Source organism: Streptomyces sp. NRRL S-340, from assembly GCF_000720185.1.
Lineage (GTDB): Bacteria > Actinomycetota > Actinomycetes > Streptomycetales > Streptomycetaceae > Streptomyces.
The window spans coordinates 1-56,456 of record NZ_JOIY01000011.1 but is presented as its reverse complement, the minus strand read 5'-3'; the positions used below and the strand labels follow the sequence as shown (position 1 = coordinate 56,456).

The 56,456-nt window shown below is 74.0% G+C and carries 50 protein-coding genes and 2 pseudogenes; 27 read left to right on the top strand and 25 right to left on the bottom strand.

The window, feature by feature from the left end; genetic code table 11:
• Positions 1-91: 91 nt before the first annotated feature.
• Both IG64_RS11225 and IG64_RS11220 read right to left on the bottom strand, forming a co-directional pair.
• Positions 92-1,027 carry a M56 family metallopeptidase gene (locus IG64_RS11225; RefSeq protein WP_037854662.1) on the bottom strand — a complete coding sequence of 312 codons (936 nt, stop codon included), beginning with the start codon at positions 1,025-1,027 and terminating at the stop codon, positions 92-94.
• A 94-nt stretch (positions 1,028-1,121) separates the two neighbouring features.
• Entirely contained in the window at positions 1,122-1,703 is a 582-nt protein-coding gene (locus tag IG64_RS11220; RefSeq protein WP_037854660.1) for a DUF5134 domain-containing protein, read from the bottom strand.
• A 211-nt stretch (positions 1,704-1,914) separates the two neighbouring features.
• Between IG64_RS11220 and IG64_RS11215 the strand changes: the two genes are divergently transcribed.
• On the top strand, positions 1,915-3,624 hold the full coding sequence (locus IG64_RS11215; RefSeq protein WP_037854659.1) for an FUSC family protein: 1,710 nt from the start codon (positions 1,915-1,917) through the stop codon (positions 3,622-3,624).
• Positions 3,625-3,857: 233 nt separating this feature from the next.
• Positions 3,858-4,454: a MarR family winged helix-turn-helix transcriptional regulator gene (locus IG64_RS11210; protein WP_037854787.1), complete on the top strand. Its 597-nt coding sequence runs from the start codon at positions 3,858-3,860 to the stop codon at positions 4,452-4,454.
• Between the two features lie 49 nt (positions 4,455-4,503).
• On the opposite strand, the gene IG64_RS11205 is transcribed toward IG64_RS11210, so the two are convergent.
• Positions 4,504-5,271 (bottom strand): VOC family protein, encoded by a 768-nt coding sequence (locus IG64_RS11205; protein WP_037854658.1) that lies wholly within the window; start codon positions 5,269-5,271, stop codon positions 4,504-4,506.
• Between the two features lie 92 nt (positions 5,272-5,363).
• Entirely contained in the window at positions 5,364-5,756 is a 393-nt protein-coding gene (locus IG64_RS11200; protein WP_037854656.1) for a VOC family protein, read from the bottom strand.
• A gap of 264 nt (positions 5,757-6,020) precedes the next feature.
• Between IG64_RS11200 and IG64_RS11195 the strand changes: the two genes are divergently transcribed.
• On the top strand, positions 6,021-6,569 hold the full coding sequence (locus tag IG64_RS11195; protein ID WP_037854654.1) for a GNAT family N-acetyltransferase: 549 nt from the start codon (positions 6,021-6,023) through the stop codon (positions 6,567-6,569).
• A gap of 19 nt (positions 6,570-6,588) precedes the next feature.
• Here the strand turns inward: IG64_RS11195 and IG64_RS11190 are convergent, their stop codons facing one another.
• Positions 6,589-7,272 (bottom strand): glycerophosphodiester phosphodiesterase, encoded by a 684-nt coding sequence (locus tag IG64_RS11190; RefSeq protein WP_078883933.1) that lies wholly within the window; start codon positions 7,270-7,272, stop codon positions 6,589-6,591.
• 461 nt (positions 7,273-7,733) lie between these two features.
• Between IG64_RS11190 and IG64_RS11185 the strand changes: the two genes are divergently transcribed.
• From IG64_RS11185 to IG64_RS11165, 5 genes are all read left to right on the top strand, one after another.
• Complete coding sequence (locus IG64_RS11185) at positions 7,734-9,131, top strand: DUF6421 family protein (RefSeq protein WP_037854652.1); 1,398 nt, start codon at positions 7,734-7,736, stop codon at positions 9,129-9,131.
• Positions 9,128-9,931 (top strand): SDR family NAD(P)-dependent oxidoreductase, encoded by an 804-nt coding sequence (locus IG64_RS11180; protein ID WP_051812667.1) that lies wholly within the window; start codon positions 9,128-9,130, stop codon positions 9,929-9,931. Before IG64_RS11185 ends, IG64_RS11180 begins: the two co-directional genes overlap by 4 nt.
• Entirely contained in the window at positions 9,928-11,001 is a 1,074-nt protein-coding gene (locus tag IG64_RS11175) for a threonine aldolase family protein (RefSeq protein WP_037854649.1), read from the top strand. The genes IG64_RS11180 and IG64_RS11175 overlap by 4 nt, the downstream gene beginning before the upstream one ends.
• A 93-nt stretch (positions 11,002-11,094) precedes the next feature.
• The gene (locus tag IG64_RS11170) at positions 11,095-11,688 is read left to right on the top strand and encodes a transglutaminase-like domain-containing protein (protein WP_037854647.1); all 594 of its coding nucleotides are present in this window, start codon (positions 11,095-11,097) and stop codon (positions 11,686-11,688) included.
• A 19-nt stretch (positions 11,689-11,707) separates the two neighbouring features.
• Positions 11,708-12,409 carry a B3/4 domain-containing protein gene (locus IG64_RS11165; protein ID WP_037854646.1) on the top strand — a complete coding sequence of 234 codons (702 nt, stop codon included), beginning with the start codon at positions 11,708-11,710 and terminating at the stop codon, positions 12,407-12,409.
• Positions 12,410-12,471: 62 nt separating this feature from the next.
• On the opposite strand, the gene IG64_RS11160 is transcribed toward IG64_RS11165, so the two are convergent.
• Both IG64_RS11160 and IG64_RS11155 read right to left on the bottom strand, forming a co-directional pair.
• Entirely contained in the window at positions 12,472-12,696 is a 225-nt protein-coding gene (locus tag IG64_RS11160; RefSeq protein WP_078883932.1) for a hypothetical protein, read from the bottom strand.
• Positions 12,697-12,809: 113 nt separating this feature from the next.
• Positions 12,810-13,538 carry a lysophospholipid acyltransferase family protein gene (locus IG64_RS11155; RefSeq protein ID WP_037854645.1) on the bottom strand — a complete coding sequence of 243 codons (729 nt, stop codon included), beginning with the start codon at positions 13,536-13,538 and terminating at the stop codon, positions 12,810-12,812.
• Between the two features lie 263 nt (positions 13,539-13,801).
• On the opposite strand from IG64_RS11155, the gene IG64_RS11150 reads away from it, so the two are divergent.
• The 5 genes from IG64_RS11150 (at position 13,802) to IG64_RS11130 (ending at position 18,389) form a co-directional block, all read left to right on the top strand.
• The gene (locus IG64_RS11150; RefSeq protein WP_037854643.1) at positions 13,802-14,128 is read left to right on the top strand and encodes a TlpA family protein disulfide reductase; all 327 of its coding nucleotides are present in this window, start codon (positions 13,802-13,804) and stop codon (positions 14,126-14,128) included.
• 211 nt (positions 14,129-14,339) lie between these two features.
• On the top strand, positions 14,340-14,858 hold the full coding sequence (locus IG64_RS11145) for a flavin reductase family protein (protein ID WP_037854641.1): 519 nt from the start codon (positions 14,340-14,342) through the stop codon (positions 14,856-14,858).
• A gap of 234 nt (positions 14,859-15,092) precedes the next feature.
• The gene (locus IG64_RS11140) at positions 15,093-15,878 is read left to right on the top strand and encodes an electron transfer flavoprotein subunit beta/FixA family protein (protein ID WP_037854640.1); all 786 of its coding nucleotides are present in this window, start codon (positions 15,093-15,095) and stop codon (positions 15,876-15,878) included.
• Between the two features lie 54 nt (positions 15,879-15,932).
• Positions 15,933-16,895, top strand: coding sequence for an electron transfer flavoprotein subunit alpha/FixB family protein (locus IG64_RS11135; protein WP_037854639.1), 963 nt, complete (start codon positions 15,933-15,935; stop codon positions 16,893-16,895).
• Positions 16,896-17,084: 189 nt separating this feature from the next.
• The gene (locus tag IG64_RS11130) at positions 17,085-18,389 is read left to right on the top strand and encodes a DUF6986 family protein (RefSeq protein ID WP_037854637.1); all 1,305 of its coding nucleotides are present in this window, start codon (positions 17,085-17,087) and stop codon (positions 18,387-18,389) included.
• Positions 18,390-18,668: 279 nt separating this feature from the next.
• Here IG64_RS11130 and IG64_RS11125 read toward each other — a convergent pair whose 3' ends face one another.
• Positions 18,669-19,742 carry a LacI family DNA-binding transcriptional regulator gene (locus tag IG64_RS11125; RefSeq protein WP_051812665.1) on the bottom strand — a complete coding sequence of 358 codons (1,074 nt, stop codon included), beginning with the start codon at positions 19,740-19,742 and terminating at the stop codon, positions 18,669-18,671.
• Between the two features lie 204 nt (positions 19,743-19,946).
• On the opposite strand from IG64_RS11125, the gene IG64_RS11120 reads away from it, so the two are divergent.
• Positions 19,947-20,900 carry an ROK family protein gene (locus IG64_RS11120; protein WP_037854632.1) on the top strand — a complete coding sequence of 318 codons (954 nt, stop codon included), beginning with the start codon at positions 19,947-19,949 and terminating at the stop codon, positions 20,898-20,900.
• Between the two features lie 100 nt (positions 20,901-21,000).
• Here the strand turns inward: IG64_RS11120 and IG64_RS11115 are convergent, their stop codons facing one another.
• Positions 21,001-23,037 (bottom strand): NPCBM/NEW2 domain-containing protein, encoded by a 2,037-nt coding sequence (locus IG64_RS11115; RefSeq protein ID WP_051812663.1) that lies wholly within the window; start codon positions 23,035-23,037, stop codon positions 21,001-21,003.
• A gap of 190 nt (positions 23,038-23,227) precedes the next feature.
• Here IG64_RS11115 and IG64_RS11110 point away from each other — a divergent pair, with 190 nt between their 5' ends.
• Together IG64_RS11110 and IG64_RS11105 are read left to right on the top strand one after the other, a co-directional pair.
• Positions 23,228-23,422, top strand: coding sequence for a hypothetical protein (locus tag IG64_RS11110; protein WP_037854631.1), 195 nt, complete (start codon positions 23,228-23,230; stop codon positions 23,420-23,422).
• 157 nt (positions 23,423-23,579) lie between these two features.
• Positions 23,580-24,626 (top strand): NUDIX hydrolase, encoded by a 1,047-nt coding sequence (locus tag IG64_RS11105; protein ID WP_037854629.1) that lies wholly within the window; start codon positions 23,580-23,582, stop codon positions 24,624-24,626.
• A gap of 303 nt (positions 24,627-24,929) precedes the next feature.
• Here the strand turns inward: IG64_RS11105 and IG64_RS11100 are convergent, their stop codons facing one another.
• Together IG64_RS11100 and IG64_RS11095 are read right to left on the bottom strand one after the other, a co-directional pair.
• Complete coding sequence (locus IG64_RS11100; protein WP_037854626.1) at positions 24,930-25,646, bottom strand: MBL fold metallo-hydrolase; 717 nt, start codon at positions 25,644-25,646, stop codon at positions 24,930-24,932.
• A gap of 87 nt (positions 25,647-25,733) precedes the next feature.
• Positions 25,734-27,086 (bottom strand): dipeptidase, encoded by a 1,353-nt coding sequence (locus tag IG64_RS11095; RefSeq protein ID WP_037854625.1) that lies wholly within the window; start codon positions 27,084-27,086, stop codon positions 25,734-25,736.
• A 215-nt stretch (positions 27,087-27,301) separates the two neighbouring features.
• On the opposite strand from IG64_RS11095, the gene IG64_RS11090 reads away from it, so the two are divergent.
• Positions 27,302-28,564, top strand: coding sequence for a geranylgeranyl reductase family protein (locus IG64_RS11090; protein WP_037854623.1), 1,263 nt, complete (start codon positions 27,302-27,304; stop codon positions 28,562-28,564).
• 263 nt (positions 28,565-28,827) lie between these two features.
• A pseudogene (locus tag IG64_RS11085) lies at positions 28,828-29,413 on the top strand (response regulator); the annotation flags it as partial.
• 23 nt (positions 29,414-29,436) lie between these two features.
• Here the strand turns inward: IG64_RS11085 and IG64_RS11080 are convergent.
• Complete coding sequence (locus IG64_RS11080) at positions 29,437-30,213, bottom strand: maleylpyruvate isomerase family mycothiol-dependent enzyme (protein ID WP_037854622.1); 777 nt, start codon at positions 30,211-30,213, stop codon at positions 29,437-29,439.
• A gap of 305 nt (positions 30,214-30,518) precedes the next feature.
• Between IG64_RS11080 and IG64_RS11075 the strand changes: the two genes are divergently transcribed.
• A complete protein-coding gene (locus IG64_RS11075) occupies positions 30,519-33,062 on the top strand; it encodes an ATP-dependent Clp protease ATP-binding subunit (RefSeq protein WP_037854621.1) in 2,544 nt (847 codons plus the stop codon).
• A 95-nt stretch (positions 33,063-33,157) separates the two neighbouring features.
• Here the strand turns inward: IG64_RS11075 and IG64_RS11070 are convergent, their stop codons facing one another.
• The 3 genes from IG64_RS11070 to IG64_RS11060 all read right to left on the bottom strand — a co-directional run bounded on the left by IG64_RS11070 (position 33,158) and on the right by IG64_RS11060 (position 36,693).
• Positions 33,158-34,321: an MFS transporter gene (locus IG64_RS11070; protein WP_037854620.1), complete on the bottom strand. Its 1,164-nt coding sequence runs from the start codon at positions 34,319-34,321 to the stop codon at positions 33,158-33,160.
• 550 nt (positions 34,322-34,871) lie between these two features.
• The gene (locus IG64_RS11065; RefSeq protein ID WP_234438471.1) at positions 34,872-35,384 is read right to left on the bottom strand and encodes a hypothetical protein; all 513 of its coding nucleotides are present in this window, start codon (positions 35,382-35,384) and stop codon (positions 34,872-34,874) included.
• A 451-nt stretch (positions 35,385-35,835) separates the two neighbouring features.
• A complete protein-coding gene (locus tag IG64_RS11060) occupies positions 35,836-36,693 on the bottom strand; it encodes a class I SAM-dependent methyltransferase (RefSeq protein ID WP_037854617.1) in 858 nt (285 codons plus the stop codon).
• A gap of 207 nt (positions 36,694-36,900) precedes the next feature.
• Here IG64_RS11060 and IG64_RS11055 point away from each other — a divergent pair, with 207 nt between their 5' ends.
• Positions 36,901-37,281 carry a luciferase family protein gene (locus IG64_RS11055; RefSeq protein WP_037854615.1) on the top strand — a complete coding sequence of 127 codons (381 nt, stop codon included), beginning with the start codon at positions 36,901-36,903 and terminating at the stop codon, positions 37,279-37,281.
• Between the two features lie 196 nt (positions 37,282-37,477).
• Here IG64_RS11055 and IG64_RS11050 read toward each other — a convergent pair whose 3' ends face one another.
• The gene (locus tag IG64_RS11050) at positions 37,478-38,257 is read right to left on the bottom strand and encodes a DeoR/GlpR family DNA-binding transcription regulator (protein WP_037854614.1); all 780 of its coding nucleotides are present in this window, start codon (positions 38,255-38,257) and stop codon (positions 37,478-37,480) included.
• 123 nt (positions 38,258-38,380) lie between these two features.
• Between IG64_RS11050 and IG64_RS11045 the strand changes: the two genes are divergently transcribed.
• Together IG64_RS11045 and IG64_RS11040 are read left to right on the top strand one after the other, a co-directional pair.
• The gene (locus tag IG64_RS11045; RefSeq protein WP_037854613.1) at positions 38,381-39,262 is read left to right on the top strand and encodes an SIS domain-containing protein; all 882 of its coding nucleotides are present in this window, start codon (positions 38,381-38,383) and stop codon (positions 39,260-39,262) included.
• 36 nt (positions 39,263-39,298) lie between these two features.
• Positions 39,299-40,261: a ketose-bisphosphate aldolase gene (locus IG64_RS11040; protein ID WP_234438470.1), complete on the top strand. Its 963-nt coding sequence runs from the start codon at positions 39,299-39,301 to the stop codon at positions 40,259-40,261.
• Here the strand turns inward: IG64_RS11040 and IG64_RS11035 are convergent.
• Positions 40,251-41,384: a methyltransferase gene (locus IG64_RS11035; protein ID WP_037854612.1), complete on the bottom strand. Its 1,134-nt coding sequence runs from the start codon at positions 41,382-41,384 to the stop codon at positions 40,251-40,253. The two genes, IG64_RS11040 and IG64_RS11035, sit on opposite strands and share 11 nt — an antisense overlap.
• Before the next feature lie 139 nt (positions 41,385-41,523).
• Between IG64_RS11035 and IG64_RS11030 the strand changes: the two genes are divergently transcribed.
• Together IG64_RS11030 and IG64_RS11025 are read left to right on the top strand one after the other, a co-directional pair.
• A complete protein-coding gene (locus IG64_RS11030) occupies positions 41,524-42,303 on the top strand; it encodes an alpha-ketoglutarate-dependent dioxygenase AlkB family protein (RefSeq protein ID WP_051812659.1) in 780 nt (259 codons plus the stop codon).
• Between the two features lie 80 nt (positions 42,304-42,383).
• Entirely contained in the window at positions 42,384-43,622 is a 1,239-nt protein-coding gene (locus tag IG64_RS11025; protein ID WP_037854611.1) for an ROK family protein, read from the top strand.
• A 61-nt stretch (positions 43,623-43,683) separates the two neighbouring features.
• On the opposite strand, the pseudogene IG64_RS42090 reads toward IG64_RS11025, so the two are convergent.
• The 3 genes and pseudogenes from IG64_RS42090 to IG64_RS11010 all read right to left on the bottom strand — a co-directional run.
• Positions 43,684-44,173 (bottom strand): annotated as a pseudogene (locus IG64_RS42090) (zinc-binding dehydrogenase); the annotation flags it as partial.
• Positions 44,174-44,328: 155 nt separating this feature from the next.
• A complete protein-coding gene (locus IG64_RS11015; protein ID WP_107474224.1) occupies positions 44,329-44,871 on the bottom strand; it encodes an ATP-binding protein in 543 nt (180 codons plus the stop codon).
• Positions 44,872-45,065: 194 nt separating this feature from the next.
• Positions 45,066-45,389, bottom strand: coding sequence for a hypothetical protein (locus tag IG64_RS11010; protein ID WP_037854609.1), 324 nt, complete (start codon positions 45,387-45,389; stop codon positions 45,066-45,068).
• 434 nt (positions 45,390-45,823) lie between these two features.
• Here IG64_RS11010 and IG64_RS11005 point away from each other — a divergent pair, with 434 nt between their 5' ends.
• Positions 45,824-46,948 (top strand): PLP-dependent cysteine synthase family protein, encoded by a 1,125-nt coding sequence (locus tag IG64_RS11005; protein WP_037854608.1) that lies wholly within the window; start codon positions 45,824-45,826, stop codon positions 46,946-46,948.
• 79 nt (positions 46,949-47,027) lie between these two features.
• Here the strand turns inward: IG64_RS11005 and IG64_RS11000 are convergent, their stop codons facing one another.
• Positions 47,028-47,855: a DeoR/GlpR family DNA-binding transcription regulator gene (locus IG64_RS11000; protein ID WP_037854607.1), complete on the bottom strand. Its 828-nt coding sequence runs from the start codon at positions 47,853-47,855 to the stop codon at positions 47,028-47,030.
• A gap of 558 nt (positions 47,856-48,413) precedes the next feature.
• Here IG64_RS11000 and IG64_RS10995 point away from each other — a divergent pair.
• Positions 48,414-50,801 carry a hypothetical protein gene (locus IG64_RS10995; protein ID WP_051812681.1) on the top strand — a complete coding sequence of 796 codons (2,388 nt, stop codon included), beginning with the start codon at positions 48,414-48,416 and terminating at the stop codon, positions 50,799-50,801.
• Here IG64_RS10995 and IG64_RS10990 read toward each other — a convergent pair.
• The 4 genes from IG64_RS10990 to IG64_RS10975 all read right to left on the bottom strand — a co-directional run bounded on the left by IG64_RS10990 (position 50,771) and on the right by IG64_RS10975 (position 55,516).
• Complete coding sequence (locus tag IG64_RS10990; protein WP_037854606.1) at positions 50,771-53,218, bottom strand: right-handed parallel beta-helix repeat-containing protein; 2,448 nt, start codon at positions 53,216-53,218, stop codon at positions 50,771-50,773. The two genes, IG64_RS10995 and IG64_RS10990, sit on opposite strands and share 31 nt — an antisense overlap.
• 214 nt (positions 53,219-53,432) lie before the next feature.
• Entirely contained in the window at positions 53,433-54,038 is a 606-nt protein-coding gene (locus IG64_RS10985; RefSeq protein ID WP_037854605.1) for a hypothetical protein, read from the bottom strand.
• A 166-nt stretch (positions 54,039-54,204) separates the two neighbouring features.
• Positions 54,205-55,029, bottom strand: coding sequence for an MOSC domain-containing protein (locus tag IG64_RS10980; RefSeq protein WP_037854604.1), 825 nt, complete (start codon positions 55,027-55,029; stop codon positions 54,205-54,207).
• Positions 55,030-55,075: 46 nt separating this feature from the next.
• Entirely contained in the window at positions 55,076-55,516 is a 441-nt protein-coding gene (locus tag IG64_RS10975; protein ID WP_037854602.1) for a DUF6643 family protein, read from the bottom strand.
• Between the two features lie 297 nt (positions 55,517-55,813).
• On the opposite strand from IG64_RS10975, the gene IG64_RS10970 reads away from it, so the two are divergent.
• Positions 55,814-56,456: TerD family protein (locus IG64_RS10970; RefSeq protein ID WP_234438476.1), on the top strand; the 643-nt coding region annotated here is incomplete at its 3' end.

The following is a 56,456-nucleotide window of genomic DNA, read 5'->3' as shown; positions in this document are numbered from 1 at the left end:
CGCGGTGCCGGGTCACGGGACCCCGGATCCGGAGTGCGGGAACCGGGGGTGCGGGGTCCACTGGCGCCGCGCCGGGCCGGGCCGGGGCGCCTCAGCCCAGGGCCCGCAGGCCGGGGACCAGCGTCACCAGCACCGGGACCACCGGCACGAGCGAGGCCACGGCCGTCAGGCGCACCCGGCGGGCCGCGGTGAGCCGGTCCGGTGGAGTGAGCAGACGGTGCACCCGGTGGGGTACATGCGCCTGCGGGGTGGGGCAGGGGCCGAAGACACCGCGGTCCTCGTTGAGTTCGACCAGGGCGAGAGCGGTGGTCAGCCGGCCGAAGCGGCGCGAGGCCATGTCGTCGGCGGCGAGTTCCACCAGGCGGTGCATCTCGTCGCGGAACGCGGCGAACACCGGCACCTGCGGGAAACCGTCCGCCAGCGCCGCCGAGCAGTGCAGCAGCCAGTCGTGCCGGGCCCGGGCGTGACCCTGCTCGTGCGCGAGGACGGCATCGAGCTGACGGCCCTTCAGGCGGCGCAGCGCGGCGGTCGTGACCACCAGCCGGGGCGCCGCCCCGGGCAGCCACCAGGCCTCCGGCCGCTCGCCCTCCAGGACGACCAGCCGCTCCGCTCCCGCGTCCTCGCCGGGCAACAGCGGGGCGCGGACGAGGAGTTCGACGCGGCGCCGGCGGCGGCGCGCACGGGCCCGTACGACTTCACGGACCAGCATCGCGGCACTCCACACCCCGCCGCAGGCGAGGGCCACCGCGGTCGTCGGTGCCCAGGCACCGGCCGCGCCGAGGGCGTACGCCTCCACCACCGGGCGCGGAGCCGTCGCGAACACGTGCCCGCGCACCTCCTGCCAGGCGGCCGCGGCGCTCAGGACCATCGACAGCGCGCAGCACAGCAGGACGGCGGCCACCACGCACTGCCACGCCCACAGCGCGACCACCGGCTCACGGTCCGGCCAGTCGGCCCGGGCGAGCAGTCGGGGCGCGGCGACGGCGGTCAGCGCGCCGAGCAGCAACAGGAGCGCGGGGACCATCATGCGATCACCCTATGAGCGGCCGCCCGCTCAGGGGTACGGGTCCACGCGGCAAGTGACGCAGACCACGGCGCGTCCGGAACCCACGGCACGGCTCTCACATGGTCAGCAGCATCGCCACCATCGCCAGCCCCATCGCCAGCCGGCACGCCTGCGCCAGCTCCGGCCGGTCGCCCCAGCCGGATGGCCCGCCGGCCGGGCCGCCGCCCGCGGGGGCGCCGGAGCCCTGCGGTCCCGCCGTGGCCGGGACGAGCCGTGCGCCGCTCACCAGGACGTATCCGGCGAAGTACAGCAGCAGCGCGCCGGTGATGACGGGCACGCCCGAGCCGCCGTGCGCGTGGTGGTGGGCACCCGGCGCGAGGGCCATCGCCACGGACATGTAGACCATGGCGGCGGCGCCCACCAGATGGTGCAGGTGGTGCGCGCTGGTGCGCGCCCACCACAGCGCGCGCACCGCCGCGACGCCGAACACCCCCGCGTAGAGGGGCCACGCCCAGGCGGGCGGGCTGAACACCGCCGCGGGCACGGCCATGACGGCCATCCCGAAGCCCATGAGCGCCTCGCCGCCCGCGGCGCGGCGCTGCTCCTCGACAGGGCTGCGCATCCGCAGCAGACAGTAGGCCCCGGTCGCCGCGCACAGCGCGACCAGCAACCAGCCGGGCGAAGCCGGTCCGTGCACCCGCCCACCTCCCGCTCGCAGGTCCGGGCCGCGCATCGGCGGCCCTCCGGTCGGTCAAGCGATGCCCACCACACTCGGTGCGCACACGAGCGCAAGGAGGTACAGGGGGAGCGTGCGCGGGGAGCGCGCGGGCGGCGGGAGAACCGAGCCGGACCTGAAGGACTGCCCCCGAGATTATTTTACGAGTAAAACACCTGCTAACCTTATGGGTATGAGCAGTGCGCCCGTCAGCCCGACACCCGCCCCCACCCCCCCTTCGTCCGCGCGCCGGCCCGTCCGGCGCCTCCCGCTCACCGGTGCGCTGCGGCTCGGCCGCCCCTCCGACATCTGGTTCAAGCCCGCACTCAGCTCGGTGATCTCCGTCGCGCCGCCGAACCTCACACTGCTCGCCCTCGGCCGGCTCGACCTCGCCATGTACACGATGGCGGGGTCACTCTGCGCCCTGTACGCCCACAACCGCCCCTACGCCGTCCGCGCCCGGGTGCTGGCCTGGGTGGTGCTCGGCATGCTCGGCGGCCTCGCGATCTCCCTGGTCACCGCCTCGCTCACCCGCGACACCGTCGTCCTGGTCGCCGTGGGCGCGGTCATGGCCGCGGCGCAGAAGGCCCTGTGCGACGCGACCCGGGTGGGCCCGCCCGGCAACGTCGTCCTCACCTTCATCAGCTCCGCGTCCCTCTTCGCCCCGCAGACGCTCGGACAGGTCCCGGCCCACATGGGGCTGGCGGCCGCCGCGGCGGCCTGGGCGTGGCTGGTCGGCATGGCGCCCGGCCTGGTGCGCCCGCACGGCCCGGAACGCCGCGCCACCGCGCAGGCGCTGAACGCCGCCGCCGCGTACGCGGCCACGGGCGGCACCGGCGACGGCCACGCCCGCACGCGTGCCGCCGCGGCCGCCGCCGTGCAGGCCGCCTGGCAGGCGCTGCCGGCGACCGGCTCCCGGTCGCGCTCCCGGCGCGCCCTGGCCCGGCTCGTCATCCGCGCCGAGGTCGCCCTGGCCGCCCCCGTCGACACCGATCCGGAGCGGCTGCGGAACTGGGCACGTGAGCTGCGCGGCAACGGACCGGTCCCGCACACCGGCGAGACGGCGGCGGCCACGGAGGAGATACTCGGCCTGGACGCCGAGGCCGACGCCCCGCGCCGCTCCTGGTGGAGCCGGCTCGGCCCGCTCACCCCGATCGCCGTGCGGACCGCGCTGGGCTGCGCGCTCGCCGGGTACGCCTCCCTCGCCCTCGGCATCGGCCGCCCCTACTGGGCCCTGGTCACCGCGGCCTCCCTCTACCAGGCGAACGTCACGCTGACCTGGAGCCGCGGTGTCCAGCGCGTCGTGGGCAACCTCGTCGGCGTCCTCGTCTTCGCCGCGATCACGCCGCTCGCCCACACCAGCGGCGTGGCCCTCGTCCTGATGTGCGTGGCCCTCAACTTCGGCGCCGAGGCGCTGATGGGCCGCAACTACTGGCTCGGCAGCATCTGCGTGACGCCCATGGCGCTGCTCGTCACCGAGTTCGCCGGACAGCACCCGGCGGGCGAGCTGATGACCGAGCGGGCCGTGGACACCGTCGTCGGCGCGCTGGTCGGCTTCGTGGCCGCCGTGGCCGTCACCAACCGGCGGGCGGGGGACCGCGTCGGACACGCACTGAGCGCCGTCGACCGCACCCGCGAGCGGGCCGCGCGGCTGCTCGCCGAACCCCGGCCCGAGCCCGCCGCGCTGGAGTCCGCACGGCGGAGCCTGGCCGCGGCCCTGGTGGATCTGCGTGCCACCGTCGACGCCGCGTCGGGTGAGTGGTGGCAGCGCGCCCTGCCCCAGGAGCGGGTCGTGCTCACCGAGCAGTCGGCACACCGTACGCTCGCCGCGACGGTACGACGCCTGGGCCTGCACACCCCGGCGGCGAGCACGGGCAGGACGACGGAGGACGCACGGCCATGACGGCGAGCAACGGAGGACCGGCACCCACGGAAGCGGGCCCCGGGGACACATCGCGCGGCCCCGGCCCCGCGGAGGCGGACCCCACGGCCCCGTCCGGGACCACGGAACCGTCCCCGGCCACCGGCCCGGCACCCGCTCCCGCCGGCCGCGCGCACGTCGCCGCCGACTCCCCGGTGCCCGCCGGCCCCTCGCACGTCCCCGCCGACCCGCGGGCTCCCGCCGGCCGCGCGCGCATTCCCGCGGAACCCCCGGCCGCCGCCGACTCCGCCGCGCCGGCCGCCGGTCCCGCCCCGGCCGCTCCCACGGCTCGGGCGGGCGCCGCCGCCCGGGACGACACCGTCGCCGGGGTCGTCCGGCAGTGGCGGGCCGTCCACCCCGACCTGGACACGGCGCCGATGGAGATCATCGGCCGGATCAACCGCTGTGCCGCCCTCCTCCAGCAGGCGGAGGACGCGCCGCTGCGCCGGGCGGGGCTCAGCAGGCCGGAGTTCGACCTGCTCGGCGCGCTGCGGCGGACCGGACACGAACTGACGCCGAGCGAGCTGGCCCGTGAGACCTTCTCCTCGGGCGCCGCCGTCACCAAGCGGCTCAAACAACTCACCGAACGCGGCCTGGTGGAGCGGCGCGGCGACACCCGGGACCGCCGCGTCGCCCATCTGCGCCTCACGGACGCGGGCCGGGACCTCGTCGACGGTCTGCTGCCGGACCAGCTGGCGTACGAACGGACCGTGCTCGGCGCCCTGGACGGGGACGGGCGCGGCGAGCTGGCCGAGCTGCTGGGCGAGCTGCTCACCCGCCTGGAGGGCCGCCCCGGCGTCCCCGGGGTCTGAGGGCGCGGGGACCGCGGCCCGGCGGCCCGGCGGCCGGCGGTCCTTGTCGTCAGTCCTCGTCGCCGGCCTGGTAGACGCCGAAGGCCGCGCCCTGCGGGTCGCGCAGCACCGCGATGCGCGGCCCGTGCGCGACGCTGACGGGTTCCTGGAGGGTCCTGGCTCCGGCCCCCGTGGCCACCTCCGCGGTCCCGTCGACGTCCTCGACCGCGAAGTAGGGCAGCCAGTGCGGCGGCACATCGGCCGGGAAGCGCTCGTGCAGCGCGGTGACGCCGCCGAAGTCCATGCCGTGCATGCCCCACTGCGTGTACCACTCCGAGGCGTTGACGCTCCAGCCGAACACCGTGGTGTAGAAGTCCCGGGCCCGTTTGACGTCCCTGGTCGCCAGCTCGACCCAGCCCAGTGATCCGGGCCGGTTGAACACCCCGGCCCCGGCGAAGTCCTTGGCCTGCCAGATCTGGAAGGCCGCGCCGGACGGGTCGAGCGCCACCGTCCGGCGGCCTTCGTCGAAGATGTCCATGGGGCCCCGGATCACCGTCCCGCCGGCCTGCGCCACCCGGTTGGTGGCCGCGTCGGCGTCGGCGACGGCGAACGAGACGTTCCAGGCGACCGGCTGGGTCGGCCGGTACAGCGGGCCGAGCCCGGCCACCGCCGCGTCCCCCAGGCGCACGACGGTGTAGCCGCGCAGCTCCGGCCGGGCGTCCGGCTCGTCGCAGTGCCAGCCGAACACCTCGCCGTAGAACCGCTTGGCCGCCGCCAGGTCGCTGGTCCCCAGCTCCGCCCAGCAGGGGCCGCCGATCACCGGCTTGTCGAACTCCATGACACTCCTCCGGGAAGGCTCGGCCCCCACCACCAGAACGCTATCCCCGGTCACCGACGGTGGCCAGCGGGACTCGTACGGCCGGGAACGCGTCAGATGCCCGGCCGGTGGCGCAGCGGGTGCTCGGCGGGCACCTCGACGAGCACGAGGGGGATGCCGTCCGGATCGGCGATCCACATCTCGATCAGCCCCCAGGGCTCACGCACCGGCGGCCGGACGATCTCGACCCCGGCGGCCCGCAGCTCGTCGTGGGCAGCGGCCAGGTCCTCGACCTGGAGCCACAGCCGGATCCCGGGGGAGGGCGGTGTCGCGGAGCGGCCCGACAGCTCCAGGAAGCCGCCTCCGAGGAAGTAGACCGTGCCGCGTTCGGGGCCCGTGCCGAACTCGCGGTAGACGGGCAGCCGCAGCCGCTCGCCGTAGAAGACGCGGGAGCGCTCGGGATCAGTGGGCCGGATCAGCGTCCGGCTGCTGAGTACGTGCACCATGCCCGGAGCTTAGGGCCTCGCGTTCGGATCCGTTCGGACCGTGCCGGGCTCGCGGCCCCCGTCACCGTCCCCCGGACTCCCCGAGGCCCAACGGCGGGGGAGGCGCCCTTCACCGTGCCCCCTCGGCCCCGTCACCGTGCCCGGCACCGGGGGTCCCGTGCGCAGGCCCCGCCCTGTCCGAGCGGGGGACCCCGGCCCTGTCCGGCGGGGTTACCCTCGTGCCTGCCCCGCCGCGCACGAGACAAGACCCGAGAGGCACACTCCATGGACACCGCCGCCACCGCACCGGTCTTCCGCGACGCCACCGATGCCGACGTCGACACGCTGGTGGCGCTGATCGAGTCGGCGTACCGCGGCGACGCCAGCCGGGCCGGGTGGACCACCGAGGCGGACATCCTGCACGGGCAGCGCACCGACCCGGAGGGCGTGCTGGCCGTGATCAAGTCCCCCGACAGCAGGCTGCTGGCCGTCGAGCGGGAGGGCCGCGTGGTCGCCTGCTGCCAGCTCGAGCACCGCGGTGACCACGCCTACTTCGGCATGTTCGCGGTCAGCCCCGCCCTGCAGGGCGCCGGTCTCGGCAAGGTGATCATCGCCGAGGCGGAGCGGCAGGCCCGCGCGACCTGGGGCGTCACGGAGATGCACATGACGGTGATCTCCGTGCGCGAGGATCTGATCGCCTGGTACGAGCGGCGCGGTTACCGCCGTACGGGGCGGATGAGCCCCTTCCCGTACGGCGACGAGCGCTTCGGCGTTCCGCAGCGCGACGACCTGGAGTTCGAGCTGCTCGTCAAGCCGCTCGCGCAGGGGGAGTGAACCTCGCGCGGGCCGCGCGCTACGCGGTGAAGCGGCCGGTGCGCTTGATCTCCGGGTAGTCGGTGGTGGCGCCGTCCAGTTCCAGGGCGCGGACCAGCCGCAGGTGGTCCAGGGTGTTCACCACCCAGCCGATGATCCGCAGGTTTGCCGCGCGCGCGTGCTCGACGATCTCCAGGGTGAGTCTGCGGATGTCGAGCACGAGGGTGCCCGCGCCGGCCGCGATGGCGCGCTCGACGACCTCGGTGCCGTAGCGCTCGGCGACCAGCGCGGTGCGCGCGCCGGGGACCAGCCGGGCGATCTCGGCGATCGCCTCGTCGTGGAAGGACAGCACCTCGACGCGGCCCACGAGGTCGCGGCGGCGCATCACCTCGGCGAGCGCCTTCGCCGCCGCCACGTCCTTGATCTCGGCCTGCAGGGGCGTGTGGACGGCGTCGAGCACCTCCTCGAAGACCGGGACCCGCTCGCCGAGGCCCGCGTCGAGCGCCCGCAGTTCCGCGAGGGTCTTGTCCGCGATCGGGCCGCTGCCGTCGGTCGTGCGGTCCACTTCGGGGTCGTGCATGACGACGAGCGCGCCGTCCTTGCTCAGGTGCAGGTCGAGTTCGATGGCGTCGAGGCCGGCCTGCTGGGCGGCGACGAACGAACGGAGGGTGTTCTCGGGCTCCACACCCATGACCCCGCGGTGACCGATGGTAAGGAAGTTCAAGGTTCAACTCGCTTCCGTCGACGGCGGCTCGGCTCGCCCGCGGACCGGGACCTCGTCGTCCACGCGGCAGTGCCGCAGCCTAACGGTCCGCAGTCGCGATGCACCCCTGCGTACACGGGGCAGTGGGGTGACGGCCGGGCCACGGCGGGGCCGCATCCGCCCGGGCGGTCACCCCTGCGTGGGCGAGTCCTCGGGACGTTGACCGGGCGGGCCGGCGGAGCGGGCCGAACGGGGGGCGCCGCCGAGCCGGCCCGCCCGTGAGGCCGGAAACCGCCCCCGCGGCCCCCGGGGACGCATCACCCGACCGGCCTGGGGGTAGTCGCCGCCATACGGGTGTCGGACAGGAAAATGACCGGTGAAGGTGAGCGTCGGCAGGATATTTTCCGGGGGGCGCCCTTGCTGGAAGAAAGCTCATATGTATACGGTCTTCTTACGCGAGCTTCTCCCGTGGAGGATGGGTCATGACGGAAATTCTTGTGCAGGTGGGTGCGGAGGGACATGTCCCTCCGGTGAGCAGGGTGGTCGAGCACCCGGCCTGGCCCGTGCTCAAGGATGCCGTGGAGCAGATCCGGCCATGGCAGTCGAAGGACGGCTCCATCGACTTCGACCGCGAGGGCGCGCCCGCCCGCGAGGACGCCGAAGCCGCCGTGCGCCGCGTGACCGGCGCCGTCGAGGAACTGTCCCCGCTGCTGCCGCACGACGCCGCCTACCACCGCGCGCTCGTGGCGGACCTGCGCCGCTGGGCCGACGGCGGCTTCCAGGTGCCGGACTTCCTGGACTCGCTGCTCGCCTTCCAGCCCGCGGCCCACCGCGCGGACGGCCTCCAGCACCTGGTCGTCTTCCCGATGTACACGCAGAACGGCAACCCGGACCGCAACCTGGAGGCGGTCGTGCTGCGCATGGTCTGGCCGGACTGGCTGGCCGAGCTGGAGCGCACCCGCTACGACAATCCGCTCTTCTGCGGCATCACCTTCGAGGACTTCACGGCGGGCTACGACACCAACTCCGCCGTGCTCTTCCCCGAGACCATCGCCGTGCGTGAGGCGCCGGAACGATTCTCCTGGGGCGGCATCTTCTGCGACCGCGAGGCCGCCCGCTTCCGCCGGGTGACCGCCGCGGCCGTCGGCCTCCTGGGCCTGGAGCTGCCCGACGACATCGCCGCCATGGTCGACGACCAGAAGCGCTGCGAGGAGGCGTTCGTCCTGTGGGACATGGTCCACGACCGCACCCACAGCCACGGCGACCTGCCGTTCGACCCCTTCATGATCAAGCAGCGCCAGCCGTTCTGGATGTACGGCCTGGAGGAACTGCGCTGCGACCTCACCGCCTTCAAGGAGGCCGTGAAGCTGGAGGCCGACGGCGTCCCGCAGGCCCGTGACGTGCAGTACGCGGTCCTCTTCGACCGCATGTTCCGCTTCCCTGTCACCGGCGAGCGCGTGCGCAACTACGACGGCCTGGGCGGCCAGCTGCTCTTCGCGTACCTGCACAAGCACGACGTGGTGCGCTGGACCGACAACAAGCTCTCCATCGACTGGGAGCGCGCCCCGCAGGTCACCAACCAGCTGTGCGCCGAGATCGAGAAGCTGTACCGCGACGGCATCGACCGCCCGAAACTGGTGCACTGGTTCGCCGGGTACGAGCTGGTCGCCGCCTACCTCGCCCCGCACCCGGCCTCCAGGTGGGCCAAGGGCCCCGACGCCCTGGACCTGACCCGGCCGCCGCGCAAGCTCGTCGATGACGTGCTTCCGGACGAGTTTCCGCTCAGCATGTTCTACGAGGCACTGTCCAAGAAGCTGAAGAACGTGATCGCCTCCACCAAGGGCATCACGGCCGACAGCGCCGAGCGGGTCGCCGCATGAGCGACCGCGTCCGGAACACTGCTCCTACGGAGGCGAAGAAGATGGCGGGCAACGGGGCACTCAGCGGTGCGGTGATCGCGGTGGCCGGCGCGGGCGGACCCGCCGGCCGGGCGACACTGCTCAGGCTCGCCGAGGCTGGCGCGACCGTCGTCGGGGCGGACAACGACCCGCAGCGGCTGTCCGAGGCCGTGGACGCCGCCCGCTACGCGTCGGGCGGCGCGAGCGTCACCGGCGACACCGTCGACCTGCTCGACCTCCAGTCCACCCGGGACTGGGCGGCGCACGTCGAGAAGGACTTCGGGCGCGTCGACGGTCTGGTCCACCTCGTGGGCGGCTGGCGCGGCAGCGAGACCTTCACCAAGACCAGCCTGGACGACTGGGACTTCCTGGAGCTGCTGCTCGTCAAGACCGTGCAGCACACCTCCCTGGCCTTCCACGAGGCGCTCCAGCGCAGCGAGCGCGGCCGGTACGTGCTGATCAGCGCCTCGGGTGCCAGCAAGCCCACGGCGGGCAACGCCGCCTACTCCGCCGCCAAGGCCGCCGCCGAGGCCTGGACGCTGGCCATGGCGGACTACTTCCGCAAGGCCGGGAAGGCGGAGGGCGCCGAGGGACCGACGTCGGCGGCTGCGATCCTGGTGGTGAAGGCGTTGGTGCACGACGCGATGCGCGCCGAGCGTCCCAACGCGAAGTTCGCGGGCTTCACGGACGTCAAGGACCTCGCCGAGGCCATCACCGGCGTCTGGAGCAAGCCCGCCGCGGAAGTGAACGGAAAACGTCTGTGGCTGACCGAGCAGCCGTGAACCCTGCCAAGACCGACGCGCGCCGCCGTCACGACCCCGAGGTCCGCGGCTTCGCCAGCGACAACTACGCCGGCGTGCACCCCGAGGTGCTCGCCGCCCTGGCCCTGGCCAACGGCGGGCACCAGGTGTCCTACGGCGAGGACGAGTACACCGACCACCTCCAGCGCATCGTCCGCAGCCACTTCGGCGCGAGCGCCGAGGCGTTCCCGGTGTTCAACGGCACCGGAGCCAACGTCGTCGCACTGCAGGCCGTCACCGACCGCTGGGGCGCGGTGATCTGCGCGGAGAGCGCGCACATCAACGTCGACGAGGGCGGCGCCCCCGAACGCATGGGCGGCCTGAAGCTGCACACCGTGCCCACCCCGGACGGCAAGCTCACCCCCGAGCTGATCGACCGGCAGGCGTTCGGCTGGGAGGACGAGCACCGCGCGATGCCGCAGGTCGTCTCGATCACCCAGAGCACGGAGCTGGGCACGCTCTACACGCCCGAGGAGATCCGGGCGATCTGCGAGCACGCCCACGCCCACGGCATGAGGGTGCACCTGGACGGGTCCCGGATAGCCAACGCCGCCGCCTCCCTGGACGTCCCCATGCGGACCTTCACCAACGCCGTCGGCGTCGACATCCTCTCCCTGGGCGGGACGAAGAACGGCGCCATGTTCGGTGAGGCGGTCGTCGTCCTCGACCGGGATGCCGTCCGCCAGATGAAGCACATCCGCAAGATGAGCATGCAGCTCGCCTCCAAGATGCGCTTCGTCTCGGTGCAGCTGGAGGCCCTGCTCGCCAAGGACCTGTGGCTGCGCAACGCCCGGCACGCCAACGAGATGGCGCAGCGGCTCGCCGAGGGCGTACGGGCCGTGCACGGAGTGGAGATCTGCTACCCCGTCCAGGCCAACGGCGTCTTCGCCAAGCTGCCGCACGCGGTGAGCGAGCGGCTGCAGAAGCGCTTCCGCTTCTACTTCTGGGACGAATCCGCAGGGGTCGTGCGCTGGATGTGCTCGTACGACACCACGGAGGACGACGTGGACACGTTCGTGGCGGCGCTCAAGGAGGAGATGGCGCGGCACTAGAGCGAGGCGGTGCACCTCCCAACTATGCATAGTTATGCGATCACTCGGAAAGTCATTGACTGCTGAATGATCGCATTCCTATGCTCTGCGGCCATGGAGCTGATCCAGCACACCGCTGACCTGTCCGCCTATCTGGCCGCCGGCGAGGCGATCGACCACGATCACCCGGTGGTCCGCGAGGTCGCCGCCCGGCTCGCCGAGGGCGTGGCCGACTCGTATGCCTATGCGCGGTCCGCGTACGAGTTCGTGCGCGACACCATCCCGCACTCGCAGGACTCGGGCGACCCGCGCGTCACCTGGCGGGCCTCCGACGTCCTGCGGCTGCGCACCGGCATCTGCCACGCCAAGGCACACGCCCTCGCCGCCCTGCTGCGCGCCGAGGACATCCCCGCGGCGCTGTGCTATCAGAGGCTCGCCCGGGACGACGGCGCCGGCCACGCCCTGCACGGACTCGTCGCCGTCCGGTTCCGCGGCGCCTGGCACCGCCAGGACCCGCGCGGCAACAGGCCCGGTGTCGACGCGCAGTTCTCGCTGGCAGGGGAGCGGCTGGCCTACGTACCGGACCAGAAGTCGAATGAGATGGACTACCCGGTACTGTACGCTGAACCTCATCCGGTCGTGCTGAGTGCGCTCCAGGCCGCCCCCGACCGGGCCGCGCTGTCCGCAGCGCTCCCCAGCGAACTGTGACGTACGAGGCGGAGAGACCATGACGCTCACACTCACCGTGTCCGACGAGGTGCGCGCCCTCGCGCCCGGCTTCACCCACGTGGCCGTCGAGGCGCACGGCCTGGTCAACGGCCCCAGCACGGAGGCCGGCGCCGCGCTCCTCGACGACGCGGCCCGCCGCCTCGCCCTGCGCCTGGACGGGCGCGCACCGCACGAGGACCCGCACATGGCCGCCTGGCGCGAGACGTACACGGCGTTCGGATCCAAGCCGTCGCGCACCCGGAACTCGGCCGAGGCGCTGGCCAGGCGTGCCCTGTCCGACGCCGGGCTGCCCCGCATCAACGTCCTCGTCGACATCTACAACGCCGTCAGCGTCGCCCACCTGATCCCCGTCGGGGGCGAGGACCTCGACCGGATCCAGGGCGGCATGAGCCTGGTGCGGGCCGGTGGCGAGGAGGAGTTCGTGACCGTGGCGGGCGGTGAGGAGGTCGTCGAGCACCCCGACGCCGGCGAGGTTGTGTGGCGCGACGAGGCCGGGGTCACCTGCCGCCGCTGGAACTGGCGCCAGGGCCCGCGTACCCGTCTCACCGAGCGGACGGCCTCCGGCGTCTTCCTGCTGGAGAGCCTGGCCCCGATGCCCGTGGCCGACGTCGTCCGCGCCGCCGGTGAACTCGCCGAACTGCTGGAGAAGTTCAGCCCGGGCGCACGGATCACCGTGGGGGAACCGCGCTCCGCGTCCTGAGTCTCGGAGCTGCGAACCAAAAGGGTGGCCGACCCGTCGGACTTCCCTTTCGTCCGGAACTCTCAGGGGCGGCGGTACTGGTCGCTCATGGTCGGCGTGGTGTTGTGCATCGCCAGTGTGCTGTAGGAGGAGCGGTCCCGCCGGGCCTGGATCCGGCTGGCCTGCTCGATGAGCAGACCATCCGCGTTCTTGGTGGAACCGTTGCGGCGGCGCAGCAGCACGACGATCAGACCCACCACGATTGCGGCGAGCAGACCGAACATGACGGCGAGTGAGACCATGGACATCCCCCGTCCCCTTGTACGCGCCGGCCGTGACCGGCCGCGCGCGCGAAGTCCGCGGTGACCCGGCGGACCGTCAGTTTAGAGCGCGCCGTGGCCGGGGCACCACTGATCAGGCGTCAGAGCGCGGCCGCCGTCCGCAGTTGCTCCGGAGTGGGAGCCGTGCCGCCCAGGTGTGCCGGCATCCACCAGGTGTCCTCGGGGTCCCTCGGACGCACCGGATAGGCACGCTGGGCGGCCTCCAGCAGTTCCTGGACGCGCTCGCGCAGCCGGCGGGTGATGGCCCCCGCGTACTGGTCGCGCGGGGCTTCGACCGCCTCGCCGACGCGGACCGTGACGGGGGTGTGGCTGCGCCTGAAGTTGCGCGGGTGCCCCTTGGTCCACAGCCGCTGCGTGCCCCACACCGCCATCGGGATCAGCGGCACCCCCGCCTCCTGGGCCAGCCGCGCGGCACCCGACTTGAAGCTCTTGAGGGTGAAGGACTCCGAGATGGTGGCCTCGGGGAAGACCCCGATCACCTCTCCCGAGCGCAGCGAGTCCAGCGCGTGCGCGTAGGCCGCCTCGCCCTGGGCGCGGTCGACCGGGATGTGCTTCATGCCGCGCATCAGCGGACCCGAGATCCGGTGCCGGAACACCGACTCCTTGGCCATGAAACGGACCAGGCGCTTCTGCGGCAGGGCCGCCAGGCCGTTGAAGATGAAGTCCAGATAGCTGATGTGATTGCTCACCAGCACGGCGCCGCCCTGACGCGGTACGTTCTCCGAACCCCGGCAGTCGATCTTGAGGTCCCACACCTTGAACATGGTGCGGGCGAAACCGATGACGGGACGGTAGACAAGCTCGGCCATGGGCGGGGCGGACCCTTCTGTCTGCCAGGGACGGGGGACTCCCGGCGGAAGTTACGCAGCCGTAGGTTTACGGCATGCCGCAGATCGTGCCCCAAGAACGGCCGGGGAGCCAGTCCACGTGCCCGTCACCGGCGAGATCCTCGTCACGTCGATCGGCCGTCCGGGGCGCCCCCGCCGCCGGCCGGGAATCTCCGCGGGCCCGCGCGCGCTGAAGCGGAGCGGAGCAGGATGACGGCGAGGGACGGCGGAACGGGAGGGTACGCGTGCGCGGACAGGAGAGCGACAAGCGGCTGGGCGCGGCCGAGTTGGGGCGGGAACTGGGCGACCGCGCCACGCTGGTGCAGTTCTCCACCGCCTTCTGCGCACCCTGCCGGGCGACCCGCAGGGTTCTCGGCGAGGTGGCCCGCATGGTCCCGGGCGTCGCCCACATCGAGATCGACGCCGAGGACCGCCTGGCGCTCGTCCGCGAGCTGGACGTGCGGAAGACCCCCACCGTGCTGGTCCTCGACGCGGAGGGACGCATCGTGCGGCGCGCCACCGGGCAGCCCCGTACGGCGGACGTCGTCGCGGCCCTCGGGGATGCGTGGTGAGTCCCGTGCGCACGAGGGTGATTCAGGTCCCATGTGGTACGTACTTGACTGCACCCGCCACCTATCGTCAGCCTGACCGTATGCCTAGAGAACTCCTTCTTCCCGGCCGGCGCCAGGGGGCGGCGCTCCCGGCCCGCGGCGTGAGAGCGCGCTGTCCGGGCTGTTGAACAGCCACGGTTCCCGCGCGTCCCACCAGCAGAAGGACAACTCCATGACGGTCCCGTCCGACCTCGTCACTCCCGGCACCACCCGGCCTGCCTCCCCCGAACTGCTGCGCTCCGCCTTCCGGCGGCACGCGGCGGGCGTGGCGGTGATCACCGCGCGCGGTGCGCGGGGGCCGGTCGGCTTCACCGCCACCTCCCTGACCTCCGTGTCCGCCGAGCCGCCGATGATCTCCTTCGGGATCGGGACCGGCGCCTCCAGCTGGCCGGTCGTGTCCGGCACCGAGCACCTCGGCGTGCACATACTCGGTGAGCACCAGCAGGAACTGGCCGCCACGTTCGCCCGCAGCGGCGCCGACCGCTTCGGGGAGCCCACCGCCTGGCGGGACGGGCCGCAGGGGGTCCCGGTGCTCGACGGTGTCCTCGCGTGGCTGGTCTGCCGGGTCGTGGGACGGGTCCCGGCGGGCGATCACCGCATCGTGATCGCCGAGGTCGTCCTCGGCGACTGCCCCGGCACCGGCCGCCCGCTCCTCTACCACCAGGGCCGCTTCAGCGCCCTGCGGGACTGAGCGGGCGGTCCCCGGCCGCCCCGGCGCCCGTCCGCGGAACGGTCGAGTTCCGGTTACGCTGCGTTGCGAAGGTCACAGTTCAAAGCGCTTGCTTAGCGGGAAGGAACTGGGTGTACTGGCGAGTAATATCTCGCTCGGAGCGCGGGGTCGCCCCGACCGGGATCGGCCGCTTCAGGCGCCTATGCTGCCTGCAAGAAGGCAGCCCAGAAATGACGATGCAGTAGGAGAGCCGGCGTGAGCTTGAGGATCGTTGTCACTGTGAAGTACGTGCCCGACGCCACTGGCGACCGGCACTTCGCCGATGACCTGACCGTCGACCGGGACGACGTGGACGGTCTGCTCTCCGAACTGGACGAGTACGCCGTGGAGCAGGCCCTGCAGATCGCGGAGAACGCGGACGACGCCGAGGTGACCGTGCTGACGGTGGGCCCGGAGGACGCGAAGGACGCGCTGCGCAAGGCGCTCTCGATGGGCGCGGACAAGGCGATCCACGTCGAGGACGACGACGTGCACGGCACGGACGCGATCGGCACCTCGCTGGTGCTGGCCAAGGCGGTCGAGAAGGCCGGCTACGACCTGGTGATCTCCGGCATGGCGTCCACCGACGGCACGATGGGCGTGGTGCCGGCGCTGCTGGCCGAGCGGCTCGGGGTCCCGCAGGTGACGCTGCTGTCCGAGGTCTCGGTCGAGGACGGGGTGGTCACGGGCCGCCGCGACGGTGACACCGCTTCGGAGCAGCTCCAGGCGTCGCTGCCGGCGGTCGTCTCGGTGACCGACCAGTCCGGCGAGGCGCGTTACCCCTCCTTCAAGGGGATCATGGCGGCGAAGAAGAAGCCGGTGGAGTCCTGGGACCTGTCGGACCTGGACATCGAGGCCGACGAGGTCGGCCTGGCGGGCGCGTACACGGTGGTGGAGTCGGCGGCGGAGCGTCCCGCGCGGACCGCGGGCACGATCGTCAAGGACGAGGGCGAGGGCGGCAAGCAGCTCGCCGAGTTCCTCGCGGGCCAGAAGTTCATCTGAGCCCCGTCCGCTGTCCCCTCCCTCATCCGTCGCAAGCAGGAGAGAAGAAGTCCCATGGCTGAAGTCCTCGTCTACGTCGACCACGTGGACGGTGCCGTCCGCAAGCCCACCCTGGAGCTGCTGACCCTGGCCCGCCGCATCGGCGAGCCCGTCGCCGTCGCGCTGGGTGCCGGCGCCTCCGGCACCGCCGCCGCCCTCGCCGAGCACGGCGCCGTGAAGGTCCTGACCCACGAGGCCGCCGAGTACGGCGAGTACCTGGTGGTGCCGAAGGTGGACGCGCTGCAGGCCGCCGTCGAGGCCGTGTCCCCGGCCGCGGTCCTGGTCCCCTCCTCCGCGGAGGGCAAGGAGATCGCCGCCCGTCTGGCGCTGCGCATCGGGTCGGGCATCATCACCGACGCCGTCGACCTGGAGGCCGGCGCGGAGGGCCCGGTGGCCACCCAGTCGGTGTTCGCCGCCTCCTTCACCACCAAGTCCCGCGTCTCCAAGGGCACGCCGGTCATCACGGTCAAGCCCAACAGCGCCGCCGTGGAGGCCGCTCCGGCCGCCGGTGCGGTCGAGGCCCTGGACGTGACGTTCTCCGGCCTGGCCACCGGCACCAGGATCACCGGCCGCACGGCGCGTGAGTCGACGGGCCGTCCGGAGCTGACCGAGGCCGCGATCGTGGTCTCCGGCGGACGCGGCGTCAACGGCGCGGAGAACTTCGGGATCATCGAGGCGCTCGCCGACTCGCTCGGCGCGGCCGTCGGTGCCTCCCGTGCCGCCGTCGACGCCGGCTGGTACCCGCACACCAACCAGGTCGGCCAGACCGGCAAGTCCGTCTCGCCGCAGCTCTACATCGCCAACGGCATCTCCGGCGCGATCCAGCACCGGGCCGGCATGCAGACTTCGAAGACCATCGTCGCGGTCAACAAGGACCCCGAGGCGCCGATCTTCGACCTCGTCGACTACGGCGTCGTCGGCGACCTCTTCGAGGTCGTCCCGCAGCTCACCGAGGAGATCAAGACCCGCAAGGGCTGATCCTGCGGCCCCCTTCCCGGGGCCGCCCGGGCCAGGCCCCCGTGACCGCACCGGTCACGGGGGCCTCGGCTTGTCCGGGCCGGGCCGATGGCCCAGGCTGCGGACAGGTGTTGACCGCCGGGAAGCTCCACGGATAGCTTCGTACTGCGGATTATTGATTCCGCACAACGGAAAACTGGAGGGTGTGGAATGGGTCAGGGCCAGCAGGAGACGGTGGCGACGAGCCTTGCGGGCGCCGTCAGCGAGGAGATCAGCGCCTCCCTCGCGCCGGTCGACGCCGAGCTGGAGCGCTGCTACCCGGGCGATCCCGGCACCCGCCAGCCCGTCCACACGGTGTACGTCCCCGGTGACGCCTTCGCCGCCGACACCATCCGCTCCTGGGGCGACCGGGCGCTCGCCGCCCTCGACGAGCACGCCCCCGACGCCGCGTCCTTCGCCGCGGTCCTCGGCCTCGGCGACGAACTCGCCGAGCCGGTCTACTCCCGCGTCCGCGCGAAGCTGGAACGCGAACCGATCGAAGACCTCCGCATCGACTTCGAGGACGGCTACGGTCCGCGCCCCGACGCCGAGGAGGACGAGACCGCCGCCCGGGCCGCCCGGCTGGTGGCCGAGGCGTACGCCGAGGGCACGGCCGCGCCGTACATGGGCATCCGCATGAAGTGCATGGAGGCACCGGTACGCGACCGGGGCATCCGCACCCTCGACGTCTTCCTCAGCGGTCTGATGCGGGCCGGCGGACTGCCCGACGGACTGGTCCTGACCCTGCCGAAGGTGACGTACCCCGAGCAGGTCACCGCGATGGCGCGGCTGCTGGAGGCCTTCGAGAAGGCCCACGGGCTGGAGCCCGGGCGGCTCGGCTTCGAGATCCAGATCGAGACCAGCCAGTCCATCCTCGCCGCGGACGGCACCGCCGCCGTCGCCCGGATGATCGGGGCCGCCGAGGGCCGCGCCACCGGCCTGCACTACGGCACCTTCGACTACAGCGCCTGCCTGGGCGTCTCCGCCGCCTACCAGGCCAGCGACCATCCCGCCGCCGACCACGCCAAGGCCGTCATGCAGGTCGCCGCGGCCGGCACCGGCGTCCGGGTCTCGGACGGATCCACGAACGTCCTGCCGGTCGGCCCCACCGAGAAGGTCCACGACGCCTGGCGCCTGCACTACGGCCTGACCCGCCGCGCCCTGGCCCGCGCCTACTACCAGGGCTGGGACATGCACCCGGCGCACATCCCCACCCGGTACGCGGCCGTGTTCGCCTTCTACCGCGAGGGCTTCGAGCAGGCGGCGGGCCGCCTCGCCCGCTACGCCAACCGGGCCGGCGGCGACGTCATGGACGAGCCCGCCACGGCCAAGGCGCTCAGCGGCTACCTGCTGCGCGGCCTGGACTGCGGCGCCCTGGACATCGCCGAGGTCGCCCGTCTCACGGGCCTGACCCGGGCCGATCTGGAGGGCTTCGCCGCCCCCCGCCGCGGCGACCTCACGGCGTCCGCGCAGTAACCCCGGATCAGGCATCGCCGCCGCGGCGGGCGGAGCCCGGCGGTGGGGGTGGCCGACCGCCCCCCGCCGGCCGGGTTGTCCGCCGCTCTGCCGCTCCGGCGTCCTGCGGACCTGCCGGAGCGCGGACGGACGGACAGGTGCGTCGTCCCGTGGCGCCGGTCGTGCGGTCGGACCCCGCGGGTGCCGGCCGGACGGCAGGGGCCGGTCGGTCCCGCCTTGTCGGCTTCGCCCGGCCGGTTCCGCCTTCCGGCTTCGCCCGGCCGGGGCCGGGTGGAAGCGTCAGGGCGAAGGCGGCAGTTCGCCCGAACCGCGCTGGACGAGCCGGGTCGGCAACTCGATGCGTTCCGGGGCCAGCTGGGTGCCCTCCAGCTGGCGGAAGAGCCGTTCGGCCGCGGTGCGCCCGAGGGCTGCCGCGTCCTGGGCGACCACGGTGACGCCCGGCTGCAGCAGGTCGGCGAGTTCGATGTCGTCGAAGCCGACGAGCGCGACCGGCCGGGACAGCCCGGCCAGGACACGGATCACGGTGACCGTCACCCGGTTGTTGCCCGTGAAGACCGCGGTGACCGGGTCCGGCCCGGACAGCATCTCCTCGGCCGCCCGGCGCACCCGCTCCGGATCGGTGACGCCCAGCGACATCCAGGAGTCCTGGACGGTTATGCCGGCGTCCTCCATCGCCGCCCGGTAACCGCGCAGGCGTTCGGCCGCGGTGTGGATGCGGGGCATGTCGCCGATGAAACCGATCCGGCGGTGGCCGTGGGCGATCAGGTGGGCGACGCCGTCGCGGGCGCCGCCGAAGTTGTCCGAGAGGACGACGTCCGCGTCGATCCGCCCGGCCGGGCGGTCCACGAACACCGTCGCCACGCCCGCCCTGATCTCCGGTTCCAGGTACCGGTGGTCGTCGCCGGCCGGGATGATGACCAGCCCGTCCACCCGCCGCGCGCACAGCGCCAGGGCCAGCTCCTGCTCACGGTCCGGGTCCTCCGCGCTGGAACCGTTGATCAGCAGGGCCCCGTGCGCCCGGGCCACCTCCTCCACGGCGCGGCTGAGCGGACCGTAGAACGGGTCGGCGAGGTCCTCCAGGACGAGCCCGATGCTCGCCGTGCGCCCCTTGCGCAGCACCCGTGCGCTGTCGTTGCGGCGGAAACCCAGCGCGTCGATGGCCTCCTGGACGCGCCGCTCGGTGTCCGAGGTGACGCCGGGCTCGCCGTTGACGACGCGTGAGACGGTCTTGAGGCCCACGCCGGCCCGGGCCGCCACGTCCTTCATCGTCGGACGATTGCCGTACCGTGTCCCGGACGCGCGGTCCGTGGCACGGTCGGCGGGGCGGTCTTCTCGGCGGGCGGTCTCTGGCACGATGCGGCGTCCTGTCCTGTCGTCCAACGGGGGTGTGGCGGCCCCTGGGTGCGTAAGAGGATGTGGCGTCGAGCATAGAGCCTGGACAACGTTGTCATACCCGCGAGAGACTGTCCATCGCATACTCGGTCCGCACTCCCATCGCGCGACCGGTCTGCGCCCACCTCTTGGCTCTTTCATGGTTGACGGGGAGATCTGACTCTGATGCACACCGACCTCGTGGCCGCGCTCGACATCGGCGGCACCAAGATCGCCGGCGCGCTGGTGGACGGCCACGGCAGCATCCTGGTGCGCGCCCAGCGCGCCACGCCCGCGCGGGAAGACGGCGACACCGTCATGCGGGCCGTGGAGGACGTGCTCGGCGAGCTGAGCGCGTCGGAGCTGTGGGGCAGGGCCACGGCGCTGGGCATCGGCAGCGCGGGCCCGGTGGACGCGTCCGCCGGCACGGTCAGCCCGGTCAACGTACCGGGCTGGCGCGGCTACCCGCTGGTGGAGCGGGCGCGGGCCGCGGCCGGCGGGCTGCCCGTGGAACTGATCGGGGACGGCGTGGCCGTCACGGCCGCGGAGCACTGGCAGGGCGCGGCCCGCGGGCACGACAACGCGCTGTGCATGGTGGTCTCCACCGGAGTGGGCGGCGGTCTCGTCCTCGGCGGCCGGGTGCACCCGGGTCCGACGGGCAACGCCGGCCACATCGGTCACATCAGCGTCGATCTGGACGGTGACCTCTGCCCGTGCGGGTCGCGCGGGTGCGTGGAGCGCATCGCCAGCGGCCCGAACATCGCCCGCCGCGCGCTGGAGAACGGCTGGCGTCCGGGGCCCGACGGGGACGACACGGCCGCCGCGGTGGCCGCCGCGGCCCGCGCGGGCGACCCGGTCGCCGTGGCCTCCTTCGAGCGCGCCGCCCGGGCCCTGGCGGCGGGCATCGCGGCGACGGCGACCCTGGTGGAGATCGACATCGCGGTGATCGGCGGGGGAGTGGGCAAGGCGGGGGACGTGCTGTTCGACCCGCTGCGCCGGGCCCTGACCGACTACGCCACGCTCTCCTTCGTCCGGCGCCTGACGGTCGTCCCGGCGCAGACGGGCACGGACGCGGGGCTGGTGGGGGCCGCGGCGGCGGCGCTCACCGGACAGGCGGACGCCGCCGCGGCCGGAGTCTGACCGCGGCCGCCGGTACGGATGCGCGGGAGCGAAGGGGTGGGGCCGGGCGACGCGTCGCCCGGCCCCACCCCTTCACCGCCTGGTGCACGGCGTCAACGGCTCAGCACGTCAGCCGGGCGTCCGCCCAGTCGCCGTGGTCGGAGTCGGTGTTGTCGCCGCCGTTGGTGACGACGAGCCGGACGACCTCGGCGCCGGTGACGTCGGCGCTGATCGGCTGGGCCGGCATGGCGTTGGTGAGGACGCCGGTCGAGGCGGCCCTGGTGCCGTCCGCCCAGATCTCGAAGGAGACGGTGCCCTTGGCGCCCTTCTCGTCGTCGACGCCGACGTCCGCGGTCACCTTCGTGCAGGCCTTGCCGGTGTAGTAGGTGACCTCGCTCGGCGCGTGGGTGCCGAGCCCCTTGGCGTACACGGCCCCGCCGACGGTGATCGGGCGGCCGTCGCCCGCGGCGCTCTCCCCGTTGCTGGTGTTGCGCTCCACGGGGCCGTAGCCGTTGGTGGCCGACATCCAGGGCAGGTCACCGAGGTACGACGTCCCGGAGGGCGGCGGTACGACCACCGACGCCGTGACGGTCAGCGTGCCGGTGGCGCGGGCCGTCGCGCCCGCGGCGCCGTAACCCGCCCGCAGCGTCAGGTCGTACGAGCCGGTCGGCGTCCCCTGCGGGGCCGTGACCGTCCACCGCGTCCTCAGCGCGCCCCCCGTGGGGAGGGCGTGGGCGCGGGCGGAGGAACGGGCCCGCACCGTCCAGCCCTCGGGTCCGGTCAGCGACACGGAGAGGTCGCGGGCCGAGGTGCGGCCGAGGTCGGTCACCGTGCTCGTCAGCGTGGCGGGCCTGCCCGCCACGACCAGCGGCGAGCCGTCGGTGGCGAGTTCGACCGCGGGCGGGTTCTGGCTCCAGTGCCGGTCGGGCGAGACGCGAACCAGCACCGTGCCGTGGGCGGGCACCGTCGCCGAGATCGTGCCCGCCGTGTTGTAGTTCCGGTGCTGCCACAGGTCGCGCAGGGTGTAGGCGGCGGCGTGCGGCAGGCCGACGGCCCCGGCGGTGGTGGCGATGCGCTGCGGGGTGCCGGTCTCGTTGAACAGGGCCACCGCGCGGCTGCCGTCCTTCATCTCCTTGGCGACGACCCAGCGGCCGTCCTGAGAGGAGATCACGGAACCCTGCTTGCCCAGCGGGTCCTGGTCCACGGCGATGACGTCCCGGTTGGACAGGATGCCGAGCGTCTCGGGGGACGCCTTGCGCAGGTCGGAGCCGATGAGGAGCGGCGCGGCCATGACCGACCACATGGAGAAGTGGGTGCGGTACTCGGTGTCCGTCATGCCGCCGTTGCCGACCTCCAGCATGTCGGGGTCGTTCCAGTGGCCGGGGCCGGCGTACGGGGCCAGCGGCAGGTTCTTCTTCAGGATCGACAGCATCGAGGACCACTTGTCCTGGATGTCGTGGGTCGTGCGCCACAGCTGCCCCACGCCGGCCGCCCACTCCCAGGGCTTGTTGTCGCCCCATTCGCAGATGCTGTAGACGATGGGGCGGCCGGTCTTCGCGGTGGCCTGCGTCAGGGCGTCGCGCATGGTGAGGTAGCGCTGCCGCGCGTCCACGCCCTGGTTGTTGCAGTTGTCGTACTTCAGGTAGTCGACGCCCCAGTCGGCGAACTGCCCGGCGTCGCTGTACTCGTGACCGAGCGCGCCCGGGAAGCCGGTGCTGCTGCAGGTCTTGGTGCCCGCGCTGGTGTAGATGCCCAGCTTGAGGCCCTTGGCGTGCACGTAGTCCGCGACCGCTTTGATGCCGCGGGGGAAGCGGACGGGGTCGGGGACCAGCTTGCCGTCCGCGTCGCGGGCTGGCAGGGCCCAGCAGTCGTCCAGGTTGACGTACTGGTACCCGGCGGACTTCAGGCCCTTCTCGACGAACAGATCGGCGATCCCTTCGACCATGGACTCGTTGAACTCCGGCCCGCAGTGGGTGGAGTTCCAGTTGTTGAAGCCCATCGGCGGGGTGAGGGCGAGCCCTTCGGCCCGGGCGGGCGAGGCGGTCCGGTGCTCCTGGGCCACGGCGACCGAGGGGGCCGCGCCCCCGAGGGTGAGCAGCGAGGCCGTGAGTACTCCGACGACTCTTCGACGGGAGGTGCGCGTGTGCGGCTGACGCATCGTGAACGTTCCTCCGAACTCCCGAAAGATGGGATGACTTCATGTCCGCGTCATCGTGTGCGTTTACGGTAGGACGTGTCGGACTGTGTCGGAAGGGAACGCCACGCTTGTTCAGCGGTTGTTCGATACGCCGTCACGGCCCCGGCGCACGCGGCCGTGACCAACGGTGCCCTCGGGCGTTGAGGAGGGCATGAAGAAGCGCAGCATGCTCGCCCTCGCCTCCCTGGCCACCGGATTCGTCGTGGCCGCCGTCTCTCCCTCGCACGCCGCCGGCCACGACGCGCTCGGGGACCTGGGCGTGAAGGACACCGTGGGCGCCGTGGACCACCTCGTCAGCCACGACAGCTTCGCCGTGGACGACGACGCCCTGGGGCAGAACGGCTGAGGCCGGGCGGCACGGCCGGAGCGGGCACGGCCACGGAACCCCGGTGACGGCCCGTCACCGGGGTTCCGGCCTGTGCGCCGCCGCCCTCATCTGGGGCTGGTTTCCGTGGCAGGGTGGAGCGGGCAAGCCACAGGGGGCCGACAGAAGAGGGGGACCAGTGACCGTCGTCTGGATCAACGGCACGTTCGGTGCGGGAAAGACCACCACCGCACGGGAACTGATCGACCTGATCCCGAACAGCACGCTCTTCGACCCCGAGATCATCGGCGGCCTTCTCACGCACCACCTCCTGCCGCCCAAACACCTCGCCGAGGCCGGTGACTTCCAGGACCTGCCGATCTGGCGGCGGCTGGTGATCGACACGGCCGCCGCGATGCTCGCCGAACTGGGCGGCACCCTCGTCGTCCCGATGACCCTGCTCCGCCAGGACTACCGCGACGAGATCTTCGGAGGCCTCGCCGCCCGCCGCATCGGCGTGCGCCATCTGCTCCTCGCCCCGGCGGAAACGATCCTGCGTGAGCGGATAGCGGGCCGTGAGGTCCCGCCCGGCCTGCCCGACGGCGACCTGCGGATACGCCAGTGGGCCTACGACCACATCGAGCCCTACCGCACCGCCCTGGCCGCCTGGCTCACCGCCGACGCCCACCTCATCGACACCAGCGCGCTCACCCCCCACGAGACGGCCGTCCGCATAGCCGAGGCCGTCGGCAGCGGCGCCGTGCCCGCCTGCGACATCGTACAGACGCCCGAACCCACCGCCGAGACCGTCGCCTCCGGTGTGCTCCTCTTCGACGAGCGGGACCGGGTGCTGCTCGTCGACCCCACCTACAAGCCCGGCTGGGAGTTCCCCGGCGGCGTCGTCGAACCCGGGGAGGCACCGGCCCGCGCCGGGATGCGCGAGGTCGCCGAGGAGACCGGGATACACATGGAGGAGGTGCCCCGGCTGCTCGTCGTGGACTGGGAACGCCCCGCGCCCCCCGGCTTCGGCGGACTGCGCCTCCTCTTCGACGGCGGGCGGCTCGACTCCTCGGCGGCCGCCCGGCTGCTGCTGCCCGGTCCCGAACTGCGCGACTGCCGCTTCGTCACCGAACGCGAGGCCGCCCGGCTGCTGCCACCGGTCCGCTACGAACGGCTGCGCTGGGCCCTGCGGGCCCGTGAACGGGGCGCGGCGGTCTACCTGGAGGCGGGCGTGCCGGTGGGCTGAGAGCCGCGAAGACAAGCGGGTTCCGGTCAGCGGGCGGTGTCCGGTGCGTGCGGTCGCAAGGCGCCGCAAGGTCCTTGTGGCGGAGCTGTCAGGGTCTTCCGGCGACGCGGCGAGGGCGCGTGCCGGGCGCCGCACGCCGGGGCCCACTCTTGTCCGCAGCTCCAAGGGCCGTGCCCGGGCGGACCGCCGCGGCCCAGGACGAGGCCGGCGCCGGTGCGGTCGGCGGCCCGGACCATGGACGTCACGCCCGTGCCGGTGGTGCGGTCGCGCCGGGCCGCGCCGCCCCGGGCGGCGGGACGTCCGTCAGGCGGACGTCCGGTAGCCGTCCGCCGAGCGCCGCAGCGTCTCGCCGGCCCTCTCGGTCACCGGAGCACCGTGTCCGAAGCAGGCCACGTCCGTGTTCAGCGCGGCCAGACGCCGGAAGGACCGCACGGCCCGGTCCCGGTCGAGATTGAACACGCCCAGGACGACCGTGCCGTCCGCCGGCGAGGCGGCGACCGCGTCTCCCGTGAACAGCACGCCGTGGCGCGGCAGGTGCAGCGCGATACTGCCGTCGGTGTGGCCCGGGGCGGGCACGACACGGGCGCCGCCGCCGAAATCGAGGACATCGGTGTCCGACAACTCGGTGACCCGTGGCGGGCGGACCGGCTCCCCCTGCGGGAGCTGCGCGAGGGCCGCCGCGTGCAGGGGGCGCTCCCAGTCCTCGTGGACCGGCGGGGGAGCGGGCGCCTCGCCCCGGACGACCGGCGCGTCCAGACGGTGGACCAGGACCTCGGCGCCGCAGGGGCCGGACAGCTCGCCCGCCCCGCCCATGTGGTCCTCGTGGAAGTGGGTGAGCACGATCCGCCGCAGCTCGGCGGGGTCGCGCCCCAGGGCCCTGATCGCGTCGGCGATCGGGGCGCCCGCGCCCTTGGGCCCGGAGTCGACGAGCGTCAGGCCGTCCTCGTCGGACCACAGGTAGGCCTGGCCCACGGGAAAGCGCAGCAGGTGCAGTTGGGGGAGGATCTCCACGACGTCCATGGCACGACCGTAGAGAGACCCCCGCCGCGCGGCGAGGGTCCTCTGCCGTCGGCAGAGCGGACGGTCCCGCTCCCGGACGCTTCCGGCTCAGCCCGCGTAGTTGCGCAGGAACAGTGCCTCGGCGACCGACAGCCGCTCCAGCTCCTCGGGCGAGACGCTCTCGTTCACCGCGTGGATCTGCGCCTCGGGCTCGCTCAGGCCGATCAGCAGGATCTCCGCCTGCGGGTAGAGCGCGGCGAGGGTGTTGCACAGCGGGATGGAGCCGCCCTGGCCGGCGTACTGCAGCTCTTCGCCGGGGTAGGCGACCGCCATCGCGTCGGCCATCGCCTGGTAGGCCGGGCTGGTGGTGTCGGCGCGGAAGGCCTGGCCCTGCCCGATCTGCTCGGTGCTCACCCGGGCACCCCACGGCGTGTGCGCCTCCAGGTGGGCCTGGAGCAGCTTGGTGGCCTCGCCGGCGTCGACGCCCGGCGGCACCCGCAGGCTGACCAGCGCACGGGCACCGGCCTGCACGGACGGGGTGGCGCCCACGACGGGCGGGCAGTCGATGCCGAGGACGGTGACGGCCGGACGGGCCCAGACACGGTCGGCGACGGCGCCCGAGCCGATCAGCTCCACCCCGTCCAGCACCTTCGCGTCCCTGCGGAACTGCTCCTCCTCGTACGCGAGGCCGTCCCACGCCGCGTCGGCGGCCAGGCCGTCCACGGTCGTCGAACCGTCCTCGGCGCGCAGCGAGTCCAGGACGCGGATGAGCGCGGCGAGCGCGTCCGGGGCGGCGCCGCCGAACTGGCCCGAGTGCAGGTTGCCCTCGAGGGTGTCGATCTGGACGCGGACCAGGGTCATCCCGCGCAGGGTGCTGGTCACGGTGGGCAGCCCGGCGCGGAAGTTGCCGGTGTCGCCGATCACGATGGTGTCGGCCGCCAGCAGCTCCGGGTGCTCCTCGGCGTAGCGCTCCAGGCCGCCGGTGCCCTGCTCCTCCGAGCCCTCGGCGATCACCTTGACGCTGACCGGTATGCCGCCGTTCGCCTTCAGGGCGCGCAGCGCGAGCAGGTGCATGATGACCCCGCCCTTGCAGTCGGCCGCGCCGCGCCCGTACCAGCGGCCGTCGCGCTCGGTCAGCTCGAAGGGCGGCGTCGCCCACGCGGCCTCGTCCAGCGGCGGCTGTACGTCGTAGTGGGCGTACAGCAGCACGGTCTTGGCGCCCTCGGGGCCGGGCAGGTAGCCGTACACCGACTGGGTGCCGTCCGGGGTGTCGAGCAGGGCCACGTCCGTGAAACCCTCGGCGCGCAGGGCGTCGGCGATCCAGTTCGCCGCGCCCTCGCTCTCGCTCCTCGGATACTGGTCGAAGTCCGCCACCGACTTGAAGGCCACCAGCTCGGCCAGTTCCGCCCGGGCCCCGGGCAGGAGGGAGGCGACGGTCTCGGCGACCGGATGCGACGACATGGGCACGCTCCTTGTGGGTGCGACATTGCACTCTGAGCACCTTGCCGGTGCTCTGTGAGCACTTCTGTGTTCCGGATGATCGTGTCAGCGCGGGCGCGTCCATGTGCGCGGGGCGCGTCCGCTGCCGATCCTCCCACAGCGGACCTGGCGGAAAGCCGCCGTAGGATGCCAGGGACAGCAGCGGCAGCCGGGTTGATCTGGAGCGGTAGACCATCGTGAGCAGCGAGAACTCTTCGGCGGACGACGTGCAGCAGGTGTGGGACGTCGTCGTGGTGGGCGCGGGACCCGCGGGGGCCTCGGCCGCCTACGCGGCGGCGGTCGCGGGGCGGCGCGTGCTGCTGCTGGAGAAAGCGGAACTGCCGCGGTACAAAACGTGCGGCGGCGGGATCATCGGTCCCTCGCGCGACTCGCTGCCGCCCGGGTTCGACCTCCCGTTCAAGGACCGGGTGCACGCCGTGACGTTCTCCCACAACGGCCGCTTCACCCGCACCCGCCGCTCCAAGCAGATGCTGTTCGGGCTGATCAACCGGCCGGAGTTCGACCAGCAGCTCGTCGAGCACGCGCAGAAGGCGGGCGCCGAGCTGCGCACCGGCGCCACCGTCTCCCGGGTCGAGCAGCACGGCTCGGCGGTGCCGGACCGGCGGACGGTCGCCGTGGTGCTCCAGGGCGGCGAGACGGTCCTCGCCCGCGCCGTGGTCGGCGCCGACGGCAGCGCCAGCCGCATAGGGGCCCACGTCGGGGTCAAGCTCGACCAGGTGGACCTCGGCCTGGAGGCGGAGATCCCGGTCCCCGAGACCGTCGCCGACGACTGGCGCGGGCGCGTCCTGATCGACTGGGGGCCGATGCCGGGCAGTTACGGCTGGGTGTTCCCCAAGGACGACACGCTGACGGTCGGGGTCATCTCGGCCCGCGGCGAAGGCGCCGCCACCAAGCGGTACCTGGAGGACTTCATCGCCCGGCTGGGCCTGGCCGGCTTCGAACCGAGCGTCTCCTCCGGGCACCTGACCCGCTGCCGCGCCGACGACTCCCCGCTCTCGCGCGGCCGCGTGCTGGTGTGCGGGGACGCGGCGGGGATGCTGGAGCCGTGGACGCGCGAGGGCATCTCCTTCGCGCTCAGGTCCGGGCGGCTCGCGGGGGAGTGGGCGGTGCGGATCGCCGAGGCGCACGACGCGGTGGACGCCCGGCGCCAGGCCTTGAACTACGCGTTCGCGATCAAGGCGGGGCTGGGGGTCGAGATGGCCGTCGGCAAGCGGATGCTCGCGGTCTTCGAGCGCCGCCCCGGCCTCTTCCACGCCGCCCTCACCGGCTTCCGCCCGGCCTGGAAGGCGTTCAAGGACATCACCCAGGGCTCGACCACGCTGGGCGAACTGGTCCGCAACCACCCCGTGGCCCAGCGCGCCCTGACCATGATGGACCGCCGCCAGGCGGCGCCCGCCGCCCCGGAGACCGACGCGGTGGAGGACACGGCCGGTCCGTGACGGCGTGAGGGCCGAACGGCGTCACCGCGGGACGCGGGGACGACGGGGCGCGGTCCTGCGCGCCTCGAGGACCGGGCCCCCACGTCGTCCCGTCCGAGGCCGCGCCGGCCCCGGACGCGTGGACCCCGGCCGGCGTGTTCCGGTCGCCGTGCCGAGGGCCGTCCCGGCGCCGGGCGGGGGCGCTACTCCCCCCGGGGGTACGGGTGAGCGCACCGGCGGGCTGACGTGCCCGGCGACGGCAGGGCCCGGCGTGGCGGGCCCGGGACGCCCAGCCGGACATCGAGGTCGCCGGGGAGGCCCGCCGGCGCGAGGGGGCGCCGGGCCTGGTGCGCGAACCGCGCCCCGAGGCCGTGCCGATGGACCTCCGCATGCCCGTCCTCGACGGCCCGGCGGCCACCCGCCGCCACACCGGCGACGCGGACCTGGCGGACGTCGAGGTGGTCATGCCGACCACCTTCGAACTCGGCGAGCACGTCTTCGAGGCGATCCGCTCGGGCGCCTCCGGGTTCCTCGTCAAGGACACCGAGCCCGGGGAACCGCTGCGCGCGGTACGGGCGGTGGCGGGCGGCGACGCGCTGCCGCCCCCGGGGCCACCCGCCGTCTGATCGCCGAGTCCGCCGCCCGCTCGAAGGAGCCCGCCGGCGTCCTCGCCCGGCTCACCGGACGCCAACGCGAGGTCATGGCACTGGCCGGCATCGGCCTGTCCGATGAGGAGATCGCCTGCCGCCCGGTGGCCGGCCCGCTCACCGCCGAGCCCACGTCAGCCGGGCCACGGTGAAACCCGGTGCCCGCGACCGGGCCCGACTGGTCGTCCCCGCCTGCGAGTCGGGGCTGGTCCGGCCGGGCTGAGCCCCCGGGCGTCCCCCGCCCGGTCAGACGATCCCCGAGGTCGTCCGCCACAGCGCGGCCAGCGAGGCGTCCCCCGTCACCCGCGGCACCGGCACCCGGTTCCACAGTGCCAGGTACAACTGGTCGGCGGGACCGGAGAGTTCGGTGTCGGCGGGGGCGTCCGCGCCGCCGCCCCGTTCCGTGACCGGCGGTCCGTCCGACAGCCGTACGGTCCACACCGCGTCGTCGTCCGCCGGACCGGCGCCGCCGGGCACGTCCTGCGCGCGCACCCGCAGCACGCGCGGACCGGACGTGCGGACCCTGCTGCGGGAGCGGGCGTGGAAGCCGCGCAGCAGCTCGTCGATGCCGTCGACGGCGAACCGGGCGCCGACCGGTGCCGGGGTCCCGCCGCGTGCCGCCTCGGCGTCGAAACGGTGCACCGCCGTCTCGTGCGCCTGGCGCCGGGTCCAGAACGCCAGCGGAGACGGCGAGGGCAGGGGCGCCGGGTGGAACGTCCAGCACGTCACGTCGTCCGGGGCCCGGTCCAGGGTCTCCACGAGACGGCGGTGGCTGTCGCGGTACCAGTCCACCAGAGCGGCGCCGTCGAGGAGCGGGGGCTCACCCATGGGCCGCGGCGAGGCGTGCGCCTCCGCGACGAAGGCGGCGGCCCACCGGTGCACCACGCCGGTGTGCCGCAGCAGGTCCCGCACCCGCCATCCCGGGCAGGACGGCACCGGCGCACCGGTCCCCGCCTGCTCGGCGGCGGCGGCCAGCAACCGGCCCTCCCGGTCCAGGGTCTCGAGGAACTCGGCAGTCTTCATGGCGGGAAGTGTGCCGGACGGCACCCGCCCCCGGGAGGACGCGTCCGGCCACCGGACGTGTCCTCCCGGGAGAGGGTCCGGCCACCGGACGCGTCTCGCCGCCACCGCGCCCGGCCGCCCTCCCCGGCACGCCGGCACGGCACGGCGGCGGCTCTCCCGGCGTGACACCGGACCGGCGGCTCCCGGTACCGGTCCCGGCGCCGGCCGCCCGGTACGACACCGGGTCGGCGTATGCCGCGTTGCGGTGGGCCGAACGGTGGGTTGGGCTGGTGAGGACTCATTTCCCCACGCTGCGGACGGCGATCATGACGATGTCCCCCTTCGGCGCCTCGTTCGGTGGCCCGGACCCGTTCTCCGAGATCCTCAACCGCTTCTTCGGCATGACCCCGGGGGCCTCGCCGCCGCAGGTGCAGAGGGTGCCGATCGGGCGGCTGCTCACCGAGTCGGCGCAGGACCTGATCAACCGAGCCACCGGGAAGGCGGCCGAGGACGGCAGCTCCGACCTGGACACCGAGCACCTGCTGTGGGCCTGCACCCAGGTGGAGCCCGCCCGCGGCCTGCTCGCCCAGGCCGGCGCCGACCCCGAACGGCTCGCCGCGGACCTCGCCCGGGCACTGCCCGGGGAGAGCGGCACGCCCTCCGCCCAGCCGGGCCTGACCCCGGCGGCCAAGCGGGTGCTGCTGCGCGCCTACGAGCACTCACGGGCGGCCGGAGTGTCGTACATCGGCCCCGAACACATCCTCGGCGCCCTGCTGGACACACCGGGCGCGGCGCCCGACCGGGTCCTGGCGGCGCACGGCATCGACACCGAGCAGGTGCGCCGCGGCGCCGAGGCGGCGGCCCGCAACGAGGGCGCGCCCGGCGGCGCCGAGACCCCGAGCGACACGCCGACCCTCGACCAGTACGGCCGCGACCTGACCGAGGAGGCCCGCGCAGGCAAACTGGACCCGGTGGTGGGCCGGGCCCAGGAGATCGAGCAGACCGTCGAGATCCTCTCCCGCCGCTCCAAGAACAACCCCGTGCTGATCGGCGAGCCGGGCGTCGGCAAGACCGCGATCGTGGAGGGGCTGGCGCAGCGGATCGTCGCCGGGGACGTGCCGAGGACGCTGGAGAACAAACGGGTCGTCGCCCTGGACCTGACCGGCCTGGTCGCCGGGGCCCAGTACCGCGGGCAGTTCGAGGAACGGCTGAAGAACGTCATCGACGAGGTCAAGGCCGCCTCCGAGTCGACGATCCTGTTCCTGGACGAACTGCACACCGTCGTCGGCGCGGGCGCCACCGGCGAGGGCTCCATGGACGCCGGGAACATCCTCAAACCGGCCCTCGCCCGCGGTGAGCTGCACGTCGTCGGCGCCACCACGCTCGCCGAGTACCGCAAGTACGTCGAGAAGGACGCCGCCCTGGAACGCCGCTTCCAGCCCGTCATGGTGCCGGAGCCGAGCGTCGAGGAGACCGTGCAGATCCTGGAGGGCCTGCGCGACTCCTATGAGGCCCACCACCAGGTCCGCTACAGCGACGACGCGCTGGCCGCCGCCGCCGAACTCTCCGACCGTTACGTCAGCGACCGGTTCCTGCCCGACAAGGCCATCGACCTGCTCGACCAGGCAGGGGCCCGGGTACGGCTGCGGTCCCTGGGGCGCTCCACCGAGGTCGCCGAGCGCGAGGACCGGCTGGCCAAGCTGCGCCGCGAGAAGGACCAGGCCGTCGCAGCCGAGGACTTCGAGCGGGCCGCCGAGCTGAAGGACCGCATCACCGAGGTCGAGACCGAGCTGGAGGGGGTCGCCGAGCGCCGCGAGGGCGTGCTGGAGGTGACCGTCGACGACATCGCCGACGTGCTGTCCCGGCGCACCGGCATCCCCGTCGCCCAGCTCACCGAGAGCGAGAAGGAACGGCTGCTGAAACTGGAGGACGCCCTGCACGACCGGGTCGTCGGCCAGGACGAGGCCGTCACCGCCGTCGCCCAGGCGGTGCGCCGCAGCCGGGCCGGCATGGGCGACCCGAACCGGCCCGTCGGATCCTTCCTCTTCCTCGGTCCCACCGGCGTCGGCAAGACGGAACTGGCCAAGGCACTGGCCGAACTGCTCTTCGGCGACGAGAACCGCATGATCCGCTTCGACATGAGCGAGTTCCAGGAGAAGCACACCGTCTCCCGGCTCGTCGGCGCCCCGCCCGGATACGTCGGCCACGAGGAGGCGGGCCAGCTCACCGAGAAGGTCCGCCGCCAGCCCTACAGCGTGCTGCTCTTCGACGAGGTGGAGAAGGCCCACCCGGACGTCTTCAACACCCTGCTCCAGGTCCTGGACGACGGACGCCTCACCGACGCGCAGGGCCGCACCGTCGACTTCCGCAACACCGTGGTCGTCATGACGTCCAACATCGGCGCCCAGCGGATCCTCGCCCACCACGGCGACGTCGCCGCCATCAAGGACCAGCTGCTGGAGGACCTGCGCGGCCGGTTCCTGCCCGAGTTCCTCAACCGCATCGACGACATCATCGTCTTCCACGGCCTGGGCGAGCAGGAGCTGAACCGGATCGTCGACCTGCTGCTGGACAACAGCCGGCGGCGCGTGCGCGCCCAGGGCCTGGAGCTGCGGGTCACCGACGCCGCGAAGAAGCTCCTCGTGGCCCACGGGCACCAGCCCGAGTTCGGCGCCCGTCCGCTGCGCCGCACCATCCAGGCCGAACTGGACAACCGCATCGCCTCCCTGCTCCTGAGCGACTCGGCCGACCCCGGGGACACGATCGTCGCGGACGTCGAGAACGACGCCCTGGTGTGCGGCGTCGAACGTCCGGCGCCGTCCGACGCCAAGGTCTACGCGGAAGGGGACGGCATGGACGGGGCTTCCTGACAGGGCGCCGGGCCGGTCGCGGACCGGTGGTCGCCGGTCGTGGGCCCAGGGCCGCCGGCCGGCGGCCCTCGACCGGGGCAGGCCGGCCGCCCGTGTCACTCGTACGCCGACCGCCGGGTCGCGAACCCGATCGCGGCGGCGACGGCGGCCAGGACGGCGACGCTGGTGAGCGCGGCCCGCAGGGAGAGCCATTCGGCCATGAACCCGATGGCCGGAGGCCCCAGGAGCATGCCGCCGTAACCGAGGGTGGAGGCCGTCGCGACACCGCTCGGGCCGGCCAGGGCGCCGGCGCGCTCCACGGCGACCGGGAAGAGGTTCGCGAGCCCGAGCCCGGTGACGGCGAAGCCGAGCAGGGCCGCCCACACGCTCGGCGCCAGACAGCCGAGCAGCATGCCGGCGGCCCCGACGCAGCCGCCTGCCACGATCGTGCGGGTGCGGCCGAGCCGTTCGAGCAGGGTGGTCCCGGTCAGCCGCCCCACGGTCATGGCGAGCGCGAAGCAGGAGTAGCCGACCGCCGCGACGCCCGGCGAGGCGGCCAGGTCCTGGGTGAAGTGCAGCGCGCCCCAGTCGGCCATGGCGCCCTCGCCGTAGGCCGTGCACAGGGCGATGAGACCGAGGACGAGGACCATCGCGCGGGTGCGCCCGTCCACCCGGTGTGTGTCCCGCTCCCCCGGGCGAGTCGGGCCCGACCGGGCCGGGGGCGTGATCCGCAGGAGCGTGCGGCCCGCGACCGCGGTGACGAGCAGGCCGATCAGGGTGAGGGACAGCAGGTGGCGGGCGGGGGAGAGGTGACCGGCCACCAGTCCGCCCAGACCCGCCCCGAGCATGCCGCCGAGGCTGAAGGCGGCGTGGAAGGTCGGCATGACCGGTCGCCGCAGCGCGGCCACCAGATCGACGGCCGCGCTGTTGAACGCCACGTTGATGCCCCCGTAGGCGGCACCGAACACCAGGAGCACGGCGCCGAGCGCCGGGGCGGAGTGGGTGAGCGGGGGCAGGGCGACGCTGAGGCAGAGCAGGACGGCGCAGACCACGGTGACGGGGTGGCTCCCGTAGCGGCGGCACAGACGCCCGGTGAGGGTCATCGTCACGACGGCCCCGGCGGAGACGCCGAGCAGTGCGAGGCCGAGCGCCCCGGCGGAGGCGTGCGTCTGCTCCTTGACGGCCGGGATGCGCACCACCCAGCCGGCGAAGACGAAGCCGTCCAGCGCGAAGAACGCGGTGAGGGCGATCCGGAGACGGACGAGCGAGCGGTCCGGCACGGCACTGTGCGAACGGACTTTGTTTATTAGCGGCACAAAGTCAGGCTAGAAGGGCGTTCGCGGCGGGGCAAGGGGGTGGACGGATCGTCCGGGGCGGGACGGTGCGGAGTTTCCGGGTGCGGTTCTGCGCAGGTCAGCGGGTGGCGGCGGAACCGGCCGGCCGACCGGTCGGTGCGGCCCCGCCCCACCGGGACCGCACCGGAACGCCCCCGCCGCAGCAGCCGGTCGCACCGGAACCACCCGCCGCGAGTACGGGAACGGCCGCTGCCCGCGATGGCCGTGCTGTGATGGCCGCTGCCGCAGTGGCCGTGCTGCGATGGCCGTGCTGCGACGGCTGCTGCGCTGTGATGGCCGCGCCGTGCCGCGACGGCCGTGCCGCGACGGCCGCGCCGCAGCGGCCGACCGCACAGCGATGGCGCCGCCGGACAGCTCAGCGGGAGCGGCCCGGCGGTCGAGCGGGCCCGGCGGGACCGGGGCGGCGGCCCGCCGCGGCGCGGGCGCCGTGCCGCCTCTGTCCAGGGTGTCCGCCGGCCTCTCCGCAGTGTGCTGGTCAGCCCGTCATGCGGCCCCAGCGGGTGTCCATGCGGGCCCATTCGTCGTCCCACTGGTCGAAGCGGTGGTGGTCCAGACGGGACTGCGCGAGTTTCGCGGTGCCGACGACGAGACCGACGGTCGCCGTTCCGGCCCACAGGCCGCCCAGGACCGACTGGAAGGCCGTGTCGGCCGCGGAGGCGGGCGGGGAGGTCAGGGCGCCGTGGCCGTTGGTCCAGACGGTGATGCGGGATCCGGGGGTCGCGGCGGCCGGGACCCGGGTGCGGTCCGTGTGGCCGACGCCGTCGGGTTCGGTCCAGCGGACCGTCCCCCACACCAGGGCGCCGCCCGCCGGCCGGTCGTTCCCCCCGGGGCCGTCACCGTCCCGGGTGAGCACGGCGGTCACCGGGTGGCTCTGCGCGCGGGCGCGTTCCGCCGTCTGCTGCATCGCGCCCACCGTCAGCAGCCCGGCCGCCAGACCGCCCACCAGGGCGAGGACCCAGGCGGCCAGCAGGATCCACGCCTCGATCACATCGCTGGTCCGGCGGAGTGGGTTGCGCCGCCATCGCCACCGCCACACTCCCGCACGACGTGTCACTTTCGACACCCCCTCGTGCCAGACCTACGGCCCTTGGAGCCGCGAACAGAATGGGGGTTGCGACCAGCTCGCGGCGTCCGGCGCGTGCGATCGCAAGACGCCGGAAGGTCCTCGTAGCGGAGCTACCAGGAGCCTTTCGGCAACGCCGCGAGCGTGCGGGCCGGGCGTCGCGGGCCGGGCGCCCGTTCTGTCCGGAACTCTTACCACCAGTGTGCCCCCAGAAGCGATCAGAGGCCTGCGCGCGGGCGGAACCGGCGCGACGAGCGCTGGACGGAACCGGCGCGACGAGCGCCACGACGGAACCGGCGCGACCGGCGCTGCCGCAGGGGCACCCGGAACGCTCGGCGCCGAAGGGGGGACCGGAGCCCGGGGCGCCCTCGGCGGTTCAGGCCGTCGCCACCAGCAGTTCCTCCGCGGCCGCCGGACGCAGTCCGTCCGTCCGGCCGCTGAAGTAGCGCCGCGCCAGGTCCTCCGCCGACACGTGCCGCACCTGCGCGAACCCCGCCGCGCGCGCGAAGGAGAGCATCTCCGGCGGGGAGAAGAAGCTGAGGAACGGCGTCCCCGAGGCCCGCGCCAGGCGCGTAGTGGTCTCCAGCAGGTCGCGCATCGCCGGCTCCAGGAGTTCCGCGGGCCGCATGAACGTCATGGCCAGCGTGGAGCCTGGCGCGAGTCCCGCCACCTGGCGCAGCGTGCCCGCGATCGCCTCCCGCGTGAGGTACATGCTCACGCCCGTGCAGGCCACCACCGCCGGGGCGGCCGCGTCGAACCCGGCCGCGATCAGTTCCTCCCACCAGGAGCCGCCCGCCTCGAAGTCGACGGGCACCAGCCGCAGGCCGTCGGGCACCCCGAGCCCCAGTTCGGCCAGGCGCCGCCGCTTCCACGCCTGCGGCTCCGGCTGGTCCACCTCGAACACCCGCATCCCGGCCGCCGCCTCGGGACGGCGCTGGACGAAGGTGTCCAGACCGGCGCCGAGGACCACGTACTGCGTGACGCCCCGCCCCGCCTGCGCCACGGCCAGGTCCTCGACGAAGCGGGCCCTGGCCACGATGCCCGCCCGGAACGCCCGCGTCCGCTCCGGGTCCATGTCCGGCCGCGCGCGCCAGTCCTCGCCGGGGTCCGCCAGGCGCAGGCCCACCTCGTCCTCGAAGACGTGCGGCGGCGGATCGGCCCGCACGTGCAGCGCCCGCCACAGCGCGACCCGTACCGCCGTGTGGTCCGGCTGCTCCGCCCGACTGTCCACCATGCGTCCACCACTCCTTGGCGACCGGACCGGGGGCGGTCGCCCCCGGGGACCAGGGTGGCGTGTGTGCGGGGCGGCCACCACCGCGCCGACGCGCCGTCCGGCGGGTCTTGCCCGAACGGGTGAGGCGGCCTTCCCTTTTCGGACACGGATCGGTTAAGGCTTCCTCACGTGCCGGTTGCCGTGCGGTGAGCGCGCCATGATGGGGCCATGACGCTCGCCGCGCGCGCTCTCGCCCAACTGGCCACCTGGCCCGACCTGATGGAAGCGGTACCGAGCTGTGGCACCGGGCAGGCGCTCGGCTCGGCGCACGGGGAGATCGCCCACTTCCACTCCGACCGCGACGTCGACCTCAAGCTGACCGACCGGGCCATACGCCGGCTGTCGGGCGACCTCAGACGCTTCGCCGCCGTCCGTGTCGTGCCGGGTTCCTCCTGGGTGACGATCCGCCTCGACGCCTCGGCCGACGTCGATCTCCTCCTGTCCCTCATGAGCGTCGCGCTCAAGGCCGATCAGGGGGGACCGGGGGAGGACCGTCCGGTTCCGGCGGGCTGCAACGACGGCCGTGGTGTGGGCTTCCGGCGCACCTGACCCGCCCGGGCCCCGGCCACGGTCCCGGCAGGCGACGAACACGCCGGACACCCCGGTCCGCCCGGAGACCTCGGACGTCCCGCCTGCCCCGATCGCTGCGGCGGTCCCGGGCACGCGGCAGGCTTCGAGCGCACCGGTGGGCTCGGAGACCCGGGTCCTCCTCTCCGGCGGCCCGAGCCCCCGGCGTGCCCCGGTCTCAGACGGTGACCACCCGGACCCCCGCCTCCTCGAACCTGCGGACCGTCTCCTGGCCCGCCGCCGCGTCCGTGACCAGGGTGTCCACCGACTCCGCCGGGCAGATGCGGGCGAAGGCGCGGCGGCCCAGCTTGCTGGAGTCCGCGGCCACGACGACGCGCTCGGCGCGCTCGCACAGCACCCGGTTGATGGCGGCCTCCGCCTCGTCGTGGGCCGCCGCACCGTGCGTGACGTCGAAGGCGACCACCCCGAGCACCGCCACGTCGAGCGTGATCTGCCCGAGCACGCCGTCCGCCAGCGGCCCGATCAGCTCGTACGACTGCGGGCGCGCGACGCCGCCGGTCACCACGATCTTGAACTGGGGCCGCACGGCCAGCTCGTTGGCGATGTTGAGCGCGTTCGTCACCACGGTCAGGGCGGGCGAGCCGGAACCGAGGTCGCCGCGCACCGCCAGGGCGCGCGCCACCTCCGTGGTCGTGGTGCCGCCGGTCAGACCCACCGCCTCCCCGGGCGCGACGAGGCCGGCGACGGCCTGGGCGATGCGCTGCTTCTCCGATGCGCGGCGGGCCGTCTTGTAGCGCAGCGGCAGCTCGTAGGAGACGCCGTGCACGACCGCGCCGCCCCGGGTGCGCACGAGCATCTGCTGTTCGGCGAGCTGGTCGAAGTCCCGCCGGATCGTGGCGGCCGACACCTCCAGCCGGGTCGCCGCCTCCTCGACCTCCAGGCGGCCGTGCTCCACGAGCAGTTCCAGCAGCGCCTTCCAGCGGGCGTCGCGCGACATCGGCGGCCTCCGTTCGTCATCCTCCGCGACCTTAGCGCACCCGACGCACGGTGAAATGCTTGATTGTGCTCGAAAGTGGGCTGTATCTTGCACGAACAATCAGATGACCCGGGAGGGTGTGCCATGAGCCATGTCGAGGACGAGCTGACCAGCCAGCCGGAGTGCTGGACCCGAGTCGCGGCCGAAGCCGCGGAGCACGGCCGGGCGCTGCCGGCCCCGGGGGAACGGGTCGCGATCGTCGGCTGCGGAACCTCGTACTTCATGGCGCAGTCCGCCGCGGCGCTGCGCGAGGGCGCCGGACAGGGCGAGACCGACGCCTTCGCCGCCTCCGAGTTCCCCCGAGGCCGTGCCTACGACCGCGTGATCGCCCTGACCCGGTCCGGCACCACCACCGAAGTCCTCGACCTGCTGGGCGGGTTGAAGGGCGCCACCCGCACCACCGCCGTCACCGCGGACCCGGCCACCCCGGTCATGTCCGCCGCCGACGACGTCGTCGTCCTCGACTACGCCGACGAACGCTCGGTCGTGCAGACCCGGTTCGCCACCACCGCGCTCACCCTGCTGCGCGCCCACCTCGGCCTGCACACCGACGCCGTGGTCGCCGACGCCCGCACCGCGCTGGCCGGGCCCCTGCCCGAAGGACTCGTCGACTGCACGCAGTTCACCTTCCTGGGCCGCGGCTGGACCGTGGGCCTGGCCAACGAGGCCGGCCTCAAGATGCGCGAGGCCTCCCTGTCCTGGACCGAGGCGTACCCGGCGATGGAGTACCGCCACGGCCCCATCAGCGTCACCACCCGGGGAACGGCCACCTGGGCGCTCGACCAGGCCCCGGATGGCCTCGCCGAACAGGTCCGCGGCACGGGCGCGCTGTGGGTCCAGGGCACCCTCGACCCGCTGGCCGAACTCGTGCGCGCGCAGCGCCTCGCAGTGGCCGTCGCCGCCTCCCGCGGCCTCGACCCCGACCAGCCGCGCCACCTCACCCGCTCGGTGATCCTCACCCCCTGACCTCCTGCCCCGCCCCCCTCCCGAAAGGAACAGGCCGTGCCGCTTGCAGCCACCGGCGAACTGGTCGGCAGCGCAGCCGCCGCGCGCTCCGCCGTCGCCGCGTTCAACATCATCACCCTGGAACACATCGAGGCCGTCGTCGCGGGCGCCGAGGCGGCCGGCGCACCCGTCCTCCTCCAGGTCAGCGAGAACGCGGTCGCGTACCGCTACGGGCGGCTGCTGCCGCTGGCCCGCGCCGCCGTCGCCGCCGCCGAACAGGCGGCCGTCCCCGTCGCGCTGCACCTCGACCACGTGCAGAGCGACGACCTGCTGCGCCAGGCCGCCGACGCGGGCTTCGGCTCGGTGATGTACGACGCGGCGCGGCTGCCCTACGCGGAGAACCTCGCCGCGACCCGGGCCGCCGCCGAGTGGGCGCACTCCCGGGGGCTGTGGATCGAGGCGGAGCTGGGGGAGGTCGGCGGCAAGGACGGCCGGCCGCCGCTGGACGCCCACGCCCCGGGCGCCCGTACCGACCCCACCGAGGCGCACGCGTTCGTCACCGACTCCGGCGTGGACGCCCTGGCCGTGGCCATCGGCAACACGCACGCCATGACGGAACGCACCGCCGCCCTCGACCACGACCTCATCAAGAGCCTGGCCGGCGCGCTGGACGTCCCGCTCGTCCTGCACGGCTCCTCCGGCGTGCCCGACGGCGAACTGACGGCGGCCGTCACCGGCGGCATCGCCAAGGTCAACGTCGGCACCGCCCTCAACATCGCCATGACCGCGGCGATCCGCGACTTCCTCGCCGCCCACCCGGAGGCGGTCGACTCCCGCAAGTACCTGGGGGTGGGCCGCGAGGCGATGGCGCGGGAGGTGGAACGCCTCATCCGCGTGATCGGCACGCCGGTCGCCCGGGCCGCCTCGGACGGCATCGGCACGCCGGGCGCAGCCGGTGCGTCCGACGGCGTCGCCGCACCGGCCGGCCTCGGTACGGCGGGTGCGGCGGCTACCTCCTGACGGCCGTCAGCACCACGAACTTCGGGTTGCCGGCCACCAGCCGGCAATTGCCGAACAGCCGGCGCAGCTTCACGTGATAGCCCAGGTGCCGGTTGCCGACCACCCACAGCGCGCCACCGGGGCGCAGCGCCCGCCGCGCCCCGGTGAACATCCGCCACGCCGTCGCGTCCGTCGTCGCCTGGTGCGAGTGGAAGGGCGGGTTGTTCAGCACCAGGTCCACGCTGCCGGCCGGCACCCCGTCCAGGCCGTCCCCGACCCGGAACTCGGCGTGCCCCGGCACCCCGTTCGCCTTGTACGTCGCCTCCGCCGACGCCACCGCCTGGAACGACTCGTCCGTGAACAGCACCTCGGCACCCGGGTGCGCCAGCGCCACCGCCGTACCCACCACACCGTTGCCGCAGCCCAGGTCCACCACGCGGCGCGCGGTGCGCGCGTCCGGCAGGTGCTCCAGGAGGAAACGGGTGCCGATGTCGAGCCGGTCGGCGCAGAAGACCCCCGCGTGGTTGACGACCGGCCGTCCCGAGACCGCGCCGACGCCGTCGGGCAGCGTGTACGCGTACGGCCACGGGTTCGCGGGCCGTTCCAGCGCCGGGTCCGGCCGGCACAGGATCAGCCGCGCCTTGCGCTCGGCCAGTGAGGTCCGGGTGGGGCCGAGGACACGCTCGAACAGCGCCAGCGTGGAGGTGTGGATCTCCTTGACCATGCCGGTGCCGACCACCACCGTGCCCGCGTGCACCCCGGGTGCCAGCCGCAGCAGCTGGTCCTCCAGCAGGGCGAGGCTCTTGGGCACCCGCACCAGCAGGACGTCGATCCGCCCGGGCGGCGGGTCCTGGGTGGTCAGCAGGCGCACCGCCCCGGTCTCCACCCCGTTGCGGGCGAGGTTGGCGCGGGCCGCCTCCTGCCCGAGGTAGGAGTCCGTGATGTGCACCGGCCGGTGCGCCGCCAGCGCCGTGACCAGCGCGCCCCAGCGGTCCCCGAGGACCACGACCGTGCCGGACAGGTCGATGGACTGTTCTGCGAGGTGTCGCAGCAGGTACTCGTCGGAGGCGTCCCAGGCACGCAGCCGGTCGCGCGGGTCCTCGGGGAACCGGGCCAGCGCCGGCTCGCCCCAGGAAGTCGTCATACGGTCGTTCATCGTGCGTCCAGGCTAGGCCCTGTCGTCAAATTCCCGTCGTGCGCCCGCAGGGCGTCGCGGGACGGACGGGAAGGTGAGGACAGGGTGGCCGCACCGCAGCTCACGACCGCTCGGGCAGGATGGAGGCATGGACGCCGAGCTGTTCCCCCGTTCCCGTACGGAGATCGCGCCGGGCGCCGTGCACGTACCGGACTGGCTGGACGCGGCCGGGCAGCGCGCGCTGCTGGCCGCCTGCCGGGAGTGGGCCCGCCCGCCGGCCGGCCTGCGCACGGTGCGCACCCCCGGCGGCGGCACGATGACCGCCCGGCAGGTCTGCCTCGGCCGGCACTGGTACCCGTACGGCTACGCACCCACGGCGGTCGACGGTGACGGCGCCCCGGTCAAACCGTTCCCGGCCTGGCTCGGGGAGCTGGGCCGGCGCGCGGTCGCGGACGCGCTGGGAACCGGCGCGCTCGGGACGGACGGCGCCGGAGGGGGCGCGCCCGGAGCGGAGGGGGCCGGCACGGACGCGCCCGGGGCCGGCGGGGTGGCGTACGACATCGCGCTCATCAACTTCTACGACGCCGACGCCCGTATGGGCATGCACCGCGACAGCGACGAGAAGTCCGGCGCGCCCGTGGTGTCGCTGAGCCTGGGGGACACCTGCGTGTTCCGCTTCGGCAACACCGAGACGCGCGCGAGGCCGTACACGGACGTCGAACTGCGCAGCGGTGACCTGTTCGTGTTCGGCGGCCCGTCCCGGCTTGCGTACCACGGTGTGCCGCGCGTCCACGGGGGCACCGCACCGCGTGAGTTGGGCCTGACCGGGCGGCTGAACGTCACGCTCCGGGTGAGCGGGTTCCAGGGTTCGTCCTCCGGATCCCGCACCGAGCGGCCGCCCGCACCGGACCCCGCTCACCTGGGCTGATCCGCACCGCCGCTGACCTGCGGCATGATCGGCCGGCCGGACCCGCCGCCGGGCCCGCGGATCATGGGAGACTCGGCCTCATGAGCGGCAAGGCGGACCCCCGGGCGGCGGGGGAAGGGACCACCTCGAGGACGCGGCTGGACCGGGGGCGCGGTGCGCTCGGACCCGCCCTGGAGCTGGTGCACACCGGACGCGCCCCGACCCGCGCCGTGCTCACCGCCGAACTGGGCGTGACCCGGGCGACGGCCGGTGCGGTCGCCGCCGAGCTGGAGGCGCTGGGTCTGATCCGGGTGGACGCCCGGCCGGGGGCGGCGGCCGGTTCGCAGGGGCGGCCCTCGCACCGGCTCACGGTCGCGAACGAGGGTCCTGTGGCCCTGGCCGCCCAGGTGCACGCGGACGGCTTCCGGGCCGCCCTGGTGGGACTCGGCGGCCGGATCGTGGCGACCGCGCCGGGCTGCGAGACCGTCGACGCCGACCCGGCCAAGGTGCTCGGCTCGGTCGTCGAGGCGGGCGCCGGGCTGCTGCGGGCCACCGGGCGGCGCTGCGTCGGCGCGGGCCTCGCCGTGCCCTCCGCGGTCGCCGAACCGGACGGCACGGCCCTGAACCCGCTCCACCTCGCCTGGCCCGCGGGCGCCCCCGTGCGGCGGATCTTCGCCCAGTGCGTACGCGACGCCGGCATCGGCGGACCGGCGTTCGCGGCGAACGACGTCAACCTCGCCGCGCTCGCCGAGCACCGGCACGGCGCCGGACGCGGCGCCCGCGACCTGCTGTGCGTGGCCACCGGACACCGGGGCGTGGGCGGCGCGCTGGTGCTGGACGGGCGGCTGCACACCGGCAGTTCGGGGCTGGCGCTGGAGGTCGGCCACCTCACCGTGAACCCCGAGGGCCGGCCCTGCCACTGCGGCAGCCGCGGCTGCCTGGACGTGGAGGCCGACCCGCTGGCCTTCCTCACCGCCGCGGGCCGGGAACCGGGCCCCGAGGTGTCGCTGCTGAAGCAGGCCGAGGACCTGATCCGGGGCCACTACGACGACCCGGCCGTCCGCACGGCCACCGCCGCGCTGATCGACCGCCTGGGCCTCGGGCTCGCCGGTCTGGTGAACATCCTCAACCCGGACCGGATCATCCTCGGCGGACTGCACCGCGCCCTGCTCGACGCCGATCCCGGCCGGCTGCGGGCGGTCGTCGCCGACCGCAGTCTGTGGGGGCAGAGCGGCGGGGTCCCCATCCTGCCCTGCACGCTGGCCCACAACAGTCTGGTCGGCGCGGCCGAGCTGGCCTGGCAGCCGGTCCTGGACGACCCGCTGGCGGCACTGACCTGACCCGGACCGGGCCGGCCGGTCCGCCGGCGGGGCACGGCGGCCTCGTGAGCGCGCTGCGCGCTCAGGGCCGCAGCAGCGTCTCGATCGCGCGGCGTTCGTCCATGCCCCGGTAGCCCTCGGCCGCCTCCTCCAGCGGGAGGGCCGGATCGAAGACCCCGCCCGGATCGATACGGCCGTCGAGCACCCGTTCCATCAGGTCCTGCAGGAGGGCCCGCACCGGGGCCGGGCCACCGCGCGGCCCGACGGGGGAGAAGAACAGTTCCTGACCGTCGGTCCCCGCGCCGTGCGGCACCCCGACGAAGCCGACACCGCCGCCGGGCCGGGTGCATCGCAGCGCCTGCCGCATGGACCGGGGGTGCCGACGCACTCCGGCACCGAGTCGGCGCCGGTGCCGCGGGCCGGCTCCCGCACGCGGGCGCCCCCCTCGCCGCGCTCGGCGACGAGGGGGGTGCCGCTGAACTCCAGGGCCGCTTCCGGCGGTTCTGGTGCCGGCTCATCGCGACGGCACGCTCGGCGCCCGGTTCCCCGGCGGCGATGACCGCGCACAGACCGGGCGAGGCGGGCGCCCTGTGACCGCCGCCGCCACCGGCGGCCGGCCGCGCACCCGCCGCGGCAGCCCGCGGCCGTTTCGGTGGCCCACCGCGGTGGGCCACCGAAACGGCCTGGGCGGCCGGCGGTCGCGTCCTCGTGCGTCCTCACCGCCCGGTCAGCCGACAACGGCCGACCGGGCGGGAGCGTGCGCGGGGCGCGTGCCGTCGAGGGCGGGGCCGACCTCGGTGAACCGGGGCATGGACTGCTCCCCGCCCACCAGCCGCGGTACCCGTGCGGGCACCCCGACCGGGCCGGCGGCCGTGGGCAGGGTGAACCACACCACCTTGCCCTCCTCGCCGTCCGGGCGAGCGCCCCAGCTCTCGCTCATCGCGGCCACCATCGCGAGCCCCCGGCCCTCGGTGGCCAGCGGTGCGATCTCGCCCATGTCCTCCACCACGGGAAGACGTGGATCGTGGTCGCGTACGGAGACGGTGAGCCGGTCGAGGAGCAACTCCAGCTCGACGGTGCACAGTTTGTCGGGCCGGGCGTGCTGGTGGACGTTGGTCAGCAACTCCGTCACACCGAGCGCGGCCCGGTCTATCAGAGGGTCCAGATGCCAGTAGCGCAAGTGCGCCGATACGATTCTGCGGACCTGGCCGATCCGCGACGGCAGGGCTTGGAGCTCCACCGTGCAGTGCCTGCTTGGGTGACTGATCACGGCTGCGACTCCCCGACGTTGAGGTCCGGAAGAACACGACGTTTCGGATGCAGCAGGGCGCCTGCGTGACACTGCCGCCTGCTGTCGTGGCCGGCGGGCTGGTTCGCAGCGTTATCGCCGGTAAACCCAGAGTGACGTGAGACCAGCGTGGCGCAAGGGGTTCGGTACCGCAACTTCGAGTCACCTTCCGACGCTCAGCCGTCCCGTCCCGCCGCCCGGCGGACCGCCTCGACGAACCGCTCGGCGGCAGGCGGCCCCGGCTCCCCGGGCGGGGGGTCGTCCGCGGCGAGGGTGAGGACGTACCGGTGGCCGTTGAGGTCGGCCAGCGCCCGGTCCTCCGGGGCCAGCCACGGCCTGGACGCGCGCACCGCACGGATCGGCGCGCTGTCGATCTCGCTGCCGTAGCTGGTCAGCAGCTCCAGCCTGCCGTCGCTGATCCGCACCCGCCCGGCCCGGGTCAGCGAGCGCAGCCGCCGCGCGATCCGCACCCCCCTGGCCGTGAACTCCGGCTCCGCCATCCCTGACCGCCCCCTTGCACGCGCCGGCGCCTGGTGCGCGCGCCGGCTCCCGTCGCCGCCGGGACACGCCCGCACGCCCGGCTCCGATACCGCCGGGACACGAACCGGCACGGTTCGTCCGGGACCGACCCGGTGCGTCTCCGGCGGGCTGCTCGTCCCGCGCGGTGCAGTCTGCCCCGCTTCGGCACACAGCACCAGAGCACGTGGGACCCCGGCGGGCCGGAACCCGGAGCACTCGCGCGCACGCGCCCCGGCCGATGCCCGCGGTGCGCCGCCGACGCGCTCTGGCGCGTCGCGCCCCAGGGCTGCCTTTGAGTCGCCCAAAGTGGCGTTTATGCAGGTGAAAGGCGTGTCGAAGGTGTCTATCATCGAGTGCGCCAGGGTGTGCGACACGCCGTCGCGGGCCCCGTGAGCCCAGTGTGAGGAGTACGGCCGTGAGCACCACCGAGCAGCGCCGGACCGGCGAGACCCTCGACGTCGACCGCAGCGACACCGGCTACCGCGACTGGCTCAAAGAGGCCGTCCGCAAGGTCCAGGCCGACGCCAACCGCTCCGCCGACACCCACCTGCTCCGCTTCCCGCTGCCCGAGGAATGGGGCGTCGACCTGTACCTGAAGGACGAGTCGACCCATCCGACCGGCAGCCTGAAGCACCGCCTGGCGCGCTCCCTGTTCCTGTACGGCCTGTGCAACGGCTGGATCCGGCCGGACCGCCCGGTCATCGAGGCCTCCAGCGGGTCGACGGCCGTCTCCGAGGCGTACTTCGCCAAGCTGATCGGAGTGCCCTTCATCGCGGTGATGCCGCGTACGACGAGCGCGGAGAAGTGCCGTCTGATCGAGTTCCACGGCGCGCGCTGCCACTTCGTGGACGACCCGCGCACGATGTACGAGGCCGCGGCGCGGCTGGCGGTGGACACCGGCGGCCACTACATGGACCAGTTCACCTACGCCGAGCGGGCCACGGACTGGCGGGGCAACAACAACATCGCCGAATCCGTCTTCCGGCAGCTGGAGCTGGAACGGTTCCCCGAGCCCGCGTGGATCGTCGCCACCGCGGGCACCGGCGGCACCTCCGCCACCCTCGCGCGCTACGTCCACTACATGCAGTACGACACCCGCGTCTGCGTCGCCGACCCGGACAACTCCTGTTTCTTCGAGGGCTGGACCACCGGGGACGCGGACGTCACCTGCGAGCGCGGCTCACGCATCGAGGGCATCGGCCGCCCGCGCATGGAACCGAGCTTCGTTCCCGGCGCCATCGACCGGATGATGAAGGTGCCCGACGCCGCCGCCGTCGCCGCCGTCCGCGCCCTGGAGCGGGTCATCGGCCGCAAGGCCGGCGGCTCCACCGGCACGGGGCTGTGGAGCGCCCTGAAGATCGTCGCCGAGATGCGGGAGCAGGGGCGCCGGGGAAGTGTCGTCACGCTCCTGTGCGACCCGGGCGACCGCTACCTCGACAAGTACTACTCGGACACCTGGCTGGCCGAGCAGGGTCTGGACAGCGCGCCGTACACCGCGACGATCGACGCGTTCCTGACCACCGGCACCTGGCCGCGCTGAGCCGGGGACAGTCCCACCGACCGCCGCCCGGCCGACCCGCCGCCCCTTCGGCCCGGCCGGCGGGCGGCCCCCTCGGGCCTCAGTCGGCTGAGCCCTCCACGGCCTCGCCCGCCACCACCAGCCGCAGGTGTTCCGGGATCTCGGTGCGCGCCCCCGCCGGCAGTCCGGCGTCCGTCACCAGGGTGTCCACCTGCTCCAGCGTCGCGAACGAACTCAGCCCCACCACACCCCACTTGGTGTGGTCGGCGACCACCACGACACGCCGCGCGGACTGCACCAGCCGCCGGTTCGTCTCCGCCTCCGCGAGGTTCGGCGTCGACAGACCGGCCTCGGCCGATATCCCGTGCACCCCGAGGAAGAGCACGTCGAAGTGGAGCGCCGCGATGGCCTGGTCGGCCACCGGGCCCACCAGCGAGTCGGACGGTGTGCGCACGCCGCCGGTCAGCACCACGGTCGCCGCGCCCTGGCGCCGGCCGGAGGTGCGCTGCGCCGTGTGGAAGACGTCCGCGACCCGGACCGAGTTGGTGACCACCGTCAGATCCGGCACGTCCACCAGGTGATGGGCCAGCGCATACGTCGTCGTACCGCCCGAGAGGGCGATCGCCGAACCCGGCGCCACCAGCTCGGCGGCGGCCCGCGCGATGTCCTCCTTGGCCGTCAGTTCCAGACCCGACTTGGCCTCGAAGCCGGGCTCGTGCGTACTGGCTTCCACGACCGGGACCGCGCCGCCGTGCACCTTCTCCAGCATGCCCTGGCGGGCCAGCGCGTCCAGGTCACGGCGGACCGTCATGTCCGACACGCCGAGCTTGCGCGTCAGCTCGTTGACCCGCACCCCGCCCCGGCGCCGGACCTCGTCGAGGATCAGGGCGCGCCGCTGCTCCGCGAGGAGGTTCTGATTCTCGCTCACGTGTGCTCCGGTTCCTTTCGCCTCAAGCCGTCCGACCCGCGCCTGCGCAGCGGGTCCGGCGAGGAGGTCCGGAAAGCCCCGGTGCGCGGGCGCCCCATCCTTTCACGGGTCGCCCGCGGCAGCGCCATCGCCCGCCCCGACGCGCTCATGCCAGAAACAGGCGCCGCGCCGCACGCCCCCTCACCCCGATGTCACCCGGATCGGGGAGATTGCGTGACAGGGGCTGTGCGGCGGGCCGCCGGCGGAGATCCTGGTCGCGCACCGGCAAGGACGACGGCGCGATCCGGGGGAAGTGCGGCAGTGGCACAGACACGAGGACACCCGACGGCGAACGGACCGGACGGACCGGACGGACCGGAAAGGTCTGACGGACCCGGTGGCTCTTACGGGCCTGACACACCTGACGAGTCTGACGGACCGTGTGGCGCCGACGGAGCCGACGGGCCTGACGGACCCGGTGCTTCTGCCGGGGCCGGCGGACCCGGTGCGCCGGGCGGGCCGGACGGGGCGCGTCCGGCCGGGAGCCCCGGCGCGCCGTCGGGGCCGGCCCCGCCCGCGCTGGAACTCCTCGTGCACGGCGTCGGCGGCACCACACCCGAGAAGATGCTCGACGACGAGCGGACGGTACGGGTCACCGGCGACGACACCGCGGCGGTCTACCGCCGGGCCGCCGACGCCGACGCCGAGACCCGGGCGGGACGGGACCCCGGCCGGCCGGTGCCCGAGGCGTACGTCTGGTGCAACCTCACCTCCGGCGACGGCAGCCGGGCCCTGTGGCTGTTGCTGCTGCCGTTCATGGTCGTCAACCTCGCCCACTGGATGCGCCCCGAGGCCCACGGCCGCCCGCGCACCGTACGCCTGTACGGTCTGCTGGTCCGGCTGGCCGGACTGACCCTCACCGTGCTGCTCGTCGCCGCCGCTTGCGAGGTCGCCCTCGACCTGGCCGCCTGGCAGTGCGCGGGCACACCCGTCTGCACCGCACGCCACTCCTGGCTGGCCTTCCTGTCGCCCGCCACGGGCGGCTGGTGGAGCCAGCCCGGCCGCCGGCTCGGCCTCGCCGCGCTGGTGCCCGCCGCCCTCACCGGCCTGCTGTGCCACCTCTCCCACCGCACCTGGAGCGCCTACGAGTCCCAGCAGCCGCTGTCCCCGGGACCCGAACCCGAGGAGGAACCGGGCGGCGGCTCCCTGGCCCGGCCCGGCTTCTGGTACGGCAGGCGCCTGGTGGCCCGGCTGCGCGGTGCGCACACCGCCGCCGGACTGCTGACCGTCGCCGCGGCGGTCGCCGTCCCGGCCGCGCGCTTCGACCGGCGGCCGGGCGGTCCCGCGGCCCTGGACGCCCTGGGCTGGCTGCTGCACGCCGCCCTCGCCGGCACGGCCGTCCTAGTGGTGGCCGTGGTCTGCCGCCGGGGCCGCAGCGAGCACCGCCTCGACCGGCACCTGGACCGCCGCCTCGTACGGTGGCTGCCGCTCGGCGCGCTCCTGCTGCTCGCCCTCGCCCTGGTCTACGGCGGCTGGTCGCGCCCCGACTGGACGTCCGCGGGCCGGCTGCAGGGCGACGCCGCCTTCGGCGCCATCTCCCTGGTACAGGGCGCCCTGGTCGTCGCCCTCGCCGTCACCGCGGGAGTGCTGCACCGCGGCCGGTCCGCCGACCGCCGCCCGGGCACGCCGCACGCCGCCGGCGGCCGGCGGGCCGCGCTGCGCGGCCAGGGCGGACCGGCGGTCGCCATGCTGTCCTGCGCGCTCGGCGGAGTCATGTCCGGCGGCGTCGCCCAGCGCGTGGCCGACTGGCTGGACGGCACCGGCGGCTGGATCCAGGGACCGCCGGTCCTGCTCACCTGGCAGGCGTCCGTCATTCCCCCGCTGCTCCTGTTGCTGCTGGTGCTGTGCGGGCGGCTCGCCGGCCGCACCTGGCGGCTGGCCCGCGCCGAGCGCGCCACGGTGCGACGGGACTTCCCGGGCGAGCCGGCCGACCGCGAGCGCACCCGCACGATCGCCCGCATCCGGGCGACGGCCACCCTCACCGACGACGCGCCGCTGGTCGTCGGCGTCGTCTCCGCCGCCACCCTCCTGCTGGGCACCGTCGCGCTCGTCGGGGCCCTCGGCACCGGCCGGACCCCGGCCCAGGCCGCCGGCGAGGTCCACCCGGCCGTCCAGGGCGCCGCCCAGACCGCGCAGGCACTGGGCTCCTGGCTCGTCGGACTCGGGTTCATAGCGTTCGTCACCTGGGGCCGGCGCGCCTACAAGGACGCCTCCGCCCGGCGCACCATCGGCATCCTCTGGGACGTCGGCACCTTCTGGCCGCGCGCCGCGCACCCCTTCGCCCCGCCGTGCTATGCGGAACGCGCGGTGCCCGACCTCACCTGGCGGATGGCCACCTGGACCCGGGCCACCGGTGGCCGTCTCGTCCTGTCCGGGCACTCGCAGGGCAGCGTGCTGGCCGCCGCCGCGGCCTGGCAGCTCACCCCGGAGGTCCGCCGCCGGGTCGCGCTGCTCACCTACGGCTCCCCGCTGACCCGCCTGTACGGCCGCTGGTTCCCGGCCCACTTCGGACCGGGTGCCCTCACCGGGCTGCACCGCGACGTGGTCTGCTGGCGCAACCTGTACCGGCTCACCGACCCCATCGGCGGCCCCGTCCGCCTGCCCCGCGACGGCGGCCCGGGGGCCGAGTGCCCGGAGGTCGACCGCGCCCCGCTGAAGGACCCGCTCGCCTACGGCCGTACCGCACAGCACCCGCTGCCCGCACCGGTCCTCGGCCACTCCGACTACCAGGCCGATCCGGCCTTCGCCGAGGAACGACGCGAGCTGCTGGCCCGGCTGCACCCGGAAGTGCCCGCACCGCGCCGCGAGGCGGACTCGCCCCCCTCCCCGGCCGCCGGCCCGCGACCGGGCGCGCGGCCACCAGGAGGCACCGGGGTTCAGGGCAGCTCGGGCAGATCCTCGGAGTAGAGCAGGGTCAGATCGTCGGTGTCGGGGTCGGCGAGCTGGGCGACCCTGCTCGCGTGCCGCTCCACCATCGCCTCGAACGTCTGCCGCGCCGTGCGGCCGTTGCCGAACGCGGCGCCCCGGGGAAGCGCCGTGAAGTACTTCAGCAGCGCGTCCGGCGTGCCCGGCGCCAGCCGGTACTCGTGCTCCTCGGCCTGCTGCCCGACGATCCGCAGCAGTTCCTCGGGACCGTAGTCGCTGAAGGTGATGGTGCGCGAGAAGCGCGAGGCCACGCCGGGGTTGACGGACAGGAACCGCTCCATCTCGGCCGTGTAGCCGGCGACGATCACCACGACCGCGTCGCGGTGGTCCTCCATCAGCTTCACCAGCGTGTCGATGGCCTCCTTGCCGAAGTCGCGCCCGGCGTCCTCGGGGGAGAGCGCGTACGCCTCGTCGATGAACAGCACACCACCGCGCGCCCGTTCGAACGCCTCCTGGGTGCGGATCGCGGTGGAGCCGATGTGCTCCCCGACCAGGTCGACGCGGGACACCTCGACGAGATGGCCCTTGTCCAGGACCCCGAGGGAGGCGAGGATCTCGCCGTACAGGCGGGCGACCGTCGTCTTGCCGGTGCCGGGGGAGCCGGTGAAGACCAGGTGGCGCTTGACGGAGGCGGCCTTGAGCCCGGCCTGCTGCCGGCGCCGGCCCACCTCGATCATGTCGGTGAGGGCCCGCACCTCGCGCTTGACGCTCTCCAGGCCGACCAGGGCGTCGAGTTCGCCCAGCACGTCCTTCGCGGTGCGCGCGGGCCGCTCCTCCTGAACCGCGGGCGCGGGCGGCTCCTGCGCGGTGCCGCGCTGCCCCGGGACCGCCCCCAGCAGACCGGGCGCACCGGGCGACGGCTGCACCGTCTGCACGGCCGTCTCCCGGGCGGCGGGCGGGCGCACGCCGCCGCTCTCGTCGCTCGCGCAGTCCTCGACGACCGGTCCCGACCCGGGCGCCGCGTCCTGGCCGGCGTCCGCGAACTCGTACCCGCCGCGGGCACACCGCTCCGTACGGCACTTCTTCAGCGTGGTACGGCAGCCGTCGATCACATGGAAGCCGTAGCCCCCGCTGCCGGTGACCCGGCAGCCCAGGAAGCTGCCGCGGCCACCGGCCGAGACGTAGAAACCGGCCTCGGCGGGGGAGACGACGGTGCAGCGCTCGATGGTCGGGTCGGCGCCCTTGGTGACGATCACACCGGTCTGGGTGGCGTCCACCGTGCAGTTGGCGAGCGTGCCGCCGCTGCCGTGGTCACGGAACCACGCCCCCGTGGCCGCTTCCTTGATCCGGCAGTCGTCGAGCTGTGCCGTGGCGCCGTCGCTCACCGACACGGCCGTGTTGCGCACCTGGGACAGGTCGCTGTCGACGACGTCCGCGCGGGAGCCGCGGTCCAGGACGAACAGGGCGTCCGGCACGTCGTGCACCCGGCAGGAGTCGAGGACCGCGGTCGCGCCGTCACTGATCCACACGGCCGGGTAGTCGCCGGTGCTGTCGGAGATCTCGCACTGGTTGGCGTCCACCCGGGTGCCCGGGTCCCACACCGACAGGCCGTTGCGCCCGAACCGGCGCACCGTGGTCCGCGTCAGCGTCAGCACGGAACGCGAACGCAGGTCCACCGCGTTCTCCGGGATGTCGTGGAGCCGGCAGTCGGCGAGGGTGAGCACGGCGTCCGTGTCGAGGGTGACGCCGTCCGCGGTGGTGCGGTGCACCTCGCAGTCGGTGAGGTGCGCGGTGGCCCGCCCGGTCACCTGCACACCGCTGCCGCGGACCTCGTAGACCTCGCAGCCGACGGCCTCCAGGGCGGAGTTGTCCCCGGTCACGGTGATGCCCGGGCCCGAGGTGTGGTGGATCCGGCAGCGTTCGAGACGCGGGTGGGCGGCGTCCCGGACCGACACGCCGGACTGCCCGGCGGCCAGGATCTCGCACTCCTCGAACACCCCGCCGCCCGAGCCGAGCACGGCGATGCCGGCGCCGGCCGGATTGTCCACCGTGCAGCGCCGCACGGTGGGGCGGGCCCCGCCGCGCACCTCGATGCCGGACGCCGACCGCGTCACGATCCGCACGTCCTTCAGCTCCGGTGTGCCCTCCTCCACCAGCAGCGCGGGCGCGGTGGTGTCCTGGCCCTCCACGTGCAGGTCCTGCACCACCGCCGAGGCGCGCACGGTCAGCGGCACCCCGTCCACGGGGGCGATGCGCACCGCGCCGGGGGATCCCTCGGGACCGCGCAGGGTCACCGCGCGCTGGACGACGAGGTTCTCGCGGTAGGTGCCCGCGGCGACGGTGAGGACGTCACCGTCCGCCGCGGCCTCCAGGGCGGCGGCCAGCGATGCGTACTCACCCGTGCGGCGCCGCCACCGTGATGTGCCGGTGTGCGTCACCTGGACCGTGCCCTGTGCCATGGTGTTGCCGTGCCCCCACCTCGTCGTACTGATGGCTCGTTCACCTTCGGGGCGCCGCACCGGTGCCGGGACCGGGGCCGTGCTCAGCCCTTCGGGCCGCCGCGCGCACGCGCGCGGAGGGTGCCGAACGCGTCGGCCGGTCCACCGTAGCGCGTGCGTGGAGGGTCGGTTGACCGGAGCGGGAAGGCCGGCGGCAGCCGGAGCCGGGAGGGCGTCAGCTGCCGGTGCCGGTGCGGCCCCAGTCCGGACCGGCGCGGTCCCAGGCCTGGTCCCAGCGCGCGTACCTGCGGCGGACCAGGCGCCACAGGACCAGTCTGCGTATCCCCTCGGTCAGGGCCGCCGCCACCAGGGCCGTACCGAGCCCGGCCAGCACCGCGTGCGTGGTGGCGGTGGTGGTGTCCAGGGGGCGGGGCACGGTCCGTCCGTGTGCGTCGGTCCACAGGGTGAAGCGGTCGCCGGGGTGCGGGCTGTCGAGATCGGTGGTGACCGGGCCGTGCCGGTGGACGCCGTCCGGTCCGGTCCAGTCGGCGACGACACGGCTGCGGACGTCCCGGCCCGTCGCGATCTCCGGGTCGGCGACCGGTGCGGACGCGGTCAGTCTCCGTACGACGGTGGCGGGGACCGGATGCCGCGCGTGCCGCTGCTCGCGCACCGACTGCTGGAGGGCGTCCTGGGTGGCCGTACCGACGAGGGAACCGAGGACGGGGGCGGCGACCAGGATCAGAAGCAGGGCGGCCAACGCCATCCATGACTCGACCAGATCGGTCGTGCGCCGCAGTGGATTGTGCCGCCAGCGCCAGAGTCCGCTGATTGCCCGCACTCTCCCGCACCCCCTTCCCGCTCCGTGATAACCCCCCGCGGAGCCGTGCATCCGGGAAGTCGGTCGAAGAGAGAGGGAAATCACCTCCGACCGGCCACTCTCATGAATCACTCACGAATCCCCAACGAGCGGGCCGCGGCCACGGGTTCCCGGGAAGGGGCGGATCTCACTCGAGGATCGTGAGCGGGTCGCCGACGCGGAGGGTGCCACGTGACTCGGGCACCAGGTTCTGCCCGAAGACCAGGGAGCCGCCGAAGCGGCGGTGGCGGCCGAGGGTGCGCAGGGGTTCCCTGCCGCGTTCACCGGTGGTCTGGTCGGTGGTGGTGACCACGCACCGGCCGCACGGCTTGGCGACCCGGAAGGTGACCTCTCCGATCGCGATCCGCTGCCAGTCGTCCTCCGCCCAGGCGGCGGTGCCGCTCACCACGACGCTCGGGCGGAACCGGTCCATCGGCACCGGGCCCTCGTCGGCGTGATCGCCCTGTGCGATCAGCGAGTTGAGCGAGCGGAGCGAGGAGAGCGAGGTGATCAGCAGCGGGAAGCCGTCGGCGAAGCTCACGGTCTCCCCGGGGCGCGCGAAGTCCGGGTCGACGGGCCGGCGGGTGGCGGGGTCGTCCATGTGCACCAGGCGCACCGCGGCTCCGACGAGGGCGCTGCACCAGGCGTCGGCGGCGGCACCGGCCGGGACGGCCTCCACCTTCTCGCCGAAGATGTCCACCGTCACGGTGGCCCCCGGCCGCGGCACGGGCACGGTGCACGGCTCGAGTCCGGGCGCGGACAGACGCAGGCCGCCGCCGGGTGACAACTCGGCGACGGCCGACGCGAGGTGCGGCTGCTGGCGCTGGGTGACGACCTTTCCCCCGTCGTCGGTCAGGACCCAGCGCCGGTCCCCGGCCAGCCCCCAGGGCTCCACAACGGCTTCCCCGAGCCCCACGGGCCGGAACGCCTTGACCGGATGGATGTGTATCGAGTGCAGTTCCGCATTCCCCATGACCTCATCCTGCCAGGCGGCACGGACGGGCGGGGAGGCAGAAGGATCAGTAGCCGCGGTACTGCTGGTTGTTGTACGGGTCCTGGTACGGCGCCGCGCCGGGCCGCGGGGCCGCGGGACGCATCGCCTCGTAGCCCGTGCCGTTCGTCATGGGGCGCGGAAGCTGCTGCTGCGGGCCGGGATAACCGCGCGGGGCGGAGGCCTGCTGCGGGATGTAGGCGGCGGGCGCCTGCTGCACAGGTGCGGGCTGCGGCGGCTGCGGGTAGCCGTAGCCGGGCTGGGACGGGGCTGCCGGCAGGGCGGGCAGCGCCGAGGGAAGCGCGGGCAGGTGGCTTCCCGCGTGGTTTCCCGTGTCGTACGGCGCGGGAACCCGGATCGGGGCGATCTGCGGCGTGCCCCGCTCGGCGACGAGCGAGTCGTAGATCGGGGTGTCCGGGAAGGAGGCGGAGTAGTAGCCGCCACCATAAGTGGAGCGGGGGGAGGTCATGGCACATAAGTTAAGCCCACGATGTGCTGGTTGGGGAGACCGATAAGAGGGTTGTTTTCCGTGTCGGCGGTGACGTGGGATCCCCAATCCGAGCGAAATTGACAAAAAGGGACGCTGCGGGGGGTTTGGATCGTGTAAGGAGCAGGGTTCTGGGGCGTTACGGGAGGCCGGCCGGGCGAGTTGTGCCGCTCCTCGTGAGAGTCCGGCCCCGCGGGCATAGGTTGGGCGGGGAGCGAGTCGACGCAGCGCCGGGATCGGGGAGATCGGCCCGGCCTAGGTGAGGGGGCGCACATGTCCATGCCGAAGGGATCGAACACGCCGGTGCCGACCACCGCCCTGCGCGTCGAGGTGGGCCGGCGTTCCGGTCCCGGCGTCCCCGACGTGGACGCCTCCGCCCTGCTGCTGGCGGGGGACGGAAAGGTGCGCTCCGACGGGGACTTCGTCTTCTACAACCAGCCGGCCCACACCTCCGGCGCGGTACGCCACGAGGGCAAGCGCGACCTCGCGGGACAGGCGACCGACACGCTCGTCGCCGACCTCGCGCGCGTGGAGTCGGCGATCGACCGGGTGGTGCTGGCCGCCTCGGCGGACGGCGGCACGTTCGGCCAGGTGCCCGGTCTCTACATCGAGGTGCGGGACGCCGCGGCGGACACCGTGGTCGCCCGCTTCGACAGCACCGGGGCGAGTGTCGAGACCGCCTTCGTGCTGGGCGAGTTCTACCGCCGCCAGGGCGCCTGGAAGTTCCGTGCCGTCGGCCAGGGCTACAGCAGCGGACTGGAGGGCCTGGCCACCGACTTCGGCATCACCGTGGACGAGCCCCGGCACGCCGCGCCGCCCCCGGCGCCGTCGGCGGCCCGCACCCCGCCCCCGGCACCGCGGGCCGGCGGGGTGGCGGCCCGGACGCCGGCCGCCGCCCCCGCCGCACCGCCCCCCGCCGGCC

What these genes read in the sequence shown, in the direction of transcription:
- IG64_RS10980 (WP_037854604.1), bottom strand. Translation starts at nt 55,029, where the DNA reads ATGGGGAATGCGGAACTGCACTCGATACACATCCATCCGGTCAAGGCG.
- IG64_RS11165 (WP_037854646.1), top strand. Translation starts at nt 11,708, where the DNA reads ATGACGCTCACACTCACCGTGTCCGACGAGGTGCGCGCCCTCGCGCCC.
- IG64_RS11135 (WP_037854639.1), top strand. Translation starts at nt 15,933, where the DNA reads ATGGCTGAAGTCCTCGTCTACGTCGACCACGTGGACGGTGCCGTCCGC.
- IG64_RS11045 (WP_037854613.1), top strand. Translation starts at nt 38,381, where the DNA reads ATGAGCCATGTCGAGGACGAGCTGACCAGCCAGCCGGAGTGCTGGACC.
- IG64_RS11195 (WP_037854654.1), top strand. Translation starts at nt 6,021, where the DNA reads ATGGACACCGCCGCCACCGCACCGGTCTTCCGCGACGCCACCGATGCC.
- IG64_RS11120 (WP_037854632.1), top strand. Translation starts at nt 19,947, where the DNA reads ATGCACACCGACCTCGTGGCCGCGCTCGACATCGGCGGCACCAAGATC.
- IG64_RS11155 (WP_037854645.1), bottom strand. Translation starts at nt 13,538, where the DNA reads ATGGCCGAGCTTGTCTACCGTCCCGTCATCGGTTTCGCCCGCACCATG.
- IG64_RS11075 (WP_037854621.1), top strand. Translation starts at nt 30,519, where the DNA reads ATGACGATGTCCCCCTTCGGCGCCTCGTTCGGTGGCCCGGACCCGTTC.
- IG64_RS11180 (WP_051812667.1), top strand. Translation starts at nt 9,128, where the DNA reads ATGAGCGACCGCGTCCGGAACACTGCTCCTACGGAGGCGAAGAAGATG.
- IG64_RS11205 (WP_037854658.1), bottom strand. Translation starts at nt 5,271, where the DNA reads ATGGAGTTCGACAAGCCGGTGATCGGCGGCCCCTGCTGGGCGGAGCTG.
- IG64_RS11185 (WP_037854652.1), top strand. Translation starts at nt 7,734, where the DNA reads ATGACGGAAATTCTTGTGCAGGTGGGTGCGGAGGGACATGTCCCTCCG.
- IG64_RS11215 (WP_037854659.1), top strand. Translation starts at nt 1,915, where the DNA reads ATGAGCAGTGCGCCCGTCAGCCCGACACCCGCCCCCACCCCCCCTTCG.
- IG64_RS11200 (WP_037854656.1), bottom strand. Translation starts at nt 5,756, where the DNA reads ATGGTGCACGTACTCAGCAGCCGGACGCTGATCCGGCCCACTGATCCC.
- IG64_RS11130 (WP_037854637.1), top strand. Translation starts at nt 17,085, where the DNA reads ATGGGTCAGGGCCAGCAGGAGACGGTGGCGACGAGCCTTGCGGGCGCC.
- IG64_RS11050 (WP_037854614.1), bottom strand. Translation starts at nt 38,257, where the DNA reads ATGTCGCGCGACGCCCGCTGGAAGGCGCTGCTGGAACTGCTCGTGGAG.
- IG64_RS10990 (WP_037854606.1), bottom strand. Translation starts at nt 53,218, where the DNA reads ATGGCACAGGGCACGGTCCAGGTGACGCACACCGGCACATCACGGTGG.
- IG64_RS11145 (WP_037854641.1), top strand. Translation starts at nt 14,340, where the DNA reads ATGACGGTCCCGTCCGACCTCGTCACTCCCGGCACCACCCGGCCTGCC.
- IG64_RS11030 (WP_051812659.1), top strand. Translation starts at nt 41,524, where the DNA reads ATGGACGCCGAGCTGTTCCCCCGTTCCCGTACGGAGATCGCGCCGGGC.
- IG64_RS10975 (WP_037854602.1), bottom strand. Translation starts at nt 55,516, where the DNA reads ATGACCTCCCCCCGCTCCACTTATGGTGGCGGCTACTACTCCGCCTCC.
- IG64_RS11010 (WP_037854609.1), bottom strand. Translation starts at nt 45,389, where the DNA reads ATGGCGGAGCCGGAGTTCACGGCCAGGGGGGTGCGGATCGCGCGGCGG.
- IG64_RS11095 (WP_037854625.1), bottom strand. Translation starts at nt 27,086, where the DNA reads ATGTCGTCGCATCCGGTCGCCGAGACCGTCGCCTCCCTCCTGCCCGGG.
- IG64_RS11110 (WP_037854631.1), top strand. Translation starts at nt 23,228, where the DNA reads ATGAAGAAGCGCAGCATGCTCGCCCTCGCCTCCCTGGCCACCGGATTC.
- IG64_RS11160 (WP_078883932.1), bottom strand. Translation starts at nt 12,696, where the DNA reads ATGTCCATGGTCTCACTCGCCGTCATGTTCGGTCTGCTCGCCGCAATC.
- IG64_RS11100 (WP_037854626.1), bottom strand. Translation starts at nt 25,646, where the DNA reads ATGGACGTCGTGGAGATCCTCCCCCAACTGCACCTGCTGCGCTTTCCC.
- IG64_RS11080 (WP_037854622.1), bottom strand. Translation starts at nt 30,213, where the DNA reads ATGAAGACTGCCGAGTTCCTCGAGACCCTGGACCGGGAGGGCCGGTTG.
- IG64_RS11035 (WP_037854612.1), bottom strand. Translation starts at nt 41,384, where the DNA reads ATGACGACTTCCTGGGGCGAGCCGGCGCTGGCCCGGTTCCCCGAGGAC.
- IG64_RS11055 (WP_037854615.1), top strand. Translation starts at nt 36,901, where the DNA reads ATGACGCTCGCCGCGCGCGCTCTCGCCCAACTGGCCACCTGGCCCGAC.
- IG64_RS11170 (WP_037854647.1), top strand. Translation starts at nt 11,095, where the DNA reads ATGGAGCTGATCCAGCACACCGCTGACCTGTCCGCCTATCTGGCCGCC.
- IG64_RS11025 (WP_037854611.1), top strand. Translation starts at nt 42,384, where the DNA reads ATGAGCGGCAAGGCGGACCCCCGGGCGGCGGGGGAAGGGACCACCTCG.
- IG64_RS11060 (WP_037854617.1), bottom strand. Translation starts at nt 36,693, where the DNA reads ATGGTGGACAGTCGGGCGGAGCAGCCGGACCACACGGCGGTACGGGTC.
- IG64_RS11115 (WP_051812663.1), bottom strand. Translation starts at nt 23,037, where the DNA reads ATGCGTCAGCCGCACACGCGCACCTCCCGTCGAAGAGTCGTCGGAGTA.
- IG64_RS11225 (WP_037854662.1), bottom strand. Translation starts at nt 1,027, where the DNA reads ATGATGGTCCCCGCGCTCCTGTTGCTGCTCGGCGCGCTGACCGCCGTC.